This is a genomic window from Limosilactobacillus avium, assembly GCF_947381485.1.
Classification (GTDB): Bacteria; Bacillota; Bacilli; order Lactobacillales; family Lactobacillaceae; genus Limosilactobacillus; species Limosilactobacillus avium.
Genome location: NZ_CANCWN010000010.1, coordinates 1 through 57,671 on the forward strand (window position 1 = coordinate 1; position 57,671 = coordinate 57,671).

Consider the following 57,671-nt stretch of genomic DNA (forward strand, 5'->3'; position numbering starts at 1 on the left):
ACTGGCATACACCAATCGAGATCTTCCTGCTTAATTTACGTCATTAAATTCGTTCAAGTTATTTCTTGCAATCTGCCATATAATAAAGTTGTTTTTATTAATTGTAAATTGAGAAAGCGGATAAATACTATGACCTTGAAAGTTAAACACTGGCTTTACGCAATCTTTTGCTTGTTAGTGGTTGGCACGGTGCTTAACCACCGTGTCCACACCCTTCGTGCCCAAAAAGCCCGGATTGCGCGCCAGGCTAAAATTAAGCGCTCCCGGCGCCAGGCGGCTAAACAGCGTGCAGGGGTTGCGCAACGGAATGCCAATATGCGAACGCCCATTAACTGGCGGAAATCATCGGAAACAATTCCTTACCCGGACCTGAAACAGGCCAAGGATTTGTGGGTTAAGGTGTGTCTTAAAAAGAACCGGACCTACGTTTACGACGGCAAACACATCATCTACACTATGTACTGCACCGGGGGAATTTACCAACGGGATGACAAGACGGGCAAGATGAAAAGCCTAACCCCGACTGGCACTTACCACATTCAAAACGAGCGCGGTGACCACTTTTACAATGCGCAGCTGAACGAGGGGGCCAATTACTATGTCTCCTGGCTAGACCACGGGAAGTACCTTTTCCACAGTGTCCCGACGGTTGGTAATGGCAAGTATAATAAGACCGAAGCCGCTAAACTCGGCAAGACGCAGGGGTCCCACGGTTGTGTCCGTTTGTCCGTTCCGGATGCCCGCTGGTTCTCGCGAAACGTCCCCGTTGGAACGAAGATTGTGGTTACTAACTGAGTTGCAGGTGAATGTACTTGAGACCCAGGATGACGATATTTACGATCAAGAGGGTAACAATTGCCGTTAAAAAGGTAATCCGTACAAGTGGAACCAGCAGGATTAAGAGGTCATAAGCAATCATTGCAATAATGAGGCCACAGTTACAGAGAACCAGGTTCCTGATAAAGCTTTTGGGAAAAATACTGAACATGGTGATCACCTTCCTAACGGATAATAATGGTTGTTCCCTTGGGCAGGGACTGGGCCCACTTTGCATCGGGTGCGGATAGCTGAATGGTGTTGGCGACCTTAGCCGGCTTGGTTAGCCACTTGTTGCTGACGGGGTGCTGGTCCTTGCTTACTGGCGATTCAAAGTAGTAGTGATGACCAAACTCAGCCCAGTTCTTGGCAGTAACCGTATGCTGGCCCTGGACGTGGAAAAGCTGCTGACCATACTTACCTTGACTGGTGAAGCGGCCAGGTTGGGCGTTAATCTGGGCGTGCATGATGTAGATCACCTTATGCTTGCTCAGGACAAAGACCTTCTGCATTCCGGGCTCCGCAATCAGGCGCAGGTCGGTCTGCTTTCTTAAATTAGGGTAACTGCGGTGTTCCGACGCCTTGTACAATCGTGCCCAACTCAGGAGGTTGGTATTGTAGACCTGGCTGGTGCGGCGTGCTTCGGGGATGAAGTGACTGCTGTCCAGGTAGCAGCGGGCATTGATGAAGAGGATGACAAGCAAAAGAATCACCCCCGCAATTTGACAGAGGTGTTTGAATTCGCGATTCATTACTGGTTTAGCCCCTTTCGGAAGAATACTATTACTATCTTACCGTTATTTTTGAAACTGACAAACGCAATTTAACAAAATGGGAGAAAATTCATGAAAAAATTTTTTTCATTCTTAATCGCGCTGCTGCTTGCACTAAGCGTGGCAACCGGCGCGTCAGCTAGTAAACGTATTGATGCCTCGGCGGCGGTCATGGTGGATGCCTCAACTGGTCAGGTTATTTATGAGCAAAACCCGAATAAGAAGTTGCCAGTGGCGTCCGTCAGTAAGCTACTTACGATTGCTGTGATTCATGACGAACTGAAGCAAAACGTCATCACCGCTAACAGTAAGGTCCAGGTGACACCCGACGTCGCAGCCATTTCCAACGACCCTAGCTATTCTAGTATTGGCCTGCAGGCGGGGCAGTCGTATACTGTCCGGGAGTTGGTCAACGCGGCGATGGTCAAGTCTGCCGATGGGGCAACCCTTGCCCTGGCAATGGCGGACGGCAGTAACATTGAGGAGTTTAACCTTAAGCTCCAGCAAAAGGCTAAGGACCTCGGCTTGAAAAAGTGTTCGATCGTGAACCCGGTGGGCCTCACTAATGGTGACCTGAAGAACTTGAAGTTGAACCAGTACTCGGATAAGGCGGAAAACGCCATGACCGCTGCCGACGCGGCCATCTTAGCCCGTTACCTTATCCGGTCATATCCGGATATTCTCCAGGTAACTGCCCAGAAGAGCGCCAGTTTTTACATTGCTAAAAATAAAACCGTGAAGGAAGAGAACTTGAATAAGATGCTGCCTGGCGATAAGTACACGGTAAGTGGCGTCCAGATCGACGGCTTAAAGACCGGGACCTCTGATGCCGCCGGAGCGTGTTTTGTCAGTACCGGCCTTTACCGCGGCCACCGGATCATCACTGTGGTCCTCCACGCCAACGGGAACGATAAAGATGCCCGTTTCACGACAACCCAGCAGCTTTATAACATGCTGAAGCAAACGCCCCTCCAGGAAATTACCCTGCCAAAGAATTTGCGCCAGCAGCGGGTTGCTAACGGGAACCAGCGGACCACCGATATCAAACCACAGAAGCTGATGATCTGGGGGAGTAAACCAGTCCGCCACTACACCTTAGCGGTTAACTATGACCACCAGAAGCAAAATAAGCGGGGAAGGCTCTTGGCCCCAATCAGGAAGAATGAACGGGTTGGTGAGATTGAGCTATCGAGCCCGGACATCCGGACAATTAATGGCGAACCGCTGACCTATGACCTCTACAGCGAGGAACAGGTCCCGCGGGGCAACTTCTGGCAGCGGCTGTGGCATTAATATAAAGAGAATATGACGATTCAAAAATGAGCGCCAGCGTTCGGCTTTTACCGAATACTGGCGCTCATTTTGTTTTGGCTATGAACTTCCTACTGGTTCTTATTATTGCCATCCGGGTTAGTAATCTTAATCCGGTTAGAATCGGTAGAAGAGTGATTTTGTTCTGGAGCATCGGTGCTGTAATCATCAACCGTCGATTGGTTGTTGTTTTCGCTAAAGATACTCGTCGACTTATTGCCCTTCTTCTTTTCAATCCGTTGAGCCCGCTTCAACCCGTTGGAGTAGTTATAATCAGCGGGGTTAACAGCCTTAAAGCCCTTCGGATGGTAGAAGCGAAGGAGGTTCTTTTCGTTTAAGGAATCGGAAAGGCCCAGTTCCGTGTTGACCAGTTTCTGGTCCTTTCGTAACTTGGCCCGCTGCTTCTTGGTCAACTTGGCCTTCTTCCCGGTCCGGTTGTTATAAATAGTGCCACTAATACTGGTGTAGTGCGGTGTAACAAAGTCCTGGTTCCGGAAAGCAACGACTTGACTGTGCTGCTTTGAGAAGAGGTCGGTCCCAAACTGGATATAACGTTTCGAACTGATACCAAGTAGGTGGAGGAGGGTTGGCAAGACGTCAACTTCGCCCCCATAGGTATGGACGATGTGGCCGTGGTTACCGGCGTTAGGGATGACGAACATTAACGGTACCCGTTGTAGTTGGGCGTTGTCAAAGTCCGTCCAGTCATCGGCACTCTTTCCGAGAACCCCCGCTAACGAAGTGTTCTCACTATTGGAGATTCCGTAGTGGTCCCCATAAATCATGATGATGGAGTGGTTGTAGAGTCCACTCTTCTTAAGGTAGTTGAAGAACTCTTGGACCGACTGGTCGAGGTAGTGGGCGGTAATGAAGTAGTTGTCCACGTTTTCGTCCCCAGAATCCGTGGTTTGGAAGTTCGGGTCCTTATCCTCGTCATCGAGGGTGTATGGGAAGTGGTTGGTGACCGTAATGTACTTGACGTAGAAGGGCTGTTGGAGGTTTTGCAAGTACTTGATGGAATCCTTGAACAGCAGCTTATCCTTCAGCCCGTAGCCGGTCGACTTGTCACCCGAAGTGTCGAAGTAACTAGCGTCGAAGAAGTACTGGTAACCGAGGTTCTTGTAAACATTGTTCCGGTTCCAGAAACTGGCGACGTTACCGTGGAATACCGCGCTGGTGTAACCGGCCCGCTGCTTGAGGATAGCCGGGGCCCCTTGGAAGGTGTTGTCACTACCAAGGGTGGCAAAGAGAGAACCTTGGGGAAGGCCAAAGGTACTGGTCTCCAGGAGGTTTTCGGCGTCACTGGTCTTCCCCTGGCCAACCTGGTGGAAGAAATTATCAAAGGCGTAGGTCTCTTTGCTGTGGTAAAGCGAGTTTAGAAATGGTGTGACTTCCTGCCCGTTGATCTTCTTGTCAATCAGGAATTGCTGGAAGCTTTCCAGGTGGATGATGATGACGTTCCGTCCCTTGGCAATCCCGAACATCTGGGGGTTAGCCTTGGCATAGTGCTTGTCGGTAAACTTCTTGACCTTTTTTAGCTCGGACTTAGTAGCGCTCTGCCGCATATCATTAATGTGCTGGGACTTCACCAGGTCGTATCCGGTAAAGGTGTCAATCCCCAGGTACTTAACGATGTAGGTCCGGTCAAACGTCCGTCCCAAAAGCTGGGGCCGGTCCATTTCGGCAAACGAGAGGTTTACCCCGAAGAGAACCAAGGCCATTGAGGTAAAGGCAAAGGCGAGCCGCGACCCGATCGCCCGCTTATCAAAGCGAATCTTTTTTAAGAGCATCAAGACGACGATGACGACGATATCGAGCCAGTAGAAGACGTCGTGAAAGTTTGTCAGGGCAAGCGAACTGCCACTGAGCCCCTGGTTAACCTTCGAATAGCCCGTCATGGTGGCAATCGTCATGAAGTCGGTAAATTCACGGAAGTAAATAACGTTCAGGTAGAGCAGGAGCGTATTGGCAATATCGAGGCCCATCAAAACAGGGTAGAAGAAGCGCGCCCGCTTAAAATAAAATGCAATACTATAGATTAAGGCAGTGGTTGCTACGGGATTAAACAGCAAAATGAGGTACTGGAAAAATCCGGAAGCCCCCAGCTTAAAATCAGTGAAGTAAGCAAACAGGGTTTTAAACCAAAAAAGGACGACTAGGAGGGTGAAGAACCCAATCCTAGTGTCCACAAATTTGCTTAATTTTTTCATTAGGAATGTTCCTCGCAATCAATGTTTATATTTAATTGGTTTTGACAAATCAGAACCATTTTATCACAGATTGCAAGTAAACAATTGGCATGGTTTGTTTCGTTGCGAAAACTTAATTCTTTGCGACCGCTGGAACGGGTGCTGGGGCCGCCAGCCAGTCGTAATGAAAAAGCCGTTTCAAATGCCGGTTAACAGGGATCCAGATCCCCGCCTTCAAGATATCTTTTAAAGAAGCCAGCATGGTCTTATCCTGCCGGTAAGTCTTAGAAAGGGGGATTCGCAAAGTCTGTCCATCTTCAGTAACAACCTTCACCGTTCGACCTGTCACCGCCACAATCCGGGCGGCAACGATGTCAGAATGAGTTGTATCTTTAAGTGTCATATTGATTCCTTCCTTCTATATTCTTCAGTGTACGGAACAGATATGAAGAAAATGTGTTTAAAAGTCTAAGCTCATCCTAAGCTTGATGCCGTGGCTTTACGCTGATGAAAGCGGTAAAATAATAATGAAGTCTTAGAAGTGGAGGTTATGAAAATGACAAAGTTAAACTTATACCTCGTTCGTCACGGCCAAACCTATTTCAACATCTATAACAAACTACAGGGGTGGAGTAATTCACCACTGACGGCAAAGGGAAAGGAAAACGCCCGGCAAGCGGGTGAACGACTCAAGGATGTTCATTTTGATGCGGCATTTTGTAGTGACACAACGCGGGCAATGGAGACAATCCAAAAAATTCTGGACATGAACCAGGCGGATTCGGTTAAGCACCCGACCACTACTCCTTACTTCCGGGAGGAGTTTTACGGCTCGTATGAGGGAACCAACATGGACGTTGCCTGGTATAACGCGGGCGCCCCGCACGGTCTTAAGACCTTCCGTGATATTGTAACCAAGTATTCGATTGGCCAAGCAAAGGATTGGCTGAAAGATGCCGATCCCTTTCACGATGCGGAAAATAACCAGGAATACTGGGAACGGGTGGATAAGGGAATTGAACTTATCCGCAACGCTGATCTGCCAGAGGATGCCAACGTTCTGTGGGTAAGTCACGGTAATACCCTCTTGAGCCTGGTTGAACGCTTCGGCGGTGGCAAGTATGACGTGACTGTTCGCCCCGCCAATGGTAGTTTGACGCAGATGCTTTTAACCGATGATAACATCAAGGTTGTTTCATACAATAAATAGGTCGGTATGTTTCGCGTGAAACAAGTATTGAGAAAGAACTTTTCTTTTAACACAAAATAAGCGGTGGCCTTCAGTGCTCGGCCTTCCGGGCATTGGGGGCCTTTTGTGTGCTACGGTAGGGCACCTCACGGCATACAGAATTTATGTCACGATTCCTTGGTGTTTGCGGTATAATCGACCCTGATACTTTTTAGGGAAGCGGGTAAAAATGACTAAGTTTATGCAGCACACCAAGGGTGAGATGGCCCAGTGGGAGGATACCCAGGCCAAGGAATTAGTAAAGATTCGGGCATCCCAGCGTCACCTCATTTATAACGTGGTGGCGTACCTATTGATCTCAATTATTGAGTACTGGCTTGCGGCGGTTAGCAAGTCCCAGACACTGCGGGCGGATGCCTTTAACAACCTTTCGGGAATTATTTCCACCGTCCTTTTGATGTTGGGCCTACACATTGCCCAGGACGTTGACGATGATGACATCATCGGGGCTAAGCTTCCGGAAGACGGCTACCAGGAACACCTGGGAACGGACCAGCGGGTGCAGTTTGTCCGTTGGCGGTACGAGACGGTTTTCTCCCTGGTAACGGCCGTAGTGATGGTGGCCATTGCCCTGAGCGTCATTATCGATGGTATCAAGGGCCTCTTAAGCTCGAATGACCGGGTAGTGCCCCAACCGATTGCCATCGTGGGGGCCGGGATTGCGTCAGTGATTATGCTAGTTGTTTGGTACATGAACCGGCAGACCGGCCGCAAACTGCAAAACGCGGCCCTGTTGGCTTCGGCCCAGGATAGCTTGAGCGACGCCTTCACGAGTATTGGAACGATGGTCGCAATTGCTGGCGCCCTGCTCTTTAACCTCACCTGGCTCGATGGGGCCACCAGTATTGTTGTCGGCTTCTTTATCCTGTATTCGGGACTGAAGATTTTCTTTGAAAGCAGCCTGAACTTGACCGACTACTTTGATCCTAAGGCCGAGCATGAGTACGGGCAGGCAATCTTAGCGGTTCCGGCAATTCAATACATTGCTGAACTGAAGGCCCACTACAACGGTAATCTGGTTACTTTGGATGCCACCCTGGTCGTTGATAGTAAGATGACGGTTCTGGAGAGTTTCCAGCTATCGGAACGGATCGAGCAGATGCTCCGCGAGCGCTTTGGGATTATCGACGCCGATATTTCCTTTATCCCCGATCCACGATCATTTACGGATAAGGATGTTCATGGCCGGTTCTAAAGATACAAAAAGAGGATGAAAATAAGCTGAAGCTTTTTCTCATCCTCTTTTTTATCGTTAGTTTTGTGGGGTACTCTTCTTCAAGCCAATCCCGGTAAAACCGCTGAGGATGGAGAAGACCGGTGAGAACAGGCTAAAGAAGGCAAAGGGAAGGAAGTGAAGGACAGGGACCCCTAGCGTGGAGGCGGCGAAGGAGCCAGCCACGCCCCATGGAATCAGGTAGTTGATGACACTTCCCCCGTCTTCGAGGACCCGGCTAAGGGCTAACGGGGCCAGTCCAATCCGGCTAAACGCGGGCTTGAAGGCCTTCCCGGGAAGGATGACGGAGAGGTACTGTTCGCCGACAAACAGGTTGATCCCAATCCCCGAAAAGATGGTTGTTGTAACCAGGGGACCAGGCTTGCGGAGGTGCTTTACCAGGGGTTCCATTGCCACCTGGACGACGTTAAACTTCATTAGGATGCCCCCAAGTGAGAGGGTAACGATGATTAAAGAAACGGTCGCCATCATGCTGGTGATCCCACCCCGGGACAGCAGGGCGTTAACGGCGGCGTCACTAGTGTGGGCCACGAATCCCTCGCTGATTAACGTGGTGAGGGATTTTAATGACTCGTGCGGGTTCTGGAAGAAGATCATCCCGACCGTTACTAGGATATTGATAAACAGTGTTGGAATGGCCGGGATATGCTTCCAAGCGCAGGCAAACATCAGGATGATCGGCAGGAGGGCCCACCAACTGATAACGAAATGCTGGTTTAAGATGGCGGTCGTGTGGGCAATCTTGGCGGCACTCATCTGGTTACTTGAGTTCCCAAGGACCCAAAAGAGGACCAGGGAAACGATGAAGGACGGAATCGTTGACCACATCATGTTTTTAATGTGGGCGAAGAGGTCACTGCCGGCAATTGCTGATGCCAGGTTAGTCGAATCGGACAGTGGGGACATCTTATCACCAAAGACGGCCCCCGAGATGATGGCCCCGGCAATGAGGGCCGGGTTAAGGTTCATCGCCATCCCCATCCCAAAGAGGGCGATCCCAATCGTGGAAATGGTGGTGAACCCACTCCCGATTGACAGCCCGACCAAGGAGCAGACGATGAAGGTCGATGGGATGAAAAAGCGACTCGAGATTAGCTTAAAACCAACGACCATGATGGCGGGAATAATCCCGGCCTGAATCCAGACCGCAATGAGGGCCCCAATTAAAATGAAGATGAAGATGGGGATGATCGCGGTGCTGATTCCTTCGGTGATTCCCTGGTGGACGTCCTCCCAGGAGGCGCCCCGCAGTCGCGCCCAAAAGATCAAGAGGGCGATGGTAAAGAGAACCGGGATCTGCGGGGAAAGGCCAAAGTGGATAACGGCCGTCCCCAGGATTATGAGCATGATGATTAAGATGGTGAGTGCTTCACCAAAACGAACTTTTTTCATGGTTATTCCTCCTCAATAGTTTCTTAATGCTGAACGTTAGCTATTGGGATAGCGAATTACACCGCCACAGTTACTCACTTCAATTCCTCCTTACGAAAAAACGCCCCGTTGAATTTTGCTTCAACGGGGCGACTGTTTTAAACCGCGGTACCACCCGAGTTATGGAAATACTCCATCCTCATATCAGGTGGTAACGGCACTGAATATGGCCGGACAATTATTTATCCGTGATAATTCGACATTCTCCGCCTGACCGGTTCGCACATCCCCACCGGCTCTCTGACACCGAACGAAGCGTCTACTGAAACGTTAATTGTTAAAGCTATGATAGCGTGTGAATAATTCTTTGTCAATGAATATTTATTCGTGCCGGGCCCACTTGTGGTTGAAGAGCAGGTTCAACAAGACGGCCGAAACACTGGTAACCACGATCCCGTTGCCCAGGATGATCTGGACTTCCGTTGGCATGTGTTGAAAGAGCTGGGGGTACATGGTAATCCCCAGGCCGAGTCCAATTGAAACCGAGGCGGTCAGCAGGTTGGCGTTCTTGGTGAAGTCCACCTTGTGGAGAATTTGGACCCCCTGGACCCCGACCATCCCGAACATCACGATCATTGCACCACCCAGGACGGGTTCGGGGATGACCGTTGCCAGTGCCCCAATCTTGGGCAGGAGTCCCAAGATCAGGAGCAGGAAGGCGGCATAGTAAACTGGCCGCCGTGTTTTAACCCCTGACATCTTGAGAACTCCCACGTTTTCCGAGAAGGTTGAGTATGGGAAGGTATTGAACAGACCCCCAAGGACGGCCGCAATTCCTTCCGCCCGGTACCCGCGTTCCAGGTCCTGGGTAGTTAACTGACGACCGGTGATGTCACTGAGGGCAAAGAAGACCCCGGTGGATTCGATCATGGTCGTCAAGGACACCAAAATCATGGTGACCATTGCACTGAGGTTAAAGCGGGGAACCCCAAAGAAAAACAGCTGTGGGGCGTGGAACCAGGCTGCTTCACTGACCGGGGTCAATGAGACCTGACCTAAGCCGCCGGCGATAAACGAGGCGAGTAGGATTCCAATCAGGATGGCAATTGACTTCATGAAGCCGCGGGCAAAGGCGGAAAACAGCAGGATAATGACGATGGTCAGAAAGCCAATTAATAGGTTAACCGGGGCACCGAAGGAACTAGCAGATGCGTTTCCCCCACCGAGGTCCTGGAAGCCGACCGGCACCAGCGTAAAACCGATAATCGTGATTAGTGAGCCGGTGACGACCGGTGGGAAGAAGCGCTTGAGGTGGGCAAAGAAGCCGGCAATTAGGAAGACAAAGATACCGGCCGCAATGATGGCCCCGTACATGTAGGTAATCCCCAGTTTACCCCCGATGGATTCCAAAGGCGTAACCGCCTGAACTGCGCAGCCAAGGACAACCGGCAGGCCGATCCCGGTCAACGGCGTTTGCTTGAGTTGGAGTAGGGTGGCAACCCCGCACATGAAAATGTCAATTGAGACCAGGTAGGTCATCTGCACCGTCGAAAAATGCAGGTAGTGACCAATCAGCAGGGGGACCAGAACATCTCCGGAGTACATGGCCAAAAGGTGCTGAAAACCCAGGATAAAGTTACGCCACTGGCTAGCAAAGTCGGTCGGTGCTTGGTCGTTCTTTACAGTTGCGGATACTTGCTTCACGAATTATTCCTCCCAATATGAAGTTAATTCGCGGCCTATAAAAAAGCTCTCCTTGCCTTTTGCAAAGCAATGAGAGCTTATGTTCAAATTGCTTATAGTCCAGAGTTTATGGCTCCGGGTAGAGACTGCCGTCCGTATTACGGCATTATATAGGCCACTTGTTTAGTAAATTGCATTGTTGATATCCTACCATGTCAAACCGCTGATGACAAGCACCTTGTTCGGATTTTCCGGTAGTCTCGGATAAGATGAACATAAAAGTTCGTTAACGTCTCATTTCCACCAGCGCCGGTTAATAAGGAAGATTACGCAGGCGACCATCAGGATCAGGGTAATCATCAGGGTGAGTAACCAGGAGAGGTTGCCGTTAGCCAGGGGGAGCTTAACGTTTTCCCCGTAGAATCCGGAAACAATCGTTGGAATCGACAGGACGATCGAGTAAATTGTCAGGTACTTCATCGTTTGGTTCAGGTCACTATCCAGGACCTTGCTGTAGGCGTTTGAGACCCGCTCGGAAACGTCCGATGTCATTTGGGCCATTTCCAGTCCCTGCTGGGCTTCAACGATAACGTCATCGAGGTCGTTACATTGCCGGGTCGACATCCGTTTAAGAAACCGCCGCTTAAACTCTTCCAGCAGGGAGACGTTCCCCTTGAGTGACGTCAAGATGTAGACCAGGCCGGTCTCGATTTCCATGAACTCGGTGATTGCCTTGCGCCCCGTCCGCTTCTGCAGGTTCTGCTGAATTTGCTGCCGCTGTTGGTCGACTCGCCGGAGGGGACCAAAGTAGCTGGTGGAAAGGCGGTAGAGAACCGGAAAAACCAGGTTAAGCTTGTCAGTGACTGGGCCCCGGCGGTGAAGCGTCTTTAGCTCGTTGGCGATGATTCCGTTGACAAAGTTCGTCTTCGCGTTCGTGAAGGTGATGATGTTATTCGTGGTTAACATGATCCCAATCGGCGCCGTTTGGGGAGCCGTCACCGCGTGGGTGGGAACGTAAACGTCGAAAATGAGCAGGGTAACCCCGGCGTCCGGGTCGACTTCCACCCGTGCTTTTTCGTAGGGGTCAATGGCATAGTCAAGCAGCTCCTGGGTCACTTCGTACTTATCGATCAGGTCGACCCGTTCGCGGGGCAGGGGCTCAAAGACACTGATCCAGTGACTGTGGTCGTTGATTTTTTCCGCGCTTAACAATGCCATTCATCTCCTTAAAAATACTTATAATATTATTCAACGATAGAAACGGGGAAAAGTAAAGTCAGACCGCTAAATCAATATGAAAGCTTCACAATTTCCCGGGAAATATTTAGAATAAAGAGGTCTAAAGGAGGGGACAAGATGGGAAATATCCGTTGGAAAATCACTGAGCAACTGGGTCCTAAGCAGGCAGTCAAGAGCCTCCGGGAACTACTGCATGACCAGTGGCTGCTGCCTAACCGCTACATCCACTACTTGCGTCGCCGCCACAACGTCTTGGTCAATGGCCACTACCAGTACGTCAATGAACCCGTCCGCCCTGGTGACCAGGTCACGTTGCGGTTTGTGGGCGACGAATTGCGGACGCCGGATGCCAACGACTACGTGCCGACCCCGCATCCCCAGCTTCAGGTCCTCTTTGAAAACCGGGATGTTATTGTCGTTAACAAGCCCCGGGGCCAGAAGAGCCACCCTAACTACCATGGCGAGTTAGGAACGCTGATGAACGATGTGGCGGGCTACCTGAATGGCAGTGCCTACATGGTTCACCGCCTGGACCAGGAAACCAGTGGGGCGATGCTGGTTGCCAAGAATCCGGTAGTGGTTCCCATCTTGAACCGCCTGATCAGCAGTGGGCAAATTCACCGGCAGTACCTAGCTGTTGTGGCGGGGCAGATGAGTAGGGACGGGGAGCTGGCCTGGCCCATTGGTAGTGACCCGACTGACAAGCGGAAGTACATGGTTGGTGGGCAAAACGCGAAGGCCGCCCGGACCCTTTACCACGTCGTTGCGGTAAACCATCGGTATTCGTTAGTCCGCCTGCGCCTGGTAACCGGGCGGACCCACCAGATTCGGGTTCACCTGGCCCACGCTGGCCACCCCATAATTGGGGACCCCCTCTATAACGCGCAACCGGCACCGGCAATGCTGCTCCACGGTGCTATTCAGGAACTGGTCCTCCCCTTTACTTTCCAAAGAAAAGAAATTCAGGCACCTTTACCACCATATTTTCACAATTTTCTGGTAAAATACGACTTAGTTAGATAGATAAATATAAACATAAAAGGGAGGACATTAATTGTCACTTTTAGAAAAGTTATATGGACCGTTTTTTGATCCACATAACTGGGCAACGGTAATTACTTCGGGTCAAGACTGGCTAATCATCTTTTCATTGGTAATGATTGAGTGCCTACTGTCGGTTGATAACGCGGTTGTCTTGGCTGCCCAGACACGGGTGTTGCCAACCCTAAAGGAACAAGAGGAATCACTCTTCTACGGTATTTGGGGTTCATACCTCTTCCGCTTCCTAATTATTGGGGTGGGAACCTACCTGATCAACTTCTGGGAAATTAAGGTAATTGGCGCTGCCTACTTAATTTATCTGGTGTACCGTTTCTTTGCCGCCCGTTACCATGGGAAGCGGCGGCGGAGAAAGGTCCGCAACAGTGCCGCTGGGTTAAAAGGGCGCAAACTCTTTTGGACGGTGGTTGCCCAAATCGAGTTTATGGACATCATTTTCTCGGTTGACTCTGTTTTGGCTTCGTTGGCTATTTCTGAAAACCCCGTAATCGTTCTAATTGGGGGAATAATCGGGATTGCCTGCATGCGGGGGGTCGCGGAGATTATCATGAAATTGATGCGGCGGATTCCTGAGCTGGAGCCGATGGCCTATATTCTGATCTTTATCATTGCCATCAAGCTCTTCTTGACGATCCCCGCAATTGATATTGAGATTCCATCGGGGATTTTCGGTATATTTATTCTATCTGTTTTTGCCTTGACGATTATTATTCATTTCGTCCGGCGGAATAAGAACAAGGAGCAAAACTAATGGCAATTGAAGCAACTAGTGAGAACTTTGACCAAGAGGTGCAAGGACCAGTGACCGTGGTTGACTTTTGGGCCCCGTGGTGTGGTCCCTGCAAGATGATGGCGCCGGTTATGGACCGCCTGGAAAAGCAGTTTGCTGGCCAAATCAAGTTTGTGAAGTTTAACGTGGATAACAACCAAGAAATTGCGGAGCGTTACAAGGTAATGAGTATCCCGTCCCTGGTCCTCTTTAAGGATGGCCAGGCCAAGGAAAAGGTGACGGGGGTATACCCAGAGGCTAAGCTCGCCCACTATCTGAAACGCAAGTTAGCTGAATAATAAACAAGCTGGGAAAAAAGCATCAGAGTGCTCCGTATGGCTAGTATAGGACGATCGTTAGCACGGTACGGGCTGGCGATTGTCCGTAATCAATGGACTTGCTTCGCGGCGCTAGACACTAGGAGCACGCTTCGACGCGCAGCAAGCCTATTTGGTTTTTCCGCGATTACTATGTAATATTCGAGAAATATAAAGAAGGGTGAGAAAAAATGTGATTTTTTCTCACCCTCTTTTTTTACTCAAATTTTGGCTGGTAAATTCGGTAGAGAATAATTGAAAGGATAAAGGTCAACAGGTCCGCAACCGGTTGGGCCGCAATAATCCCGTGGTAACCGAATAGGCTGTTCATCAGGATGATTACCAGGGCAAAGATCAGCCCCTGCCGGCAAAACGAAAGCCAGAAGGCCGGGACTGCCTTCCCCATCGACTGGAACATTGTCGTGAAGACCAGGATGATCCCCGATAAGACGGCGGACGAACTTAGCCAACGAATCATGCCGGTCCCTTCCCGGATAACGGTCGGGTCCTTCATGAAGAGCCGAATTAAGAATGGGGCAAAGATGATTAGCAGGATTGTCATTGCAATGGCCAGACTGACAATCACCATGATGTCGAAACGGACCGTGGCGTTGAAACGCTTGCGGTCCTTGGCCCCGTACGTGTAACCAATTAGCGGTTGGGCGCCAAAAGCCAGACCAACGACAATCATGTTGGTGACCATACTAATCTTAAGGGCGATTCCCATTGCGGCAACACTGCTGGCCCCGTAAGTAATCAGGTAGCGGTTGGTCAGTGCAGTGGCGAAGGTGGCCATTAGGTTAGTAATTGAGGCCGGAATCCCGATGGCATAGATTTCCCACTGGAGGTGACGACTGATCTTGGTCTCCTTAATTGAGGTGGTCAGTTTCTTACTCTTGTAGCGGGTGTAGTAGATCATGATGACGTCACCAATTACGGTCGAGGTGACGGTGGCTAAGGCCGAACCTGCAGCCCCCCAGCCGCACGTGAAGATAAAGATTGGGTTCAAGATGATGTTGATTCCCGTCCCGGTCATGCTGGCAATCATCGACTGGACCGCTAATCCTTCGGTCCGCAGAATATTAGTTGGTGTAAGACCGAAGATTACGAAGGGCGCCCCCCACGCCATTACCAGGTAGTACTCGCGAGCGTATTTCCAGGTATTCGGCGAAGCCCCGAGCAGGTGCAGGAAGGGAGTCTGGAAGGCGACCATCAGGATGGTGACGATGATTCCACAGATGATGGAGGCGTAGAAACAGTATCCGCTGACGTAGCGTCCCGTCTTGTCACGGTGCTCACCAAAGAGGCGGGAAATGACGGAGCTACCGCCCAGGCCGAAAATGTCTCCCAAGGCAATCATCAGGGTGAAGATTGGTGCCCCCTGTGACACCCCGGCAACCAGGTCCGGGTTCTGCGTCTTAGCGACGAAGAAGGTGTCGACCATGTTGTAGATCAGGGTGACCGTCATGCTCAGCACGACCGGCAGTGCCAGGGTGAAGTAGGCCTTCTTAATTGACGTGTGTTCAAATAACTTATCCATGCGCAAAATTCCTCCAACAGTAACTATTGTACGAAACCTATGGTGGAAAAGTCACGCTAAAAGTTAGTCCAGTGCTGATAAAAAAACACCCTCGTCAGTTTGAGGGTGCTTAGAAAAATCTTCGTTATTAATAGTTGAGACGAATCTGCAGCGACCCGGTTTCGACCATGTCGCCAAGGCACTTCATTGCGTAGTTATAGGCTCCCTGGGCAGTCTTTTCGTTTGCTGCTTGCAGGCACTCCTGGACTTTCTTGCCGGTCAGCTTAGCAGCGGCCTGGTCAGTGGTCATCAGAACGTGCCGCCCGTAGGCAATGGTGTTTTGCTTCAGGTCCTCGAGCATTGCGTTGTAACGCTTCGGGTGGTCATCGGCAATCGTGGTGATGGCGTGGGTCAGCCAGTACATGTTACTAATGTTGAACTTCGCCTGTGTGTCCCGGTACTGGGCAGGGGTATCCGCCACGTTCGTGTAGAACGGGGCAATGCCGTTGAAGGCGTTGGGACCGAATGCTAGCCAGCAGATGGCGGCAATGTCTTCGGGCACGTCATTACGGATCTGCATGATGTGGATTTCCTGGTTCCGCTGGAAACCAATTGGCCGGAAGGCGTGCTGCTCGGCAACACTCCCCCGGTCACTGTATGGATCGTATGGGGTGTGCTGGTAGCGAGAGCTCAGGGCGTATTTGAAGTCTTCAATCGTGAGTAAGTGTTCCGGCTTCTTGGCGAAGGGCAGGTCTGGGTTATCTGGCTCTTCAACGTCGCTCGGGTTGAAAAGCTTTTGGATGTACCACTGGCGCGGGATGTTGTAGTCGTAGTCGGAATCGTTGTGGCTCCCGAAGATGTGGCGGAAGTTGTAGCTTGTGCCGCCATCAATGTTGAGGTGGTGGTCCTTGATCATGTCTTCAAGGTCCGCGGAGGCCATCGTGTCCGCCGCCTGGAAGTCAAAGTCAGTGATGCTGAACCAGTTTGGGGCCACCACATATGCATCGTCGGGGACCCGTTTGGCAGCCCAGTGGTGGCCACCGATGGTTTCCATGTACCAGATATCGTCCTTGTCGGAGAAGATCACCCCGTTGGACTCGTAGGTTCCGTACTTCTCAAGGTAGCGGCCGAGCAGCTGTACCCCCTCTTTGGCCGAGTGGATGTAGGGCAGGACGATGGTGACAAAATCTTCTTCACCGATTCCGGCCTTGTTCATCGGGTCGATACCAAGAACGCGGGGGTTGGTAGTGCTGGTTTCGGTTGCTGACATGGCAACGTTAGCGGCGTTGATTCCACCTTCGCCCCAGATTCCCATTTTCTTTTCGTTTGTGGGGATTTCCGGCAGGGCGGTGTAGCGGAGGGGGTTGTCCGGCAGGTCGACCTTACACTTAGAAGTGATTGATTGGTAATTTTTTGGTTGTTGGTCGGGGGTAACCACGATGAACCGTTTGGGGTTAAAGGCGTGTCCGTAGTCTTCGTTTCGGGCGATCATCGTCGAGCCATCGGCGGTAGCTTTCTTACCAGCAAGAATTGTAGTACATGGCATATTAATGTCCTCCTTAAATGATTATTCACTCCCCATTGTAGGCCTAAGAAAGGGCTTCCTCAAATGGAAGCTGGCGGAAGACTAACTTTCGAAGTATTCGTACAGGTCCTTGGCCGTCAAACGAGCCTTGTCAGCCCCTTGGTAGTCCGCCTTGATTTGACCGTCTTTAAGGACGATCAGCCGGTTGCCGTACTTGATGGCGTCCTCCAGGTGGTGGGTGATCATCAAGGCCGTCAGATGGTCCTGGGTGATTCGTTCGTTCGTGGCGTGGATGAGGTTTTGACTGGTGTGGGGGTCAAGGGCAGCGGTGTGTTCATCTAGCAAGAGGACGTCCGGTCGTTTGAGGGTGGCCATCAGGAAACTCAGGGCCTGCCGTTGGCCACCGGAGAGGGCACCCGTTGCGGTGGTCATCCGGTTTTCCAGGCCGTTATTCATGGTGGCGGCCAGCTTGGTAAAGCGGGCCATGTTCCCCTTGAGCTTCCGCAGGGTGAGGTGACGGCGCTCCCCCCGTTTCGTTGCCAGCAGCATGTTTTCCGCTACCGTCATCCGGGGAGCCGTTCCCAACTTAGGGTCCTGGAAGACCCGTGCTAAGAACGTTGTCCGCTGCTCCTCGGTGGTCTTGGTGATGTCGTGACCGTTGTGGAGGATTTCCCCGTAGTCGGCCCGGAGGTTTCCCCCGATAACGTTGAAGAGGGTTGACTTACCGGCCCCGTTTGTCCCCACGATGGTAATGAAGTCGCCTTCGTTAATCTTGAGGTTAATCCCCTTGAGGATGGTCGTTTCGTTGCTCGTCCCCTTGTTAACGATGGTTTTGACATCCTTTAGTTCTAAGATGGGCTTATTCATGTGGCCGCACTCCCTTCAAAATTGGTTTACGAATCTGCAAGTGACTTTCCAGTTGGGGAATCATCATGCAGATTGCCAGAACGATTGATGAAATCAGGTTGAGGTCGTTGGCGGAGAAACCGAGCTGGAGAACGACCAATAAAATAATCCGGTAGATGATACTGCCGAGGGTTACGGCCAAGAGCCGTTGGTTAAGGGTTAACTCGCCGAACGCCACTTCTCCAATGATGATGGAGGCCAGGGCGATAACGATGGTCCCAATCCCCATGTTGATGTCGGCGTAACCGTTGTTTTGGGCGATTAAGGCCCCACAAAGGCCAACCATCCCGTTGGAAACCATCAAGCCAACGATCACCATCTTGTCGGTATGAATCCCCAGTGACTTGGCCATTGTTGGGTTATCACCGGTTGCAATGAAGGCTTGACCATAGTCGGTTGCTAAGAAGAGGACCATCAGGATGGTGATGATGGCAATCACGATGACGCCCATCACGACGCTGTCAAAGTATTGGGGGAGGCTCGTCATGAAGTGGCCACTGAAGAGGGTCTGCTTACCGAGTAGTGAAATGTTGGACTTCCCCATGATCCGGAGGTTAACGGAGTAGATTGCGGTCATGGTTAAGATCCCCGCCAAGAGGCTGGGAATCTTCCCCTTCGTGTAGAGGAGGCCGGTGACAAGGCCGGCGAGCATCCCGCTGACAACCGCTAGGAGGGTTGCCAAGAGGGGGTCAATCCCGTGCGCAATGGCGGTTACCGCGGTGGCGGCCCCGAGAGGGAATGTCCCTTCAACGGTCATATCACAGAAGTCGAGGATTCTAAACGTTAGGTAAAGGCCCAGACCCAATAAAGCCCATAATAATCCTTGCCCGATTGCTGATACCATTAGATTCATTGATAGATCTCTCCTTTCGTTTTGGCTTCGTGTTCAAAGCCCTGCGGTACTTGTAAGTGGAGGCGGCGGGCCTGCTTCAGGTTGAGGACGGGCTCACCGTGGCGGACATATTCGATTGGCATGTTGGCCGGTTTCTTGCCCTTCAGAATTGCCACCGTCATCTTGGCACTGCGGACACCGAGCTCGTACTGGTTAACACTGTAGGTTGCCACGCCCCCCTGCTTGACCATTGTGTCAGAGGCGGGGAAGACCGGCTTGTTGGCGGCGTTGGCGTTCTTGACGAGGGTCTGCATGGCCCCGGCAATGGTGTTGTCGGTGGGAACGATGACGGCATCGACTTCCTGGAGCATCTGCTCGGAGACCTGGTTGAGGTCGTTGCTATTGGCGATTGAGTAGGCCTTTAGGTTGATGCCCATCTGCTTGCATTCCCGCTTGATTTGGTGGTAACCGGCGACGGCGGAGGCATCACTTGAGGTGTAGATTACCCCTAAGGTCTTCATCTTTGGCATAAAACGCTTGATCAACCCCAGCTGTTCTTTGATGGGCGCCTGGTCGGAAACACCGCTGATGTTGCCACCCGGGTGCCGGTTGTTCTTAATCAGGCCCGCACTCTTCGGGTCGGTTACCGCGCCCAGGACAATTGGCGTCTTGGTAGTCGAGTTAGCGACGGCCTGGGCTGCCGGGGTGGTAATCCCGTAGATAACGTTGCAGTTGTCATTGACCAGTTTGGAGGCCATTGTCTTGAGGTTACTCTGGTCCCCGTTGGCGTTTTCGTATTCAATCTTGATGTTCTTTCCATTGTGGTACCCCTCACGTGCTAGTTCGTGAACGTAGCCCTTGTAAATTTGGTCTAGGGCCGGGTGGTGCATCAGGGTTAGGACCCCGACCTTTGGCACCCGCTGTTTAACAAAGCCCCCATTTTCCTTAAAGAATGCTACACCTAAGAAGGCCACTAAAAGTGCGATTAGGGTATACATTCGCTTCATCATCTTCACACCTTTCTAATATAAAAATGGGAGTCCACATTGCGGGACTCCCATTTTGAAAGCAAAATAAAAGTCCGCATGTGGATCCATGCGGACTGAATGAATGTCAAAATCAGCCGGCACAGATGCAATCTGCTTTTCAGGTTGCATCCATGTCGAATCAACCTGAAACTACCGGCTTTGCCAACGATTATTTCGAATGTTGAACTGATTTTGCTTCATAATATTTACTCCCTAATTAATAATTGCTTTTAGTATAGCTAAGGTCATTTCCGGTGTCAATAACTAATATTAAAATTTTCTCATCGTTTGTGGCCGGGTGACTGATTGCTGATTGCGTCTTGCCTGTGCTACCATGAAGTAAGTTTACTATGACATAAGGAGAAAAGAATGGCTGTATTAGATGTAGAAGGACTGACGATGAGCTATGCCGATAAAAAGCTCTACGAAGACGCCAGCTTTCAACTAGAAAAACATGAACATATGGGGATTGTCGGCCAGAACGGGGCCGGCAAATCCACCTTGATCAAGATCTTGATTGGTAAGGTCCTCCCGGTGAAGGGGTCAATCAAGTGGCAAAAGGGGGTCAAAATTGGGTACCTGGACCAGTACGTTGACATTCCTAAGGGGATGACGCTGATCCAGTTTCTCCACACGGCCTTCAGCGACCTGTACCAGTTGAACGATGAGATGAACAAGCTCTACGAAGACTACGCCACCAAAATGGATGACAAGCTCCTGACCAGGGCGGGACGCATCCAGGAAAAGCTGGATGCTAATGACTTCTACAACATTGAAACCGAAGTTGACCGGGTAATGAATGGCCTGGGACTAGTAGAAATCGGCAAGGACCACGTTGTCTCCGAGATGAGTGGGGGCCAGCGGTCCAAGATTATCCTTGCCAAGATGCTGCTGGAAAAGCCGGACGTCATCCTCTTGGACGAACCGACGAACTACCTGGATACGGCCCATATTGAGTGGTTGATTGACTACCTGAATGATTTTGACGGTGCGGCGATGATCATCTCCCACGACTACGACTTTTTGGAGCAGGTTACCAACACCATCTGTGACGTATCGTTCAATAAGATCACCAAGTACCGGGGAAGCTTCCAGCAAGCAATGCGGCAAAAGGAAGAACGCAAGGAAGCCCAGGAACGCGAGTACGAAAAGCAGCAGGTGGTTATCGAAAAGGCGGAACGGTTTATCCGCAAGAACAAAGCCGGGTCCAAGTCGACGATGGCCAAGTCCCGGGAAAAGATGCTTGCCCGAATGAAGAAGATTGACCCGCCTTCGGATAACCTCAAGGCGGTCTTCCACTTCCCGTATGAAAACACCGGGTCCGCCAATGCCTTGCGGGTTAACCAACTCTCCGTGGGTTATGGCCACCCCCTGCTGGCGCCGGTTACCTTTTCAATGACGATGGGCGAAAAGCTCCTCTTCACCGGGTTTAACGGGGTTGGAAAGTCAACTTTGATCAAGTCAATTTTGAAAAAGATCCCGGCCCTGGGAGGGAACGCCGTCTTTTCGCCGTCCGCCAAGATTAATTACTTTGACCAGGACCTGGAATGGGATGATCCCCGGTTAACGCCGCTCCAAACGATTCAGAATATGTTCCCGACAATGCAGCCGCGGACGATCCGGACGAAGTTGGCCCGGGCCGGAATTAACGCGGCCAACACCCAAAAGCCCCTCCACCTTCTTTCCGGTGGGGAGCAGACCAAGGTTAAGCTTGCCATTCTAGAGTTGACGCCATGTAACTTCCTGATCATGGATGAACCGACGAACCACCTCGATGACGAGACCAAGGATGGCTTAAAAAAGGCCCTCCAGGAATTTCCGGGGAATTTGATCCTTGTCAGCCACGAAGAAAGCTTCTACACGGGTTGGCTCGATAAAATTCTGAACGTGGAGAAACTCAGTTTGAAGAAATAGGAGGAAAAGGATGCCGTATACGATATCAGAGCTTGTTGTGCTCTTCTTTACCTACTCAGTGGTCGGCTGGTTATGGGAAACCTTTTATTGTTCCATCAAGGACCACCACTATGCTTACCGGGGCTTTCTGTTTGGCCCCTACTGCCCGGTGTATGGCTTTGCTGTGACCACGATTTTGGTAGCGACTTATAACGTCCGCGACAACCTGTTCTGGTTGTTCGTTATCGGCATGATTGTGGCCAGTATTTTTGAATACTTTGCCAGTGTTTTTCTGGAAAAGGTGTTCCACATGAAATTGTGGGATTACTCCGACCTGTGGGGGAACCTGCAGGGACGGATTGCCCCGGCCATTTCCCTATTCTGGGGAATTGGGGTAGTCCTCTTGGTCCGCTTTATCCAGCCGCTGATCCAGCAGGTGATCAACTGGGAAGAATCCTGGACCCATGGCTTCTTGGCCCTGTTCATCACGGTGGGGATGGTTACCGATACGGCAATGACAATCTTCAGTATCAGACACTTCCACATGACTACCAAGCAGTGGGACCAACGGATCAACGACTTCCAGGAACAGCTCCGTCACCGGATTCGGACTGCGGCCCAGCCTGAAGAACGGGCACTTAGGAAGCGGCAATTGGCCAACTGGCGAGAATCCTTCCTTACCCACTTGGAGAAGCGTCCTGAGCAGCTGTTGCGGTGGAACGAACGGCGGATGATTAAGAGCTTCCCTAAGATGCGGGTTCTTGATGCCAAGCGCTTCAATCAGATTAAGCAGGACCTCTTCTCAAATAAGTAATTAATTTGACGATTTTCTGAAGATTATTCAAAGGTCAGGACATTTCTTTACCAATGTCCGGGCCTTTTTGTATAATGGCGAATAAACATTTGGAAGGAAGTTGATCGGATGGCCCACCACCAAAAGATACTCACTGTCCTGGGCACCGTCATTGTGGCCCTAATCCTGGTGCTTTGCCTGTGGGCGGCGATTGCCAACTACCACAAGCGGACCAACCAAGTTGAGCGGCATTCCCCCAACATTACTACCGCCGCTTTTATTAAGAAGATTGCCCCAGCGGCGCAGCGGGAACAGAGACGCTACCATATTCCGGCCAGCATCACGATTGCCCAGGCTGGTCTGGAATCGAACTGGGGTCGTAGCCGGTTGGCGGCAAAGTACAATAACCTGTTTGGCATCAAGGCGACGTCCAAAACGGACCGGGTGAAGATGACGACGACAGAAAACGTCAAGGGCAAGACGATTGAGGTTAAGCAGTACTTCCAAACCTACCGTTCGTGGGCGGATTCGATAAATGCCCACACCCAGCTAATTGTCAACGGGACGGCGGACAACCACGCCCGCTTCCGGGATGTTCAGAAGGCTAGCAACTATCGTCAGGCGGCCGTGGCCCTGCAGAAGGGTGGGTACGCTACTGACCCGAATTATGCTAATAAACTGATCTACGCCATTCAGAAGTTCCACCTCGATAAGTACGACCGTAAATAGCGAAGTTTAAAAAATGGCCTCCCAGGTTCGGATGCACCGAACTTGGGAGGCCTCTTTGTACTATTTTGTAGTCTTTAATTCAGCTGCGTCTCGTTGCTGGTAACGCGTTGCCGGCGGAACCAGTGGAAAAGCAGGCCGACAACTAAGCCAACCAGGGCCGGGACTAACCAGGACAATCCCATGCTGGCCAGTGGTAGGGCACTTCGCCAAGCAGCAACCATTTGGCCAAAGTGACTTGCACTGACGACTGATGGGAAGGCGACTACCATGTCACCTAGTGCCGGAACAACGGTGAAGAGGACAACGAAGAAGTAGACCACCCCGTCCCGGTGGAAGAGTGGGGAACTAACGGATAAGAGGATCAGGACCATTGCCAGTGGGTAGAGGAACATCAGCATTGGTGTTGACCAGGCGATGATTTGGTCCAAACCAAAGTTAGCGGTTAAGAAGGATGCGAGGCAACTGAGGGCCAACCAGGTATGATAGCTGACCTTTGGGAAGTGCTTGTGAAAGTCCTGGGCAAAGGCGGCAACCAGTCCAACAGCGGTGGTCAGGCAGGTAACGGTTAACAGGAAGGCTAAGACAACTTGACCAAAGGCACCGGCGTAGGCGTTAACCAGCTGGTTGAAGGCCACCCCACCATCAGCGGAGACCTTAAAGCGACCGAGTGACATTGCCCCCAGCAGGATCAAGAGTAAGTAGATCAAACCGATTCCACTGACGGCCAGGACACCCGACTTGGCAACAACCTTGGAGACGTCCTTAGCCCGCCGTTGACCCATGGAGCGGACAGCAGTGACGACGGTTACCCCGAAGGCCAGACCGGCGAGGGCATCCATCGTGTTGTAACCTTCTAAGAAACCGTTAGTGACGGCGCCGTGAACGTAGGCACTGGTAACGGGGGCGTTGGCCGGGTTACCGAGCGGGTTCGCAAAGGCGACTACGAAAACCAGGAAGAGGAGTGCTAAGAAGACGGGGTTCAAGACCTTACCAACGTTGGCCAGGATGTTGTTTTCCCGGTAGGAAAAGGCAAAGGCGGCCAAAAAGAAGAGGGCGGAAAAGAGCAGAAGTGCCCAGCCCTGGGCAGCTTTTGGCAGGAACGGTGCGACCCCAACGGTAAAGGAGACAGTTGCCGTCCGTGGCGTCCCGAAGAGGGGACCGATGGTGGCGTGAATTAGGACCATGAAGACAAGGGCAAAACCGGCACCCAGCGGACGGCCGATGTCGTAAACCCCTTCTGCCCGGGTAACGGCAACCGCGAGGACCGATAAGAGGGGAAGCAGAACCCCGGTTACTAAGAAGCCCAGGGCGGCAGGACCCCAATTAGCACCAGCCAACTGGCCGAGGTGCAGGGGGAAAATAAGGTTCCCGGCACCGAAAAATAAACCGAATAATAGCGAAGCAACAACTAAGTACTGTTTGAATGACAACTTAGGTGATGTTAAGTCACGCATAAGAAATCCCTCCTAGAATAAATAGATATCAATAATTGCTCTGATCCCAATAAAAAAGTCCCTTAACCAACTTTTACATTGGTTAAGGGACGCATTAGCGTGGTACCACCCTATTTTCAGGCTGTCATCAAACAACCTCTTCACGTACGGCTAAATAGCGATACGCTGACACGATAATGGGTGTTACCACCTAGTCTTACTGGATTTTAAGATTAGGACTCGAAAGTGATTTTCCCCTTGCCGTTGGACTGCCTCCTCACACCTCACGAGACTCGCTGATGTCGCTGGTAAAGGTACTCTTCTTTCTCATTGCGATCAAATAATTAAATTATTGTTTATCATTCTAAACATAATTTAATAAAAGTCAACAGGAAATTTTAATTTTCTTACCTAGTCAATCTTTTCGCTAGCGACGGCGTAGGCGGGATCACCATTTAGTGCCCGCCCAACTGCCCGCTCGACGGCGGTGTTGGAGGTGACGTTGGCGATGGCTAGTGGCTTGTCGTAGCGCTTAGCATGGTGGTTGGCGAGCTGGCTAATCCGGTGGTGGATTGCGTCGATGCAGACAATCACGAAGTCGGCGTTCCGAATCTCCCGCTTTAAGGTGCTGGAGGAAACCTTTTCTTCTGCCGAGGCGTCAAGGCCGTGGAACACACCATGGTGCTTCGTGATTACTGGCTTAAGGCCCTGGACCTTGTCACGGACCCCCGTAATTACTAAGACGGTGCGCTGCTTGAGGTCATAGTCAAGCTTCTTCTCGTAGTCGTGACGGGTATTAGTAACCTTCTTGACCTTCTTTGGCTTAGCCGGTTGCTTCGTAGTATCGAAGTCGGTCTTTTCATGGATCCAGCGAATCGAACCATCAGCCGCATCCTTGAGGCCGTTACCCCGGTCATAGTAGGCATAGTCGATGACCATTCCGGCCTTCAAGTCGCGGCCCGGGTACTTGAAGGGGTCGACAACGACAGTGTTAGCAGGGGCAGTATCAAGAATCGAGTTTTCCTTCATGGTGCTGCTGATCTGCAGGACGTCGGAACCCGGGACGGCGGTTAGCTTGGCGTACTCCAGGACGTTGATCTTCTCCGGTTGGTAGTCGGTGAGGTGGTCGCTGGTGACCCGACGGATGGCGGGCAGCCCCCGGACCGTTTGCTGGGGGTCTAGCTCCACAATGTCCCCATCTTCAACCGGGAATGGCAGGTGGTGGAGAATCGCCTCGGAGTAGTAGCGGTGGTTAATTTCGGCCCCGCTCAGCTTTCGGTGAACGAGGTAGCGGTTATCGGCAGCCAGGCGCTCTTCCGGGGTAATTTCCTTGGGGGTCGCGGCCTCTTTTTCGGCGGGCCGGACATGAATTGCCGGTTTCGTGTCCGTAACTTCCTTGGCAGGGCCCGTTAACAGTGACTTTAACTGCTTTTTAGCGGCGGTTGGCAGGGGCTGCTGGTCCCGGTTTACCTGGTGCTGGTGAAAACGGGGCTTTTTAACGGCGGGCACTGGACGGTTGCCCTGGCCTTCAGCGTAGTGGTTGAGGATATTAAGAATGGTTGTTAGGCTACGCTGGGTTTGGAGCAAACTTGCGGGGTCGCTACTGGTGTTTTCCAACAGGGTGATCAATTCCTGCCGGTAATCATATATTTTCATTGAGCATTGTCCTTTCTAAAACTTCACTAATATTAATCATACCAATTCCTGTACCTAATGTCAGTTGATACGCTATGTGCCTGGGCGGGCTTACGGTATAATGGGGACAAAAGAATTGATAAGGTGGTCATAAGATGGTTAAACGATTAATAAAACTTTTTTCGCATAATGATTTAGATGGTTTTGGGGCCCCGCTTTTGCTAAGGGCAGTGCAGCCGACGATGTTTGCTGACGTGGAGTTTGACATGACAAACTGTGGTGCCGGGCGGATTGATGACGAATTTGCCCACTGGTTGAAGAGCCCAGAAACGGGGCGCTTTACCGATGTTTACATCATGGACATGACCCCCGACAGCGACTATACCTTCCAGCAGCTAAATACTAACTTTGCCAACCACTGGCTCGTCTTTGACCACCACGAAAGTGAAGAAGCTCTGCGGAAAAAGTATGCTGCCAATAGTGTCCTTCCCGCTGACCCCCAGGTTAACCCCAGTGCGGCAAGCCTGGTGTGGGACTGGCTCCAAAAGCAGCCCCACTTCAATGACCTGCCAGAACAGCGGCGTCAGGACTTAGCTTACCTGGTCGAACTGATCCGGGCCTATGATACCTGGGACTGGCAAAACGACCCTGACATGGGGGATGAGGAGCGGACAGCCGCGGATGACCTTGACCAGCTCTTCTGGTTCTACCCCTTGCAAGACTCGGCGTCCTTTGTCATGGATGTCTTTAACGCCGGCTGGACCAAGTACCGGGAGGACAACCAGCTCTTGATCCGGACCCTCAACGAACGGCGGGCCAAGTATCTAAAAGGACACCTAAAGGATATCTTGAAGACGAAGCTGGACGGGCACCAGTTTGGCATTGTCTACGCCAGTGACTACAAGTCCGAGATTGCCCACGAGCTTCTTGACCAGAACCCCGACGTGGACGCGGCCCTGGTTATCAGCCCCGTTAGCGTCTCCCTCCGTAGCAACGGCAAGCTCGACGTTGCTAAGTTTGCGGAGAAGTACTTTGCTGGTGGTGGCCACGCCGATGCCGCTGGTGGTCGCCTGACCGTTAACCCGATTAAGGTTGGTGAGCAGGCAGTTGCCGACGAGCTTGCCCAGACAATCAAGAACCATGAGGACGAGCAGCAGACGACGGAGAGTACCCTGGCGGATAACCTTGACCCGGCGGTCGCTGCTAAGATGGCTGCCCTGTTTAAGAAAGATTAGGATAAGCAATATAGGCCTGCAGTGCGCAAGTTCGCCACTGCAGGCCTAATGTGTACTTTATAATTCCTAGTCGTTCGGGTAGGCAACGAGGTGCAGCTGACCATGGATGTATTCACCGAGGTAGATATCGTTAATGCTCCGGTACCCGGCCTTGACGACCGCGTTTTTCAGCCACTGCACGTCGTGGTGGGTTAGTTCCAGGACGTCCTGGTTGATTTGCCCGTCGTTGATGATCGGGAAGTGGACGTTTTGCTCATCGTTTTCGATGACGACGAGCTGGCCATTTTGTTCGAGAATTCCGCTCTTTACCTGGTTGACCTCGTAAACACCGTGCCGGCGCAGGCGGAACATCAGCTCGTTGGCGGTAATCCCGGCCCGCATACAGTTATCGACCAAAAGCTGGCCGTTTTTGATCAGCAGGCGGGGCTGCCCGTCGACAATCTTATGAACAACGTTGTTATGTTCCTTAGCAAACTTGATGATGAAGACAATTACTGTCCAGATTAAGAGAACCATGAGGAACTGGAGGACGGTGACGTCGTTGTTGTAGATAATACCCCCAATGATGCCCCCGAGGACGTAGTTTTGGACCTGGTCGATCGCCGAGTTCGGCGCCAGGTTGCTCTTACCAGAAATATTAATTTGGAAGATTAGGCAGATCATTCCGAGGACAAACTTAATTGTGACTAGTCCGTAATCCATTTTGCAACCTCCTTAGTGTTGGATTTTAACCGTGTGGTCGACAACGTGCGCCCGGCTAAGGGTGTAGTTATCACCGCTGGGGCTCATGTTGACCCGGTAATCCCTGCCCCTGAAGCGGACCAAGATGCCATCGGTCAGGGTAGTGGAATTAACCACGACCTGGCTGGACTTCAGACCATGGTCCTTGGCAACCGCCTGGATGAACGGTTGCATCTGCAGGGATTGGGACCGCTGGGTAACGGTCCGTTCCAGGTTGGTGATCTGTAGTCCGGTGAAGATGAGTAGGAGCAGGAAGAAAATGATTCCCAGATCCCGGTTCCGTGTCCGCAATTGGTGGCGGAGGTAACGGATTGTGTTGAAGATCACCAGGAGCAGCAGTACCACGATGGCGATGTAGTTGACCAGGCTGGTTAACTGCTGCTGGTGTAAGAAGTAACTTTCACTATAAAAAGTCATTGATAGGTCCTCCTCAAATAATGATTTCTTATAAAAATAAGACTGGAAAACACAAATTTCCAGTCTTATTTATTTCAAATCTTAAGTAGGTCCATTGGTGAACGCAGTGGGTAGTCGGCATCCGCAATTGATTCCGGATTAGCGGACCCGTAAAGGGCGCCCGCAAACTTAATGCCAGCGGCCCGGGCTGCCTTTTGATCGTTAATTGTATCACCAACGTAAACACAATTTTCCGGGACCGCCTTTAACTTGGCAATGGCCGCCAGTAAGGGTGCGGGGTCCGGCTTGTGTTTAACCGTATCCGAAGAGGTGATTGCAACCTCAAAGAGGCGGGCAAATGGGTACTCGGGGGCAAAGTGGGTCTCGTATTCGTGACGAAGCTTGGAAGTTGCCACGGCCAGGTGATTTCCTTTGACCTTGGCGAGCGCAGCTAGCGCTTCCGGGACCTGGTCAATCACCTTGACCAAGTTTTTCCGCTTATACGTGGCTTTAATCCACTCCTTTTGAATGGTCTCCCGTTCATCGGGGCGGACCCCAAAGATACGGAGGGCGTCGGCACCGGTAATTCCGAAGAGCTTTTTCATCGTTGCTAGTTCGTCTTCCGGTGCAATGTGGTAGCCGTGTTGCCGCAGGATGGTGATCATTGGCGGCATGTACATATCAAAGGTGTCAATCAGTGTTCCATCAATGTCAAAAATAAAGTTATTAATTTGCCCCATTCTCGTTTTCCTTTCTGAAACGAATCCATTTATCAGCTTCGGCGACCAACATGATCAGGCAGGAGAAGACAATCACCGCCAACCATTCTACCAAGCTAATCCCGGTAACGTGGAAGGCTTCCTGCATGAATGGCGTGTAGGTCAAAATCAGCTGGAATGCCAGCATGATTCCAATCACTGCCCATGCCCGGCCGGTAATTGTTTTAATCTGTTTGAGACCATTGCCGGTGGTCCGAATGCTGAAGAAGTAGAAGAGTTTACTGATGACAATCACGTTAATCATCATCGTTGTTGCGTTGATAACACTTGCGTCGTGACCAGTGAACCAGTCGTATGCAACGAGGGCGAAGATCGCCATCAGCGCTGAGACATAGCCCATCTGGATAAGGTCGTGCCGGTTCATTAACTTGGATGACACTGGGCGTGGTGGTCGGTTCATTAACCCCGGTGCTGCCTTCTCGAAGACAAAAGCAAACTGGATGGTGATGGCGGCCACCAGGTTGATCCAGAGCAGCTGAACTGGCTGGAGGGGAACTTGTTGGGCGGTCAGGATTGAGAAGGCCACCACAAGGCCTTCGGCAAACGAGGTCGGCAACAGGAAGAGGATGCTCTTCTTGATGTTGTCGTAAATACGGCGACCTTCTTCAATGACCGTCGCCATGGTTGCAAAGTTGTCATCCCCCAGGACCATATCGGCGGCGTCTTTGGCAACGTCCGTCCCCTTGATCCCCATGGCAATCCCGATGTCAGCCTGCTTGAGGGCCGGGGCGTCGTTGACCCCGTCCCCGACCATCGCGGTAACGAGTTGGCCCCGCTGCAGGGCGTCAATGATTTCCAGCTTGTTTTGCGGTGTTGTCCGGGCAAAAACCTGGTTATCCTGGGCCGCTTTGGCCTGTTCTTCGGCAGGTAGCCGGTCCCACTGGGCGCCAGTTATCGCGTGAATTTCACCTGGGGCCAAGCCCAGTTGCTGACCAATCGCCCGGGCGGTTTGCGGGTCGTCCCCAGTAATCATCTTAACTGCTACCCCGGCATTATTCATTGTCTTGAGGGCGGCAATGACTTCTTCACGGGGCGCGTCTTGGAGGGCGGCCAAACCGAGGAGGTGGATTCCCTGGTAAAGGTGGTCGTGTTCAATCTCCATCAGGTTTTCCCCCTCGACAACCCGAAAGCCGAGGGCAATGACCCGTTTACCCGCCACGGACCAGTCATTAACCCGCTTAGTCCACTTTTGGATGTCGAAGGCGGGGTCATCCTTGGCAGCCATCTCAAACAGTTTGTCGGGTGACCCCTTGATGAAGATAACCTGCTGGTTATTCTCCGTGTTGCGGGTCAATTCCGCAATGTAGCGGTAGTCAGAATCAAACGGCAGGAGGTCTTGGGGCTCGTAAGCAGATTGGTACTTGGCCCCCAAGAGCTTGTGGTAGAGGGTTAGGAAGGCACCGTCAGTCGGCTCACCATTGATCACCCAACGCCCATCCTCCTCACTGAGGACCGTATCGTTGGCCTGAAAGCCCGCCTCTAGCAAGAGCTTGAGCTGGTCGTCAACTTCAACCTGGTGACCGTCTTGCATTAGCTGTCCCTGGGGCGCGTAGCCAGTTCCCGTAACGGTGTAATGCTGGTCACCAGACCACAGTTCAATAGCAGTCATCTCGTTCTTCGTTAACGTCCCCGTCTTATCGGTGGCGATCACGTCAACGGAGCCCAGGGTTTCTACGGCCGGCATGGACTTAATAATCGTCTTGTAGCGCTTGGCCATCTTACTTACCCCAAATGCCAGGATAACGGAGGTGGTAGCGGGCAATCCTTCGGGGATGGACCCCACCAGCATTGCCACCACCGCGAGGGCCAGGGCCGGCAGTGAATAGATTTGCAGGAAGAAACCGATGATGAAGATAATAACGGAACCGATAATCGTGATGTAGGAAACGATGGTCCCCACCCGGTCGATTTCCCGAGTGAGCCGGGTCTTCTTCGGCTTGATGTGAGCCACCTCTTGGGAAATCTTCCCAATCTCGGTGTGTTCACCAGTGGCCACGACCACCCCGAGTCCGCTCCCGCTGGTTACGGAAGTGGAGGAATAAGCCATGTTGACCCGGTCAGCCAGCGGAATCTTATCATCGGTTAGGGCCTCGTCGGTTTTAATAACCGAGTTGGTTTCACCAGTCAAGGCCGACTCCTCAATCCGCAGGTTATCAGCGGACACAATTCGCAGGTCGGCGGGCACGTTATCCCCGGCTTCTAAGAAGACAACGTCACCGACAACCAGGTCACTGGCGTCGATATCTTGCCGCTTACCGTCACGGTAGACGGTAGCGTGCTGCGCCATCATTTCCTTAATCTTAGCTAGTGCATTGGCAGCACTTGTCTCCTGGAAGTAGCCAATCAGAGAATTAAGGATGACGACGGCGAGGATAACGACCGCGTCCGTATAGTGGCCAATCATGATGGTTAACAAGGTTGCAACCAGCAAAATGTAAATAACAATGTTGTTAAACTGGCGCAAAAAGATTTTCCACTTGGGGGTTGGCTTAACTTCCAGAGCATTCTGCCCATCCCTTTGCAGGCGGGTCGCGGCTTCTTGGCTGCTAATCCCCTGTGTAAATTCTTTGAGGCCAAGTTGCTGTTTAATTTCAGCAGTGGTTAGTTGGTATTTTTCTTTCATCTTTTCCCCTAGAGTTGATAAAGCGACATTGCGACAGGCCCGGCAACTGATTAGCGGGCGGTGAGTGTTGCTTTAAGTTTTTGCAGTTTTCTCCCCTTTACCTGTTTACTTACTAATAATATCCTACCATATTCCCTTCGCTGACTTGGCGGAATTTAGGGATTCTTAAAACATTCAAGGAAATGTTGCAAATTAGGCCTGGGGATCCTTGATTTGAACGACAAAAAAGCGCCCCGGGGCCTAATGCCAGCCACGGGACGCGCTCTTAGGTTTTACTTGTTAAATGTGCCGTTTTCAACCTGGCGAATGAAGTCAGCCAGGTGCTTGTAGTAAACGTCAGGGTTATCAACCATGTGGTGGTGGCCACCACCCGGCGTGGTGACAAATTTGGCGTTCGGGATCAGCTTAGCCATCTTTTCACCGGTGGCGATTGGCATCGTTTCGTGCCCACCAAAGGTAATCAGGGTTGGCACCTTGATGTTCTTGAGTTGGTCACGGAAGTGCCAGCTCTTCAGCTTACCAGTGATGACAAACTCGTTGTCCCCCTGGAAGACATTGTAAACCGCGTCGCCACCAATGTCCTTGAGGTGGTAGAGCTTGGAAGGCTGCTTTCGGTCGACGAAGTTCTCGTTCATGACCTGAACGTATTCCTGGTACTTCGGGTTACTGTAGTCGTCGCGTTCTTCGCAGTCCTTCATAAAGGCGACCGCTTCCTTAGGCAGGGTCTGGTCACGGAGGGCGTTGACGTGTTCGACATACTCGTCAATCTCATCAACCATTGAGGAGATGATTGCGCCCTTGAGGTGTTGACCGTACTTGACTGCGTACTCTTGGACGAGCAGGCCACCCCAGCTTTGCCCGATTAAGTAGAAGTTGTCTAAGCCCAGCTTTTGCCGAACTTCGTCGACTTCATCCAGGAAGTACTCGTAGGTGAGGTACTTCTTGGCAATTTCGGGGTCAGAGTAGTCTGGCTGGTCGGAGTAGAGGGAACCCAGCTGGTCATACATGGTGACCTGGACGTTTAATCCCTGCTTCTTCAACTGGTCAGCGGCGTCTTCCCAGTATTCATGGTTGCCACCGGGACCACCGTGGAGGGCGAGCAGGTGAATGTCACCTTCACCCTGGGTATTCGTCCACAAGTGGTAACCGTTATCGAGGGTAATGATTTTTGTTCCTTGCTTCAAATTGATCGCTCCTTTTTCGTGAGACAATAAATACTATTCTAACTCACTTTGTAAGAAGATGCGAAAATTTACCTTTCTTCCTGGCTGCCGGGGATGGTCAGGGTTGCCTTTTCAAGGGGCAGGGTATAGGTGATGTCTTCGTTGCCGCGGAGGGTAAATTCGTAGTCAGTGCTGTAAATAATCAGCTCTAGTTGGTGGCCCGCTGCCAATTCGTGGAAGATTGACTGGAGGTCAAGGGAAACATCCACCAGCTGGCCCGCACGCAAATCCTCAGTCTGGTCCGGGCGGTGGCGGTTCTGGAGGTTAATGTGGCCACTGCTGATTACCTTGTAGGGGCTCGCTTCCTTTTGGAACTTGAATTCACGAAGGTCATCACTGGCCCAGTGATAGCCTAACGGGAGCCCACCCCGGTTGATCAAGACGGGAGACGTGGTCAGGCGCTTGGCACTTCCCCAGTCGATCAGCTCAGCACTGACCATTCCGTGGTCCACCGACGAAGCAACCTGGAGACTGAGGTGGGGCGTTCCCCGCAGGACTAAGCCGTGGGCCAGCTTGTCACTCATGAAGCGACAGCTGAAACGACCATCGTCCTTGACCAGGGCTGCCTGCCACTTTGCTGGCTGTTTGCACCAGGCCTGGTAGTCAGCGGGAGACTGCTGGTCATTAAATTGACAGGTAGTCGATTCACCTGCCGTGTTGGTCAGCCGGCCGGCCTGCAAGTGGTAGGTGACGGCCTTCCCGGCGGTCCACTGGTCGTAAGCCGTCCAGGTCTCCGGCAGCTTGTTGGACTGTACTAAAACGTTTGGTAAAACGTTGTCGGCGTTGTTATTCACCGCCCAGAGCTTGTTAGCCAGCCAGAGGTTGACCATTTCGGAGAAGTCCAGCGACTGGAAGGCATTGATGTAGATGTGCTGTCCCTGGTGGAGAATGAGCTTGCTGGTCACGGGCATTTCTTGCAACCGGTCGGCGAGGGCCTTGACGTTGCTGGGCTTAACGTTCGTGTCATTGAGGCCGTGGACCATCATTACGGCCGCCTTAATCTTGGAAATGTTTGGCCGGTAGTCACGGTTGGCCCAGAAGGCGTTATAATTGCCGGTCTGCCGGTCCATCGCTGCAGTTAACTGCTTGATGTAGTTGAGGTAGGTCGGCTTGATGCGTTGGAAGTCGCCTGGTCGCTTGGTCCGGCTAAAGGTCTCGTTTGCCAGTGTGTCCGCATCTTCGCCCTGGAAGCCGCCGGCCGCCCGGACCAGACCATTTTCCCGGTAGTAGTCGTACCAGCTGGAGATGGCGGCTTCACTGATGATTGCTTTGAGTCCAGCCACCCCGGTAGTGGCCACCGCGGTGGAGAGGGTTCCTAAATAAGATCGCCCGGTCATTGCCACGTTACCGTTGCACCAGCTGGCGGTGGTTAACAAGCCGCTGTGCCGGTCGGTAAATGCCCGCCGGTCGCCATGCAGCCACTCCACGACCGCCTTCATCGCATCGGTCTGTTCGGGGGAACCACAGGTTTGCAGGCCATCGGAGTCCCTCGTTCCGATCCCGGCGGAGTAGACGATGGCGTACCCCCGGACGGCCAGGTAGTTATTCAAGGTGTAAGCCGGGGTGCTAGTAAAGGTTGCTGTGGCGTGCGGGGCCGTTCCCTTGACTGCTTGGCGGGCAAAGTTCGTTGGGAAGGAAGCTTCCGCGGGTGCCTGGTAGTTGGGATCCTTGTGGTGGAGCCGGTGGTTCACGTTATGGGTCGACTTCTCACCCCATTCGTCATTAGTCCCCTGGTTATACGGACTGGCGGTGAACACGGCCGGGAACTTCTTAACGCTTGATTCTTGGGGCCGAATAATTTCCGCCTTAACCAGGTCGGCTTGCCCGTCAAAGTCAGTATCCATGTCCGTTTCAACGTAAACGACCTCCCGGATAAACTTGTGGGGGTCGAAGCAGGCCAGGGGCTTGCCGTTGAAGAAGAGGGGCTTATCTTTAGCGGGCAACTGGTATGTCCACTTCAAGAAGCCCTGGCTGGTTAAGCTATCGATTAGCGTTTGACCGTTTTTCCCCCGGGTATTGAGAAGGAGGTAAATGGCATCAACCACGTCAGCCGTGCGCCACGTGTCGTGGTTGCGACGCGGTAGGGTCACCTGGTCCCAAAATTTCAAGGGATTATCAAGGTTGAAGTCCACTTCCGGTTCAAAATTGAGCAGCTGAAGGGCAACCCGGTAAAAGACCGGGGTTGTCAATGCCGCGTTGCCGGTGAGCCAATCATCAATTGCAGCTGTCGGGGTGGCGAGAATATCGTGGAGCCATTCCTGACCGGTGAGGGGACTATCAATCCCGTCGTGCATCCGTAAAAGCAGAGACTGCCAGAGCTTGACTGCCGGCATCGCCATGTCCTCGTCTTTGAGGAGGTGGATGGCTTGTAACTCCGCCTGCTCTTGCTGTGGGTCGGCGTTGATGATACTAAATTGGTTGATTTTCATGTGAACACCCCGTTTGAAAATAATTACCTGTATTATCGCACTTATCCGGTGGCCACGGTAATTTTTCGGGCTTTGACAACCAAATTTATGCTGCGACCAGGTATAATTTAATTGATTTGCTAAATATAACTAAGACGAGGATATGCTGATGACAGAAAATATTATGGAATTCCGCCATGTCGGCAAGCGGTACGACGATAACGTTGTCCTCCGCGACATCAACTTCAAAATTGAGGCGGGAAAGTTTTATACCCTCTTGGGACCCTCAGGATCGGGGAAAACGACTATCTTACGGCTGATTGCTGGCTTTGACCAGCCGACTAGTGGGGAAATTTACTTTGCTGGCCAAAAAATTAACGACGTGCCCGCCAATCGCCGCCAGGTCAACACCGTCTTCCAGGATTACGCCCTGTTCCCCCACATGAACGTGGCCGAAAACGTCGCCTTTGGTCTCCAGATTAAAGGGGTCAAGAAAGATGAGATTAAGCGCCGGGTCGATGAGGCCTTGCAGTTGGTGCAACTAGCTGGTTACGGGGCCCGGGAAATCACCGCGATGTCGGGGGGCCAGCGGCAGCGGGTGGCGATTGCCCGGGCAATTGTCAACGAGCCCCAGGTGTTGCTACTGGATGAGGCCCTGTCAGCGCTGGACCATAAGCTGCGGGTACAGATGCAGGCCGAGCTCCGCCAGCTGCAGCGTAAACTGGGGATCACGTTTATCTTCGTTACCCACGACCAGGAAGAGGCCCTAGCGATGAGTGACCAGATCATGATCATTAACGATGGCAAGATCCAGCAGAGCGGCACGCCGGTCGACATCTATGACGAGCCGCTGAACCACTTTGTTGCCGACTTTATCGGGGAAAGCAACATTGTTCCCGGAACCATGAAAAAAGACTACCTGGTTGCCATTAACGGCCAGGACTTTAAGTGTGTGGATGCGGGGATGCGGCCCAACGAACGGGTTGAGGTCGTCATCCGTCCAGAGGACCTCGACATCACTACGGTTGAGAAGGGCCAGCTGGTGGGAACGGTCGATACCCAGCTCTTTCGGGGAGTGGACTACCAGATTACCGTTCACGATGTCCGGGACCATGTCTGGAAAATCAACTCAATCCATAAGACCACTGTCGGCGCCCGGGTAGGGATTAGCTTTGACCCCGAAGATATTCACGTGATGCGCTATAACGAAACGGAGGCCGACTTTGATGCCCGGCTGGACAGCTACGAGGAGGGTGAATGATGCGGCAGAAAACACTCTTCATTGTTCCCTACCTCCTGTGGATCGTCCTCTTCGTCTTAGCACCATTAATCTTGATCTTTTACCAGTCCCTTTATAATATCAACGGGCAGTTCACCCTGGATAACTACACGACTTACCTGACGTCCGGTGTCTACTTGAAGATGACCTTTAACTCGGTCTGGTATGCCTTTTTGATTACCCTGGTCACCCTGGTAATCAGCTACCCGACGGCCTACGTCTTAAACCGCCTGCCCAACAAGCAATTCTGGCTCCTGCTGGTGATTTTGCCCACCTGGATCAACCTGCTGTTAAAGACTTACGCCTTCATTGGCCTTTTTAGTCGGACGGGGTCAATCAACCAGTTCTTGCGCTTCGTGGGCCTGGGGAGCCACCAGCTTCTTTTCACCGACGCCAGCTTTATGTTCGTTGCGGCCTACATTGAAATTCCGTTTATGGTCCTGCCAATTTTCAACTCGCTGGCCGAGATCAACCCGTCCTTGATCAACGCTAGCAAGGACCTGGGGGCCAGTCAGTGGCAGACCTTCACAAAGGTCATCTGGCCGCTTTCAATGCCCGGTGTTAAGGCCGGAATTCAGGCGGTCTTCATCCCCTCACTCTCCCTCTTTATGATTACCCGCTTGATTGGTGGAAACCGGGTGATTACCCTGGGGACCGCAATTGAAGAGCACTTCTTAACTACCCAGAATTGGGGGATGGGGTCCACGATTGGTGTTGTCCTGATCATCGCTATGTTTATCGTCATGTTCGCAACTGGTGAAGCCAAGCAGAAGGGAGGGTACACCCGGTGAAAAAACATCATTTCTCCTGGTCGGGATTGTACCTGACCGTTGTTTTTATTATCCTGTATGCCCCAATTGTCTACCTGGTCGTTTACTCCTTTAGTGCGGGGACCACAATGGAAAAGTACCATGGCTTTTCCCTGCGCCACTACGCCGACTTGTTTGCCGACACGCGGATGATCACGATTGTCTTCAACACACTGATCGTTGCCCTGCTGGCGGCGCTGATTGCGACCATCGTCGGGACACTGGGGGCCCTGGCAATTAAGGAGACCCGGGGGAAAGTCCGCAACAGTCTTCTTTCCCTCAATAACGTCCTGATGGTTTCCCCCGACGTCATCATTGGGGCCAGCTTCTTGATCTTCTTCACGATGTTGGGAATCCGGTTGGGCTTTGTCTCGGTCCTCTTGAGCCACATTGCCTTCTGCATCCCCATCGTGGTGCTGATGGTCCTGCCCAAGCTAAACGAGCTGTCGCCAACCCTGGTGGACGCCGCCTACGACCTGGGGGCCAGTCGGTGGCAGGCCCTGTCCCAGGTTATCCTGCCGGCAATTACCCCGGGGATTGGGGCCGGCTTCTTCATGGCTCTGACCTATTCCTTAGATGACTTTGCGGTGACCTTCTTTGTAACGGGGAATGGCTTTTCAACCCTCTCCGTTGAGATTTATTCCCGGGCCCGGCAAGGGATTAACCTGGAGATCAATGCCTTGTCGGCCCTGATGCTCCTGGCTTCGCTCTTGCTGGTCGGTGGCTACTACCTAATCAGTAAGCACGGTGGCCGCCGTCACCGGGTCGTTGCGGTTAAGGAGGGGGATGCGCAATGAAAAAGCTGTTGACAATTATCGTTGGCATTCTCGCCCTGTGCCTGTTACTGTTCGGTGGGGAATACGCCTTGAACCACCGTGGAAACTCAGGTGGGCACCGGGTCTTAACCATCTACAACTGGGGTGACTACATTGACCCGGCCCTGATCAGCAAGTTTGAAAAGCAGACGGGGTACAAGGTTGACTACGAAACCTTTGATAGCAACGAATCAATGCTGACGAAGCTCCGCCAGGGTGGAACAAATTACGACTTGGTTATTCCCAGTGAGTACACCGTCCAGCGGATGAAAAAGGAGGGCCTGGTAGCCAGGCTGGACCATCAGAAGTTGCCCAACCTCCGTTACATTGACCGGCAATTTTTGAACCGCTCCTTTGACCGGGGAAACAAGTACTCGGTTCCCTACTTCTGGGGTACGCTCGGTATTATTTATAATGATCAGAAGATCAACGCTGGTGCCGTCCAGCACTGGGAGCAGTTGTGGAGCCCCCGGCTGAAAAACAACGTTATGCTGATTGACAGCGCCCGTGACGTCTTTGCAATTGCCCTGATTACCCAGCACCAGTCGGTTAATACCAAAGACTTCACCAAATTAAAAAGGGCGCAGGGACACTTGAAGACCCTGACGCCGAATGTAAAGGCAATTGTTGCTGATGAGATGAAGATGTACATGGAACAGGACGAGACGGACGTTGGGGTTACCTATTCGGGGGATGCCCGAGAAATGATGGACGTCAACCACCACCTCCACTACGTCGTCCCTAGCGAGGGAAGTAACATCTGGTTTGATAATATGGTCATCCCCAAGCGGGCCCAAAACAAAGCGGCCGCTTACGCCTTTATCAATTTTATGCTGGCGCCCGCCAATGCCGCCCAAAACGCGCGGTACGTTGGCTATGCCACCCCTAACTGGGCTGCCAAGAAGCGCCTTTCGAAGAAGGTAACTAGTAACCAGGCGTTTTACCCGCCACAAAAGACGATGCGCCACCTGCAGACCTACCATGACCTGCCGCTGAAGACGCTGGGCGAGTACAATGACCTCTTCCTTGAATTTAAGATGTTTGCTAAGTAATAAAATAACGAGGCTGGGAGAAAACTTTGTTTCTCTCACCAGCCTAGTTTAGCTTTCCAAATATTACACAGTAATCGCGGGAAAAAAGCGTGCTCCTAGTGTCTAGCGCCGCGAAGCAAGTCCATTGATTACGGACAATCATTGGCCCGTACCGTGCAACAATCGTCCTATACTAGCCATACGGAGCACTCTGAAGCTTTTTTCCCAGCTTCTTATTTTATTACTTACGAAAACGGGGCGACGTTTCTGGTGCCCAGAAGAGGCAGATCAGGCCCCCGACGATGAGGACGGCGGTGCAGACAATCATTGCCAGGCTGGCCCCACCGATATTGGTCAGGATGGGGAGGAGGAAGGTGCCGCTGGCCGCCCCAATCCGGCTAATTGTAATGCAGGTCCCGACACCCGTGGCCCGGACCTTGATATCAAATAATTCTGTCGGGTAGGGGTAGTCGAGAACCAACCCCGCTGACAAAACGACGGCAAAGAAGGCGAAGAGGGTGATCATCACGACATTGGGGAAGTGGGTCCCGACAACCATCAGAACCAGGGCGAGCGCGGACAGGAAGAATGTCCCAATCAGAAAAGCCCGCCGACTGATGTGTTTGAACAATGCGGTCCCAATTAAGACCCCGATGAGGACACAAACGTTGTAGATGACCCCGGAAAGGTTGCTGTTACCCATCTGCATGCTGGTTAAGAGGATGGGCAAAAAGATACTGATGCCGAAGAAGGAGAAGGCCTGGCAGGCGTAAAAGAGGCCACCAACAAGGGTCCGCCGGCGGTACTCCTTAGTAAATAGCACCTTCCAGGAAATATTGTCGGGGGCGGTACTCTTGATTAGCTTCTTCGAGAGGCCCCACTTCTTACCCAGGTTTTCTTGGATTACCTTTTGGGCCTGGTGGTTGTTAACGTGGGTGGCCAACCAGCTTGGGGATGCCGGTAAGCTGTAAACGGACCGGTAAATGGCCGTAATCAGGCCGGGAACCACCGAAGAAGCGAGGATAATCTGCCAGTTGTGACTGCCAAAGCCGGTAATCATGATCCCGGCGATGTAGGAAGCAATGAAGCCAATTGTCCAGTAGATGATGAGGTTACTCTGAGCCCGGCCGGCCACCTTTTCCGGCATCCATTCGACTAGCCAGGCGTTACCGACGGTGTAGTCGATGGCAATCATTAGCCCAATCAACACCCGGAGGACCAGGAGCCCCCAGTGATTAGCGGTAAATAGTTGAAGGATCGAAAGGATAGAGAAAAGGTACATGTTGATCATCAGCATTCCCTTCCGGCCGGAGCGGTCGGCAATTTTTCCCATCAGGGCGCTTCCGGCCAGGCCAATTAGGCTGCCGGCACCAATGAGGCCAACCCAGAAGTTATTCAGGTTGGTCACTGTTTGGGCTTGGGCAAGGGCCGTCCCACTGATACCGAGGGCGTACCCGCATGATATTTGTCCAAGAATTAAGGCGAGATAGTTTCCGCGGTGGGTGGGTAATACTGGTGCTTTCTTGTAGTCTTTTTTCGTATTATTCATAGCTTACTTGGCCGTTAATTTAGGCCAAATAAATTGTCCCTCCTTGTGAAGTGAATTATTACTACCCTAACAAAAAATCAGAAATGACGCAAACTAGACGGGTCATCCCTGATAAAAGATTGTGAAATTAACGGTCCTGATTTAGCTTACTATGCCGGTAACCGTAACTGAAGTAGATGATCAGGCCAATTCCGAACCAGATGCCGGCACCAATCCAGGTTTCCTTGGAAAGCATGGTCATCATTGCCAGGCAAGCCAGACCGGAGATGATTGGCAGAACCGGGTAGAGGGGAACTTGGAAGCCGCCCTTGTTACCGATGTCCTTCCGTTTCCGCAGGGGAATAATCCCGAAGGAAACAAAGAGGAAGGCCAGCAGGGTCCCGATGTTAACCAGGCTGGTCAGCTGGTCTAAGGAGACGAACCCGCCCATGATAGCGATGATCAGGGTAACAATCCAGAGCGCCTCTTGAGGAACGTGGTGGTGATTGTCGATTTTAGCGAGGAACGAAGGCAAGAGTCCATCCCGACCAATGGAGTAAACCAGCCGTGAACTGGAGTAAATCATGGTAACCATCATCGTGAACATCCCGATTAAGGCCCCGATGGAAAGCAGCTCAGCAATCCATCCCTGGTGGACGGCTTCAAGGGCAAAGGCTACCGGGTTGGCCACGTCAAGCTTTGTGTACTTAACCATCCCGGTCAAAACAACAGAAACGGCCATGTAGAGGACGGTCGCAACTACTAAAGTCCCGATGATTCCCATCGGCATGTTCCGCTTGGGGTTCTTGACTTCTGCGGCAGAAGAGGAGACGGCGTCAAAGCCCAGGAAGGCGAAGAAGACGACCGTGGCCCCGTGGAAGACACCCTTCATGTGGTAGGGAAGAAATGGGTGGTAGTTGGATGGCTTGATGAAGAAGAGTCCCACGAGGACAAAGATAATGATGATGGCCAGCTTGATTGCCACGGCAGCGTTGTTGATCCGCATTGAGGATTGCATCCCCTTAGAGAGCATCCAGCTAATCAGTAGGACAATGATAATGGCAACAATGTTGACGTAGGTGCCGTGGGCCGGGTCAAAGGGACCAGAGACGGCTTTGGGTAATTTCAGACCGAAGCTAGCGATGAACGAGTTGAAGTAAGCGGCCCAACCGGTTGACACGGAGGCCACCGCCAGCATGTATTCCAGGACAAGGGCCCAGCCGAGAATCCAGCCAAAGAATTCACCGAAGACCACGTTCCCGTATGAGTACGCACTTCCGGCGACCGGTAGTGCTGAGGAGAATTCAGCATAACACATGGCCGCGAGCGCACAGACAATTGCTGAGAAGAAGAACGACAGGGTGACACCAGGGCCGGCAGAGTTAGCGGCAACGGTCCCGGGAAGGATGAAAATCCCGGTACCAATTACTGCCCCAATCCCTAGGGCCATCAAGTCAATGGCCGTCATTGACTTAACAAAGTGCTTGTCGACCCCGAGGTAACGATCAAGACTTTCTTTCCGCATAATGTTTAAGCGCATCTTTAAACCACCTTTGCTATAATGTAATGTGAATTATCATTACTGATAATGATACATACCACTAACATTAAAAGTCAATGAGAAAAATTAATTTTTTATTAAAGGAGAACCTGATATGGCAATCGAAGTAACGAGTGGTGCAGTAGTATACCGTAAAAAGGATGGGCAGCTTGAATACCTGCTCTTGGAAAGCCAAAAAAAAGGCCACTTCTGGGGATTCCCTAAGGGCCACGTTGAAGGCAACGAGAGTTTGAAGCAGACCGCTGAACGGGAAATAAAGGAAGAGACCCAGCTAACCCTGCCAATTGACACGAGCTTCCATGTCTACACGGAATATGACCTGCCAAACGGTAACCACAAACAGATGACCCTCTACACGGCCGACCTGGCTGCTAATGAAGACATCCACTTACAGGCGGAAGAAATCCGGAACTGTGGTTGGTTTAACTACCAGGACGCCCGTAAGCAACTGACTTACGACAACCTCAAGCAGCTCCTTGACCAGGTCAACGACCACCTGACGAAGCAAGATGACTAAGGACCACGTATTTGTCATTTGTGGTGCGGCCGGTTCTGGGAAAACGACGGTTGCCGGCTACCTGCAGAAGCACTTTGGTATGCACCGGGTAATTACTCATACTACCCGGGCACCCCGTCCCGGTGAGCGCGACGGGGTTGACTACCACTTCGAGGATGACACATCGATGGACCAGCTCCACCTGCTCGAGTCAGTCACTTACGACCAAGCCCGGTATGGTTCTTCAATGGAGGGACTTGAAGAGGGCTGGCAGCAGGGGCATGCTGACGTGATCGTCCTCGATACGAAGGGGGCACTGACCTACCACCAGGCCCTTGGTGACCGGGTGACGATTATCTTTTTGACCGTCAGCAAGCTGGATGTTTTGGTGCGCCGGATGGCTGGCCGCGGTGACCAGCAAGGGGCAATTCAGTCCCGGCTCAAGAGTCGCGAATACCAACGGGACCTCCACCTACCGCACTACTTGGACCACATCGCCCACGTGATTGTCAACGATGACTGGATCCAGACCGCCGAGCAGCTGGATGATTTGCTGGGCAAAATTATGTCAGTATAGGTTTTTCGGTGGTAAAATGAAGTTTCCAGTGAAAGAGGTGTGGGGGATTTGGAAAAGTTAATTAGTGATGCACGGGCTAAGCTCAAGGCCAACCACATGCGCTGGACCAAGCAGCGGGAGATGATGCTGGACCTGGTTAGCAAGGACCCGGAACACTACCAAGACATTACGGAAGTTGACCAGGCCCTCCGGAAAGCCTATCCCGGCCTTAGTCATGACACCATTTACCGGAACCTCAAGGCCTTTGAACGACTAGAGCTGGTCGAACTTCGCCAGCATAACGATCAGATGCAGGTCAAGTACCGGTGTGATACGGCTCACCACCATCACTTCATCTGTGAAGTTTGTGGCCGGGTGCAAGAAATTAAAATGCCGCCGTTAGACATGCAATTTTATGAACAGCAGCTTCCCGGCGCCAAGATTACCGGGCATACCTTCGAGTTACGGGGGATTTGTGCGGATTGCCGGGCCCGGCATTTGAAATAAAAATTTCACCTTTCCTTAACATTTATTTTGGGTAAAATCGGTTAAGATATAATTTGAGAAAAGGAGAATCAAAAATGGCAGCAAAAATACCACCACTGGTGACACCATTTGCGTTGGTATCACTAGTATTAGCTTTGGGTGCAACCAACGTTGTTGTTAACAAGGCAACCCACACAACAGAAGGGGCCAAGGTTGTCTCGACTTCCCGTGTCCGCCAAAGTAGTGATATTGACCCAGATAACGACCGGGATAACAGCAGTGAAAAAGATGCTAACTCTGATTCTGCGGGTGATAATTCGGTAACGAAGCGTTCGGATAGTGATAACCAGACGGACGATGATGACCAAACGACGACCCGGAATACCGGCGGCAATGATAACAACACCACCCGGTCAACGAATAATAATAATAATACTGGCGGGACGACTTCAAACAATCAGACCAACAGCACCAATAACGGTGGTGGAACTGGCAGCGGTAATAGCGGTGGCTCAACCGGTGGTAATACCGGTACCACAACCCAAAGTAACCAATAAGGAGGTGTTGAATTACCATGTTTAGTTTCCTTGATATGATAAATTCATCTCTGAGCTACTTTAACCTCGATGTGAAGCTAAAGAGTCGGATCTATATTGGGATTGCGACCCTTGGTGACATCTACCTGGTCTACGTTACCTTCCGTCTGTTCATGAACCACGTTTGGATGCGGGCCTTCCTGTACTGCTTAGCGATGGTTGCGATTACTTATTTCTTATACCTGAACTTTGTCTACTATTTTCTAGGGAGGACCTCGAAACTTGACTACTTTTCTCCCCGTTTTGCTAAGATTACGGGACAAAAATTCGGTAATACCGAGGTAAAGAACAGTGGGCAACAGCAACTGGCCCAGATAATGGCCAACCAGTCTAACGGCTTATTTACGGGTGATAATACTATTCCCGCAGTTGTGAAGATTGATAGTTATGAGCAGCATAACCTCCAGGAAGTGGTAAACCAGTTGGTCGACAACGGCATCTTTGCCAACGATTTTAATGGTCTCAATGATGACCAGGTGATTAATAAGTATAGTGAGACGGGTAAGCCAGTTCAGGCCTTAAACACCAACGCTGTGCCGCCGTACTTCGAGCTGGTCCATGACAAGATTCGTCACCGGTTGGAAATTTACATTGGAATTAACCAGATGGAACGACGGGCGGTTGGTCACATCATCCGGATTGGCCTAACCGACGTCCGGGATGCCCACCAAAAGTACCGCATTTACCTTGCTGGTTTACTGGTAACTGATGGCCCCAATAAGATTCCGGGCCGGCGGGGGTCCACAATTTTAACGACCGCCGACTACCACCTCCAGGCCCAGGTTGCCTACCGTGAGCGGGCTGAACGATAAATGAAATAATGAACTAAAAAAAGGGTTCCAGCGCTTTAGCTGGAACCCTTTTTTAGTCGGTTCATTAATTACTTTTCCTTAAATTCACCCTCGACGGTATTATCCCGGTGGGCGGGGCCATGATAGTCAGGCATAATGGCCGCCGCAACGAGGTAGATAATCGTCAACGGGAAAAAGCCGGTGCAGGCAATCAGGACGATGGCGATTAAGCGAATGACCGTGGCGTCCATGCCCAGGTAATCAGCAATTCCACCGCAGACACCAAGGAAGACCTTATTCTTGGATTTTGTTAACTTCTTATGCATGTTATTTTCCTCCTCTAGGCAAAGTATTCATAACGAATTTGGTAGTGCTGGGGGTAACCAGGACGAAGTGAAATATCACCAAACTGCAGGTGGTGAGGAGTGTCAGGAAGGGTTTGGCCTTCCATGGCCATTGCAAACCACGAACCCGCCGGGCGGTTGAAGCCGTCCGCATTCGTGCCGTTAGCGGTGTAAACCACCAGGCCGTTCCGGTCAGAGAACATCTTAATCTTCCGTCCAGTAGCGGCATCCATGAGGGTTGCCACCGGCTCATGGGCAAGCCGGTTACTTGGCAGAACAACGAAGACGTCATCAAAGCCACCCTCAGGAACACCTTGCTCCTGCAATTCTTGGAGGGCGGTCCCCATTACCGTTGGGTGACTGAAGTCGAACGGGGTATTCTTATTAATCAGCTTCCGCCCCGTTGGCAGCTTTTCATCGTCAAGTTCGAGGTGGTAGGTAGAGTTCAGTGTTAAGACGTGCCCCTGGATGGTCTTAGCTTCACCGGAGAGGTTCCAGTAGGCATGGGTGGTTGGGTTGAAAAGGGTCTTGGCATCCGTCTTCCCATCAAAGTCAATAGTGACGCTGTTGTCGTTTTGCAGGGTGTAGGTGACCGTCACGGTCTCGTTGCCCGGCAGCTTATCAGTGTCTGGACCAATCGTTGTTGTGAGGATGACCTGGAGCTTGTCCTGGTCCTGCTTAGTAGCAACATCGTAAAACTGCTGACTCAGGCCGTTTGCCCCACCGTGCAGGGAGTTATTCCCCTCATTAGCGGGAATTTTGTATTCAACCCCGTCAATATCAAACTGGCCCTTTGCAATCCGTCCGCCAAAGCGACCGATGATCCGGCCAACGTACAGGGACGCATTGTTGGGATCTACATAGGCGTCGATGTTGTCGGCACTGAGCAACAGGTTAACCCGGCCGCCACGGGTGTTGGGAACCATGTATGCCTGCCAGATGCCGGCGAAGTTAAGGACGCTAATGCTGACGTTATTATCATTCGTCAGGGTATATTTAATAACATCTTGTCCTTGGTAAGTGCCAAATTTCTCATTTTCAATTTTCATAGTGGCCGCCTCCTAGAATCAATTCAGTTTGTTACTTTGATTGTAGCATAGAAAGGCTAGAGAACCGGGCCTATCGTGAAATTATAATTGAAAATGAAGCGAAGTTTTCCCAAATTATCAGGCAGAATTAATGTCTCATTTTACGAAACTGTTTGGAACAAAAGCGGATTATTGTCTTATTATAAAACCATGATTTGTACTTAACTCTGTTGTCCTGTAAGAACACGGTATACACTATAATTTGTCATAATGGTACAAGGAGGCGAGCAAATTGCGGGTCACACGAACAGTACGGGATTTTCAGAACGCATTGTTGACACTTTTGGAGAAAAACTCGTTTGAGCACTTAACAGTTGACCAAATCTGTAACGAAGCACTGCTGCACCGGAGTAGTTTTTACCGTTACTTCAGTGATAAGTATGATCTCCTTGAGCAGACGCTGGATGCCCAGATTAGTCGGATTGTAGATTCAGGTGAATCAGAAGAAGATATTATTAAGCAATTCGTTTTATACATTAATGATCACAAGAACCTTATTCGTCACCTAGCATCAAGCAACTCACACAGTTCACTGTATACGGAAATGCTACGTATCTTTAGTCAAGTTATCTTAGACCGCTGTAAACGCGGACATACCAACGATGTCGTAATCGAAGCCGTTCAGAAGTCCGATAACCCAGAGATGATGGCGTACGTATTTAGTGGTTCCATCATCGGGGCGTTTTATTGGTGGCAAAAGAACAACTACGACGTGCCAATTGATGAGTTTATCAAATTCGCAAAGCAGTCAGTCCTTTCGATGTCTAACAGCACTTTGTAAATCAATAATAATGAGGTGAACATTTCAAAATGGGTGAAATGATCAAAGCGGAATTCCGCAACCTCTTTAAGAACCATATCTTACTGCTCTCGGTTTCGGTAATTTGCCTGTTACCGTTCCTGTACAGTATCTTCTTCTTAAAGTCAGTGTGGGACCCGTATGGTAGTACGCGAGACTTGCCGATTGCGGTGGTCAACAAGGATGTTCCGGTCGAATACCAGGGCCGGAAGATGAATGTTGGTCAGCAAACGGTCAAACAACTGCGCCACAACCATCAAATGAAGTGGGAAATTGTTTCCCAAAAGAAGGCACAATACGGGATTAGTCACCGCCAATACTACGCGGTAATCACCATCCCGAAGAACTTTTCTGAAGATGCCACAACCGTAATGGAAAAGCATCCGAAGACGATGAAGCTCCATTACGAAACGAACGGTTCCTTGAACTACATTGGGCAGGTTATGACCCAGATTGGGACGACCAGGCTGAATAGCAAAATCCGCTCCCAGGTTACGAAGGCCTACGCCACCGCGATGTTTAAGGAACTCCACGTTGTCGGTAAGGGGATGACCAAAGCTGCCGATGGTGCCCAGCAATTGAGTACCGGTCTGGTCACCTTAAATGACGGGGTTAACCGTTACGTTGCCGGTGTCTACCAGGTCAACAACGGTGTGCAGCAGTTACGGATGTCCGTTGCGCCCCTGGCCAGCGGTGCTCAGCAGTTAGCGAGCGGTAGCCAGACCCTGGCCGCCGGAATCCAGCAATACACTGGTGGGGTTGGTCAACTCGCCAGTGGGTTGGGGCTCCTCCAGGCAAACTCTGGACAACTCAGTTCCGGGGCCAGCCAGTTAGCGGGCGGTTTAAATACCCTGAACGGTAACTCTGCTGCATTACAGAGTGGTGCCAACCAGCTTGCCGCCGGTAATACGGAATTAAACAACCAAGTTAATAGTCTCCTTCCCCAACTGCAGAGCCAGATGGGGGCAATGTCCGGCGACATCAGTACTAAGGCTCAGGCATTGAACGCTGCCCTGCAGCCAGTTGCCCAGAGTGGTAACCAGTTGAAGGAACTCTCTGGTCAGCTGGGAACGATTAGTGCCGGACTTGAACAGTTGAAGCAGGCAGCTTCGGCAGGGGCAAGTTCAACCACCACGACGACCAACAGTGGCAGCAACAATAGTTCCCAATTGCAGGCCGCTGCTGCAGACCTGAATGGTGTTGAAGCTAAGGACCCGGCCGGCCAGGCAAAGATTGAAGCGGCCAAGGCGGCAATTAGTGCGGCTGCTAGTTCTAGCAACAACAGTACAACCACCCAAAAGAGTACCGATAACGGTCAGTCCGCTAAATTAGTGGGGCAGATTAGTCAACTGCAGGCCGGGGTTAACCGGCTCAAGGCAGCGGTTGACCAGTCAGCAAATAGTGCCGGTCAGAACACGGCAAACGTTCAGAAGGCGGCTGCGGACCTTCAAAACAGCCTCCTGACCATGCAGAACGGGACCAGCGCGGCCCTGACAACCGCTTCCGGTCAGTTGACCTCTGCTACCCAACAGCTGGCTAACGGTGCTAACACGTTGAACAGCGGTATCGGTCAGTACACGAATGGTGTAGCAACTGCGGCGGCTGGTGCCAACACCCTGAGCGGTGGTATTGGTCAATACACGGCTGGGGTTGCCCAGGCCGGGGCCGGTGCTAACCAGCTGGTTGCCAACAGCGGTGCACTGAACGCCGGGGCCGGTCAATTGGCGAGCGCTCTGGGACAATTAAATGCCCAGGTACCGGCTTTGATCAGTGGGGTTAACCTGCTGGCTTCCGGGACTCAACAGTTGGCTGATAACTCACCAGCGCTCATCAGTGGGATTACCCAGCTGAATAACGGTGCTGGTCGTCTGGCTTCGTCATTAGCGGCGGGTGCTAAGGCAATTAACAACGTTAAGCCAACTAACAAGACTGCGAAGATGTTTGCTGAACCAACGACGGTTAAGCACAAGAACTACAGCTACGTGCCAAACTACGGTCACGCTTTGGCTCCTTATGTTCTGTCTGTTGCCCTCTACGTTGGTATCCTGGTATTTAACTTCATCTACCCAATTCGGCGGGTGGCTGTCGAAGGTAAGTCGGCTGTCTCCTGGTGGATCAGTAAGGTTGTTGTTGGGGCCGTGGCGGTTACCCTGATGGCCATTATCGAAGATGCTGTTATGCTGGCCGTTGGTTTGACAACGGACCACATCGCGTCGATGTTTGCCACTAGTATCTGCTTTGGGCTAGCGTCGATGGCGATCGTAATGTTCCTGTCAATGACCTTCGATAACCCCGGCCGGTTCGTCGCCATGGTTCTGCTGATGCTGCAACTTGGTGGTTCTGGCGGGACCTTCCCAATGGAAGTTACGATGAAGTTCTACAACGTCATTCACTGGTTCCTACCGATGACCTACTCAATCCTGGGACTACGGCAGTCAATTAGTAGCGGGATTGGTGCCCACTACGCAATGTTCTGCAACCTTGTCTTGCTAGGAATTGCGGTTCTCTTCAACTTGCTCCTGTTAGCGGGGATGCTTGGTATTCACCACCACCTCTTTAATATCAACCCAAAGTTGGACAAGAACCAGAAGTTCCTTGATAAAATGGAGGACGATGGCGGAATCCAGTCTAAGTAATAATTTGCACAAAAAGCCCTGTTCGGTCAGTGACTGAGCAGGGCTTTTTGTGTGCAAAATCTTAGTTTCTTTACGCTAGTTCTTGCTAAATGATATACTGTTTGCATGCTTAAAATTAGCGTATGAGGGAGATGGTAAGATGGCGACAGATAAGAGAAGGGGAATCACCTTAGCCATTGTTGGGGCATCATTTTGGGGGAATGTCTGGGGCTGCCGTGCAGTTCCTGTTCCAGAACCCAACCATTAACGAATATTGGCTTGTCGGGCTTCGCTTACTGGGCGCCGGAATCCTGCTGGTCTTATATTCAACTTTTAAGCAACCAGCTGCGGTCAAAAGGCTATTTAGTAGCTGGTCGCGGGTCCTTTATCTGATCCTGTTCTCCTTTATTGGGATGGGAGCGTCCCAGATGTCGTATTATGTTGCCGTTAAGTACAGTAATGCCCCAACGGCAACGGTGATCCAATACCTGGCTCCCGTCTTCATTATCTTTTACATGGCCATCCACACCAAAATGCTGCCCCGGCGACTGAACGTAATTTCAATCATTGTGGCCCTCATCGGGACCTTCCTGTTGGCCACGAATGGTCACCCAAGCCATCTCGCCCTGTCCCCATTGGCATGTATTTGGGGACTGCTGGCGGCAGTTTCAGAAGCAATTAATACGATTATGCCGCGTAAGCTTTTCAAAGAGTTCGGAACAATTACCATCGTTGGCTGGTCAATGCTGATTGCCGGTTTGGCCTTTCTGCCACTGTACTGGACAATGCCCGTTCCGTCATTAAACGTGGTTGATGTTACGACAATCCTGTTCATCATTATTTTCGGGACACTTCTTGCCTATACCCTTTACCTTGCCAGTATCAACTACATTGATTCCAGTACAACCGGAATGCTCGGGGCCTTTGAGCCTTTGGTTGCCACTCTGCTAGCAGTTTTCTTCCTGGCCACACCGTTCAGTTTACCTGACTGGATTGGGGGAGTCCTAATTGTCCTGGCAACGATTTTACAGTCACTCCCTGAAAGATACTTTACCCATATCAAGTAAGCTGTTAATGCAAAAAGCTCCCGAAACTCGTAATTACTACGAGCTTCAGGAGCTTTTTTTATACCTCGTACTTCGTAAAGCGCTGGGCCTCTTGGGGTGACATTTCCACCGTCAAAAGGGTGCCGTCCGTCCGGTACTCGGTATTCAAGATGTTAGTGTGTTCGTTGAGGTAAGACACCAGCTGCCCCTCTGCGAATGGGAGGAGGAGCTTGACCTGGACGTAATCCTTGAAGAGGTGCTTACGAATAACGTTTACCAGGAGGTCCAGTGATTCCGGCTGCTTGGCCGAGATTACCACCTGGTCATCCCCTTCAAGAACCGGGAACTCAATCTCGGTTTTATCGGCCTTGTTGAAGACGTTGATCATCGGGATGTTTTCAATACCGATCTGCTTCAGGGTCTGTTCAGTGGTGTGCATCATTTCTTCGTAGTGGGGGTCCGAGTAGTCGATTACCTGGATTAACAGGTCAGCGTTGGCGGCTTCCGCTAGGGTCGACCGGAAGGACTTAACCAGGTTGGTCGGCAGCTTGCTGACAAAACCGACGGTATCACTAAGAAGAAAGTCCTTCTTGCTTGGCAAAGTCAAGCGACGGACACTGGTATCCAGGGTGGCGAAGAGCATGTTCTTTTCAAACACCGTTTTGTCTTCAACTGCCCCGTAACGACGGACTAATCCGTTCATGATGGTGGACTTACCGGCGTTGGTGTAGCCGACCAGGGCGGCGGTTGGAATATTACTCTTGGCCCGTTGCTTCCGCTTAGTGGCTTCGGACTTGTCAATGTCAGCTAGCTCGTGACGGAGGTGGGAAATCTGGTGTTGGATCGTCCGCCGGTCCATTTCCAGCTTCGTTTCACCGGCCCCCCGGTTAGTAAAGCCGCTCCCGCCACCAGTCTGCTGGTCAAGGCGCTGACTGGCACTGGTTTGCAGCCGGGGCAGGCGGTACTGGAGTTCCGCAATCTGGACCTGCAGTTTGGCCTCCTTGGTCTGGGCCCGGTTAGCAAAGATTTCGAGGATGAGGGCTGTCCGGTCAAGAATCCGGCAGCCAACCTCTTCCTCAAGGTTCCGCAGCTGACTTGGCGAGAGCTCATCGTTGGTGATGATGGTGGTGGCGTCGTTGGTGGCTGCAACCTCCGCGATTTCTGCCACCTTCCCCGTGCCAAAGTAGGTGGCAGGGTTAGGGCGGTCAATTACCTGGTCAACCCGTTGGACGACATCCATGTGATTGGCCTGGGCTAATTCGGCCAGTTCGGTCATTGAATAGTCGTAGTCTTCCTGCCCCGTGTCGAGGCCGGCAATGATTACTTGTTCATCTTTTTGTATATTGTTATCCATTGAAGAATAGTGTTCCCCCTTAGGATCAATGATTATTCTGGAAGTTCTAATTGGTCGTAAAAGTCAACGTGGGTCTTGTCTGCCGTTAATGTCAAGCGGGTCAGACTCCCGTTTCGGACTGAGGATGGGGTTTGGTAACCGAAGTGTTCGGCAATTGAACGAATGGTCATCCCATGGGAAATAACGATGACGGTTGATCCGTCCGGGAGGGCCCGGAGTCGGTCCATCCCCTTGTTGACCCGGTTCCAAAATTGGACGTGGTCTTCGGCGTCGCCATAAGGGTCCGCAGCGGCCAGCTTATCCTTTAACTTATCAGGGCCCCAGCCGGCAAACATGTCGGAGAAGGAGTGAAAGTCTTCCTCCCCGGAAAGAAAGTCGGTGACGGCCGAACCGTTTAACCCTTCGAAGCTTCCGAAGAACTCTTCACGGAAGGCCGGCTCTGGTGTGGGCTCCTTGATGTCAGTGTTGGGGTCCGCCGCGAGCAGGAGGCGTGAAGTTGCCATCGTCCGGGCGAGGTCACTGCTGAAGACGTAGTCAAAGTCAACGTTGGCCAGCACCTTGCCCGTTCGTTGTGCGTCCGCCTTACCCTTTGCAGTAAGCGGCGCATCGGACCATCCTTGAACACGGTTGTAACGGTTGAGGTAGGTTTGACCATGACGAACAAAATAAGCGGTAATTGCCATACGTAAAAACTCCTTTGTCTCCTAATTAATGAAAAAAGCTATTCATATTTTACCATGAATAGCGGACAAAAATAACTAGAGACCCCTTAGATCATCCGATTCTTCCGGAGAATCCGCTGGCGGATCAGCTTAATGCCCCACATCCCCAACCCGGCCAGGATGGCACAGGAGGCCATTGCCAGAATCACGAGGGAGAAGTGGTCGTGGACGAGGGGAATGCTGCCGAAGAAATAACCCACGCCACAGCCGAGGGCCACCCAAAGGGCTACCCCGACGAAGTTACCCACCGTAAAGTGGCGGAATCGGTAGTGCATCATTCCCGAAATGGTCGGGATAAAGGAACGAATGAAGGGGATAAAGCGCCCGAAAGCAACGGCCCAGAAGCCGTACTTGTCGAGGTATTCCTTAGCCTTTAGCATCCGGGGGCCGTTGAGGTGCTTCTGCAGCCAGTGCCAGCGTGACAGACTATGGCCGATAAAGTAGTTGACTGAGTCACCGATGAAGGCCGCAAAGAAGAAGACGGGGATGACAATCTGCATTTTGAGGATCGGGTGGACGGCGATAAACGAGCTGGTCAAAAAGACGAGCGACCCCCCGGGCAACCAGGGGAAGACCACCAGGCCGGTTTCCATGAAGACAATTACGAATAGGATTAGGTAGCTCCACGGACCAAGCCACTCAAACATGGGGATCAGGATTTCCGCAATGTGGGTCAGAATATAAAAAATGTGGGCCATATAAGCGCCCCCCTTCCAGCGAATTATTAATTCTATTTTAGAATGTTTGCACCATCGTTGACTAGCAATCCGCCTTAAAATTAAGCCAGCCTTAAACAATGGTCCTTTTTTCGTGGTGGGAAAGGCAAACACTAACGGATATAAATCGGGAATGCTATAATAGAAAAACGATTTTGAAATCCTGAAAGGTAGGGAATCCTCGTGACTGAAAATTCGGTAAGAGAATATGAGCAAAAGCACCTTGACCACGTTTTGACTGAGATCAAGAAGGCCAAGGGAAGAGCCGCCCAGCGAATTAGCACGGCTAAAAATGATATTGAAGATATCAATAAGCAAACGAATGACATTCACTTAAACACCACGACGTATTCCGGGATGATGGATACGGCAATGTCCTTTCGGGCCCAGCAACAGATGCTGGATGAACGGAACAACAGTTGGCAGCACGCGGCTGACCACCTGGCAACCTTGAAACGCTTGGAGAAGAAACCGTACTTTGCCCGGATCGACTTCCAGGAAAAGGGGGCGGACCAGCCAGAGTCAATCTATATTGGCCTGGCATCGTTTAGTGACAAGCCCGACCACTTTTTGATTTATGACTGGCGGGCACCGATTTCCTCTGTCTACTACGAGGGAAAACTCGGCAAGGTGAAGTATGACACGCCGGTGGGCCCCCAGGAGGTCAACATGACCCTCAAACGGCAGTTTCAAATCAAGGACGGCACCATCGTAACGATCTTTGATACGGACGAACAGGTCGGCGACCAGATGCTTCTAGAAGCACTGGGCAACCACTCCAGCACCAAGATGAAGAGTATCGTCACCACCATCCAACGGACCCAGAACGAGATTATCCGGGATACGAAAGATGACCTCCTCTTCGTTCAGGGGGCCGCGGGTTCCGGAAAGACGGCCGCCGTCCTCCAGCGGGTTGCCTGGCTGCTGTACCGGTACCGGGGGAACCTGTCATCCTCACAGGTCGTCCTCTTCTCACCGAACCAACTCTTCAATGACTACATTGACCAGGTATTGCCGGAGTTGGGCGAACACAATATGGTTCAGATGACCTACTTCCAGTTTGCCAACCGCCGTGTCCCCCGCCTGCATGTCCAGACACTGGCCCAGCGTTTTGAAGCCCACCAGGATGAGGTTAGCCAAAACGCCCAACGCCTGTGTACGAGCCTTCAATACTTCAAGGCCACAGCGCGTTACGCCAAGCGCCTCGGCCATGCTAATATGCGTTTTCGTAACATCATGTTTAATAAGAAGGTCTTCATCAGTAAGGAAAAGATTCGTGAAATCTACTACTCCTTTAACAATAACTACAACCTTGGCAACCGGCTAGACGGGACCAAGGAGGAGCTGATCAAGTACCTTAACCGCCGGGTCAGCAGCGAGATGCGCAGCAAGTGGGTAGAACAGCGGATCCAGGACCTGAGTAAGGAAGAACTGGACACCCTGTTTGCCAACCAGCCGCGGGAGTTTGAAAGTGATGATAAGGAATTCAAGTTCCTGGCCCGGAAAATCGTCATGAAGGCCTTCGAACCAATCAAACGGGCCATCAACCACAACCTGTGGCTGAACATCAATGCCCAATACCTGCACCTGCTACGGGTAACCCCGAAGCTGGTTGACCTATCGGCTTTTAACCTAACACCTGAACAGTGGACCACCTTTGTGGACGGGACCAAGGAGGAGCTGATCAAGCACAACATCAGTGCCGAGGGGATCACGATTTACCTCTACCTATATGACTTGATTACGGGGAAGCACGGTCAGCGTGACATCCGCTACGTCTTTGTCGATGAGGTCCAGGACTACGATGCCTACCAGTTGGCCTACCTGAAGTACCGCTTCCCCCGGGCAAAGTTCACCTTGTTGGGGGACCTCAACCAAGCAATCTTTACCCACGAGAATAGTCGGTCTCTGCTGCGCCAGCTGAGCACGATGTTTGATCCCGAAAAGACCCGGGTTGTGCAGTTAACCAAGTCATACCGGTCGACCAAGCAAATCACTAACTTTACCAAGCACATCCTGGAAAATGGCGAGGCAATCGAGGCCTTTAATCGGGACGGTGAACTGCCGCAGGTGGTCACCGCTGCCGACTTTGACGGGGGTGTTGATGCTCTGGTTGCAGCACTTAAGAAGTACCAGGGGGAACACGACGCGGTCGCCATCATCGGTAAGACCCTTGAGGATAGTGAGCAGCTGCACCGGGCCTTGGAACGCCGCAACTTCAAAACGACCCTGATTCGGACGGAGAACCAGCGACTCGTGAAGGGAGCCATCATCGTGCCGTCATTCTTAGCTAAGGGCCTTGAGTTCGACGCCGTGATTGTGTGGAACGCAAATGACCACCAGTATCAGGGGGATGATGAGCGTCAACTTCTCTACACGATTTGCTCCCGGGCAATGCACGCGCTGACTCTAACGGCGGTCGGGCGGCAAACCAAGCTGATTGCTAAGGTGCCCGCAGACGAGTATGAATTAATTAAGAAATAACAGAAAAAAGGCTGGGAGAATTTTTCTCACCAGCCTCTTTAGTTCTCCGAATATTACACAGTAATCGCGGAAAAAAAGCGTGCTCCTAGTGTCTAGTTACGGACAATCATTGGCCCGTACCGTGCCAACAATCGTCCTATACTAGCCATACGGAGCACTCTGAAGCTTTTTTCCCAGCTTCTTATTCTTTATAATGCCTTCCGTTTTAAGAATGGAATATGGATGTTTACCTGCATGATGGCGTTGGCAACCAGGAGGATAAAACCACCGATAACCAGCTGTGGTGTCAGGGGATCATAGCCCATGATGACGGACATGACACTAGCAAAGAACGATTCCAGCATCAGGATCAACCCGGCCGTGGTCGGGTCCGTATATGCCTGCCCGGTGATCTGCATCCCCTGGGCAAGGAAGGTCACCCCAATGGCCAAAATGGCTAGGGGAATCAACGCTTGGACCCAGTGAACGTGCACCAGTGTGGGGCGCTCAAAGAGGAAGGTTGTGATCCAGCCAAAGGTTCCCTGGCAGATCCCAATCATGAAAATCAGGACCCAGGGGCTGGAGGCGTGGGGGGCGTACTTAGCGAAGAAGATGATCTGGGCGGCCCAGAAAACGGTGGAGATCAGCGTTAAAACATCACCAAATTGCAGGTGGAGGTTGCTCCCTAAGACGTTGGTGATGACGGCCATCCCGATGATTGAAAGGGCAATTGAAAAGTATGCCTTTCGCTGGGGGCGCTCATGCCAGAATAGCCACAGTAAGAGTGGGGCCACAACAATGTACAGGGTTGTTAAAAAGGCGTTTTTGGCCGGGGTCGTGTAGCGTAGGGCGTCCGTCTGTAGGTAGT

52 protein-coding genes, 1 riboswitch and 1 other annotated feature (1 of these 54 running past the window's edge) are annotated in these 57,671 nt (G+C 51.6%); of the genes, 24 read left to right on the forward strand and 28 right to left on the reverse strand.

The features are described 5' to 3' along the window. Nucleotides 1-129: 129 nt before the first annotated feature. Nucleotides 130-795 (forward strand): L,D-transpeptidase, encoded by a 666-nt coding sequence (locus tag QOS01_RS04695; protein ID WP_222258182.1) that lies wholly within the window; start codon nucleotides 130-132, stop codon nucleotides 793-795. On the opposite strand, the gene QOS01_RS04700 is transcribed toward QOS01_RS04695, so the two are convergent. Continuing rightward, entirely contained in the window at nucleotides 788-988 is a 201-nt protein-coding gene (locus tag QOS01_RS04700) for a hypothetical protein (RefSeq protein WP_222258181.1), read from the reverse strand. The genes QOS01_RS04695 and QOS01_RS04700 overlap by 8 nt on opposite strands. 13 nt (nucleotides 989-1,001) lie before the next feature. Then, nucleotides 1,002-1,568: a hypothetical protein gene (locus QOS01_RS04705; RefSeq protein WP_283621316.1), complete on the reverse strand. Its 567-nt coding sequence runs from the start codon at nucleotides 1,566-1,568 to the stop codon at nucleotides 1,002-1,004. A 93-nt stretch (nucleotides 1,569-1,661) separates the two neighbouring features. On the opposite strand from QOS01_RS04705, the gene QOS01_RS04710 reads away from it, so the two are divergent. Next, nucleotides 1,662-2,882, forward strand: coding sequence for a D-alanyl-D-alanine carboxypeptidase family protein (locus tag QOS01_RS04710; protein WP_283621317.1), 1,221 nt, complete (start codon nucleotides 1,662-1,664; stop codon nucleotides 2,880-2,882). Nucleotides 2,883-2,971: 89 nt separating this feature from the next. Here QOS01_RS04710 and QOS01_RS04715 read toward each other — a convergent pair whose 3' ends face one another. Beyond that, nucleotides 2,972-5,110 (reverse strand): LTA synthase family protein, encoded by a 2,139-nt coding sequence (locus QOS01_RS04715; protein ID WP_283621318.1) that lies wholly within the window; start codon nucleotides 5,108-5,110, stop codon nucleotides 2,972-2,974. Between the two features lie 112 nt (nucleotides 5,111-5,222). Continuing rightward, nucleotides 5,223-5,492, reverse strand: a complete 270-nt coding sequence (locus tag QOS01_RS04720; RefSeq protein WP_283621319.1) for a hypothetical protein — start codon at nucleotides 5,490-5,492, stop codon at nucleotides 5,223-5,225. 153 nt (nucleotides 5,493-5,645) lie between these two features. Here QOS01_RS04720 and QOS01_RS04725 point away from each other — a divergent pair, with 153 nt between their 5' ends. Next, nucleotides 5,646-6,299, forward strand: a complete 654-nt coding sequence (locus tag QOS01_RS04725; protein WP_283621320.1) for a histidine phosphatase family protein — start codon at nucleotides 5,646-5,648, stop codon at nucleotides 6,297-6,299. A gap of 208 nt (nucleotides 6,300-6,507) precedes the next feature. Beyond that, complete coding sequence (locus tag QOS01_RS04730; RefSeq protein WP_283621321.1) at nucleotides 6,508-7,533, forward strand: cation diffusion facilitator family transporter; 1,026 nt, start codon at nucleotides 6,508-6,510, stop codon at nucleotides 7,531-7,533. Nucleotides 7,534-7,590: 57 nt separating this feature from the next. Here the strand turns inward: QOS01_RS04730 and nhaC are convergent, their stop codons facing one another. From nhaC to QOS01_RS04745, 3 genes are all read right to left on the reverse strand, one after another. Continuing rightward, nucleotides 7,591-8,964: a Na+/H+ antiporter NhaC gene (gene nhaC / locus QOS01_RS04735; protein ID WP_283621322.1), complete on the reverse strand. Its 1,374-nt coding sequence runs from the start codon at nucleotides 8,962-8,964 to the stop codon at nucleotides 7,591-7,593. Nucleotides 8,965-9,324: 360 nt separating this feature from the next. After that, entirely contained in the window at nucleotides 9,325-10,647 is a 1,323-nt protein-coding gene (locus tag QOS01_RS04740) for a nucleobase:cation symporter-2 family protein (RefSeq protein ID WP_283621323.1), read from the reverse strand. A 75-nt stretch (nucleotides 10,648-10,722) separates the two neighbouring features. Continuing rightward, a riboswitch (purine riboswitch) is annotated at nucleotides 10,723-10,820 on the reverse strand. 100 nt (nucleotides 10,821-10,920) lie between these two features. Continuing rightward, nucleotides 10,921-11,838, reverse strand: coding sequence for a magnesium transporter CorA family protein (locus QOS01_RS04745; RefSeq protein ID WP_222259995.1), 918 nt, complete (start codon nucleotides 11,836-11,838; stop codon nucleotides 10,921-10,923). 144 nt (nucleotides 11,839-11,982) lie between these two features. Between QOS01_RS04745 and QOS01_RS04750 the strand changes: the two genes are divergently transcribed. From QOS01_RS04750 to trxA, 3 genes are read left to right on the forward strand one after another with little or no spacing between them, the layout of a single operon-like run. Continuing rightward, a complete protein-coding gene (locus tag QOS01_RS04750) occupies nucleotides 11,983-12,888 on the forward strand; it encodes an RluA family pseudouridine synthase (RefSeq protein ID WP_222258172.1) in 906 nt (301 codons plus the stop codon). Between the two features lie 31 nt (nucleotides 12,889-12,919). Further along, entirely contained in the window at nucleotides 12,920-13,675 is a 756-nt protein-coding gene (locus QOS01_RS04755) for a TerC family protein (RefSeq protein ID WP_222258171.1), read from the forward strand. Further along, the gene (gene trxA, locus QOS01_RS04760) at nucleotides 13,675-13,992 is read left to right on the forward strand and encodes a thioredoxin (RefSeq protein WP_222258170.1); all 318 of its coding nucleotides are present in this window, start codon (nucleotides 13,675-13,677) and stop codon (nucleotides 13,990-13,992) included. The genes QOS01_RS04755 and trxA overlap by 1 nt, the downstream gene beginning before the upstream one ends. A gap of 235 nt (nucleotides 13,993-14,227) precedes the next feature. Here the strand turns inward: trxA and QOS01_RS04765 are convergent, their stop codons facing one another. The 5 genes from QOS01_RS04765 to trpX form a co-directional block, all read right to left on the reverse strand. Then, nucleotides 14,228-15,550 carry an MATE family efflux transporter gene (locus QOS01_RS04765; RefSeq protein WP_283621324.1) on the reverse strand — a complete coding sequence of 441 codons (1,323 nt, stop codon included), beginning with the start codon at nucleotides 15,548-15,550 and terminating at the stop codon, nucleotides 14,228-14,230. Nucleotides 15,551-15,677: 127 nt separating this feature from the next. After that, nucleotides 15,678-17,075: a C69 family dipeptidase gene (locus tag QOS01_RS04770; RefSeq protein WP_222258168.1), complete on the reverse strand. Its 1,398-nt coding sequence runs from the start codon at nucleotides 17,073-17,075 to the stop codon at nucleotides 15,678-15,680. 81 nt (nucleotides 17,076-17,156) lie between these two features. After that, nucleotides 17,157-17,921 (reverse strand): ABC transporter ATP-binding protein, encoded by a 765-nt coding sequence (locus tag QOS01_RS04775; protein WP_283621325.1) that lies wholly within the window; start codon nucleotides 17,919-17,921, stop codon nucleotides 17,157-17,159. After that, a complete protein-coding gene (locus QOS01_RS04780) occupies nucleotides 17,914-18,813 on the reverse strand; it encodes an ABC transporter permease (protein WP_222258166.1) in 900 nt (299 codons plus the stop codon). The genes QOS01_RS04775 and QOS01_RS04780 overlap by 8 nt, the downstream gene beginning before the upstream one ends. After that, nucleotides 18,810-19,799: a tryptophan ABC transporter substrate-binding protein gene (gene trpX / locus QOS01_RS04785; protein ID WP_283621326.1), complete on the reverse strand. Its 990-nt coding sequence runs from the start codon at nucleotides 19,797-19,799 to the stop codon at nucleotides 18,810-18,812. The genes QOS01_RS04780 and trpX overlap by 4 nt, the downstream gene beginning before the upstream one ends. Before the next feature lie 390 nt (nucleotides 19,800-20,189). Here trpX and abc-f point away from each other — a divergent pair, with 390 nt between their 5' ends. From abc-f to QOS01_RS04800, 3 genes are all read left to right on the forward strand, one after another. Next, nucleotides 20,190-21,734, forward strand: a complete 1,545-nt coding sequence (gene abc-f / locus QOS01_RS04790; RefSeq protein ID WP_283621327.1) for a ribosomal protection-like ABC-F family protein — start codon at nucleotides 20,190-20,192, stop codon at nucleotides 21,732-21,734. A gap of 10 nt (nucleotides 21,735-21,744) precedes the next feature. Then, nucleotides 21,745-22,527: a putative ABC transporter permease gene (locus tag QOS01_RS04795; RefSeq protein WP_222258164.1), complete on the forward strand. Its 783-nt coding sequence runs from the start codon at nucleotides 21,745-21,747 to the stop codon at nucleotides 22,525-22,527. A gap of 108 nt (nucleotides 22,528-22,635) precedes the next feature. Then, nucleotides 22,636-23,235, forward strand: coding sequence for a glycoside hydrolase family 73 protein (locus QOS01_RS04800; RefSeq protein WP_283621328.1), 600 nt, complete (start codon nucleotides 22,636-22,638; stop codon nucleotides 23,233-23,235). Between the two features lie 74 nt (nucleotides 23,236-23,309). Here the strand turns inward: QOS01_RS04800 and brnQ are convergent, their stop codons facing one another. Together brnQ and QOS01_RS04810 are read right to left on the reverse strand one after the other, a co-directional pair. Then, a complete protein-coding gene (gene brnQ / locus QOS01_RS04805) occupies nucleotides 23,310-24,689 on the reverse strand; it encodes a branched-chain amino acid transport system II carrier protein (protein WP_283621329.1) in 1,380 nt (459 codons plus the stop codon). Nucleotides 24,690-24,771: 82 nt separating this feature from the next. Further along, nucleotides 24,772-25,008, reverse strand: a binding site (T-box leader). A 71-nt stretch (nucleotides 25,009-25,079) separates the two neighbouring features. Further along, entirely contained in the window at nucleotides 25,080-26,324 is a 1,245-nt protein-coding gene (locus QOS01_RS04810; RefSeq protein ID WP_283621330.1) for a DUF2325 domain-containing protein, read from the reverse strand. 134 nt (nucleotides 26,325-26,458) lie between these two features. Here QOS01_RS04810 and QOS01_RS04815 point away from each other — a divergent pair, with 134 nt between their 5' ends. Then, the gene (locus tag QOS01_RS04815) at nucleotides 26,459-27,538 is read left to right on the forward strand and encodes a DHHA1 domain-containing protein (protein WP_222258161.1); all 1,080 of its coding nucleotides are present in this window, start codon (nucleotides 26,459-26,461) and stop codon (nucleotides 27,536-27,538) included. Between the two features lie 66 nt (nucleotides 27,539-27,604). Here the strand turns inward: QOS01_RS04815 and QOS01_RS04820 are convergent, their stop codons facing one another. The 6 genes from QOS01_RS04820 to QOS01_RS04845 all read right to left on the reverse strand — a co-directional run bounded on the left by QOS01_RS04820 (nucleotide 27,605) and on the right by QOS01_RS04845 (nucleotide 35,729). Beyond that, entirely contained in the window at nucleotides 27,605-28,240 is a 636-nt protein-coding gene (locus QOS01_RS04820; protein WP_283621331.1) for a DUF421 domain-containing protein, read from the reverse strand. A gap of 12 nt (nucleotides 28,241-28,252) precedes the next feature. Then, nucleotides 28,253-28,696 carry a DUF3290 family protein gene (locus QOS01_RS04825; RefSeq protein WP_222258159.1) on the reverse strand — a complete coding sequence of 148 codons (444 nt, stop codon included), beginning with the start codon at nucleotides 28,694-28,696 and terminating at the stop codon, nucleotides 28,253-28,255. A 74-nt stretch (nucleotides 28,697-28,770) separates the two neighbouring features. Continuing rightward, nucleotides 28,771-29,415, reverse strand: coding sequence for an HAD family hydrolase (locus QOS01_RS04830; RefSeq protein ID WP_283621332.1), 645 nt, complete (start codon nucleotides 29,413-29,415; stop codon nucleotides 28,771-28,773). Beyond that, nucleotides 29,402-32,077, reverse strand: a complete 2,676-nt coding sequence (locus QOS01_RS04835) for an HAD-IC family P-type ATPase (RefSeq protein ID WP_283621333.1) — start codon at nucleotides 32,075-32,077, stop codon at nucleotides 29,402-29,404. The genes QOS01_RS04830 and QOS01_RS04835 overlap by 14 nt, the downstream gene beginning before the upstream one ends. Before the next feature lie 272 nt (nucleotides 32,078-32,349). Continuing rightward, entirely contained in the window at nucleotides 32,350-33,261 is a 912-nt protein-coding gene (locus tag QOS01_RS04840) for a proline-specific peptidase family protein (RefSeq protein WP_222258156.1), read from the reverse strand. Between the two features lie 68 nt (nucleotides 33,262-33,329). Next, a complete protein-coding gene (locus QOS01_RS04845; RefSeq protein WP_283621334.1) occupies nucleotides 33,330-35,729 on the reverse strand; it encodes a Xaa-Pro dipeptidyl-peptidase in 2,400 nt (799 codons plus the stop codon). Nucleotides 35,730-35,877: 148 nt separating this feature from the next. Between QOS01_RS04845 and QOS01_RS04850 the strand changes: the two genes are divergently transcribed. From QOS01_RS04850 to QOS01_RS04865, 4 genes are read left to right on the forward strand one after another with little or no spacing between them, the layout of a single operon-like run. Then, complete coding sequence (locus QOS01_RS04850; protein WP_283621335.1) at nucleotides 35,878-36,969, forward strand: ABC transporter ATP-binding protein; 1,092 nt, start codon at nucleotides 35,878-35,880, stop codon at nucleotides 36,967-36,969. Beyond that, nucleotides 36,969-37,778, forward strand: a complete 810-nt coding sequence (locus tag QOS01_RS04855; RefSeq protein WP_283621336.1) for an ABC transporter permease — start codon at nucleotides 36,969-36,971, stop codon at nucleotides 37,776-37,778. Before QOS01_RS04850 ends, QOS01_RS04855 begins: the two co-directional genes overlap by 1 nt. Then, nucleotides 37,775-38,593, forward strand: a complete 819-nt coding sequence (locus QOS01_RS04860) for an ABC transporter permease (protein WP_283621337.1) — start codon at nucleotides 37,775-37,777, stop codon at nucleotides 38,591-38,593. Before QOS01_RS04855 ends, QOS01_RS04860 begins: the two co-directional genes overlap by 4 nt. Then, entirely contained in the window at nucleotides 38,590-39,663 is a 1,074-nt protein-coding gene (locus tag QOS01_RS04865; protein WP_283621338.1) for an ABC transporter substrate-binding protein, read from the forward strand. Before QOS01_RS04860 ends, QOS01_RS04865 begins: the two co-directional genes overlap by 4 nt. Nucleotides 39,664-39,883: 220 nt before the next feature. On the opposite strand, the gene QOS01_RS04870 is transcribed toward QOS01_RS04865, so the two are convergent. Together QOS01_RS04870 and QOS01_RS04875 are read right to left on the reverse strand one after the other, a co-directional pair. After that, entirely contained in the window at nucleotides 39,884-41,191 is a 1,308-nt protein-coding gene (locus QOS01_RS04870; protein WP_283621339.1) for an MFS transporter, read from the reverse strand. Nucleotides 41,192-41,318: 127 nt separating this feature from the next. After that, a complete protein-coding gene (locus QOS01_RS04875) occupies nucleotides 41,319-42,710 on the reverse strand; it encodes an APC family permease (protein ID WP_047770278.1) in 1,392 nt (463 codons plus the stop codon). 115 nt (nucleotides 42,711-42,825) lie between these two features. Here QOS01_RS04875 and QOS01_RS04880 point away from each other — a divergent pair, with 115 nt between their 5' ends. From QOS01_RS04880 to QOS01_RS04900, 5 genes are all read left to right on the forward strand, one after another. After that, nucleotides 42,826-43,248, forward strand: coding sequence for a bis(5'-nucleosyl)-tetraphosphatase (locus QOS01_RS04880; RefSeq protein WP_283621340.1), 423 nt, complete (start codon nucleotides 42,826-42,828; stop codon nucleotides 43,246-43,248). Further along, nucleotides 43,241-43,804 carry a guanylate kinase gene (locus tag QOS01_RS04885; protein WP_283621341.1) on the forward strand — a complete coding sequence of 188 codons (564 nt, stop codon included), beginning with the start codon at nucleotides 43,241-43,243 and terminating at the stop codon, nucleotides 43,802-43,804. Before QOS01_RS04880 ends, QOS01_RS04885 begins: the two co-directional genes overlap by 8 nt. Before the next feature lie 48 nt (nucleotides 43,805-43,852). Then, nucleotides 43,853-44,290, forward strand: coding sequence for a Fur family transcriptional regulator (locus QOS01_RS04890; protein WP_283621342.1), 438 nt, complete (start codon nucleotides 43,853-43,855; stop codon nucleotides 44,288-44,290). Between the two features lie 74 nt (nucleotides 44,291-44,364). Further along, on the forward strand, nucleotides 44,365-44,826 hold the full coding sequence (locus QOS01_RS04895) for a hypothetical protein (protein WP_283621343.1): 462 nt from the start codon (nucleotides 44,365-44,367) through the stop codon (nucleotides 44,824-44,826). 17 nt (nucleotides 44,827-44,843) lie between these two features. Then, complete coding sequence (locus tag QOS01_RS04900; protein ID WP_283621344.1) at nucleotides 44,844-45,677, forward strand: DUF6681 family protein; 834 nt, start codon at nucleotides 44,844-44,846, stop codon at nucleotides 45,675-45,677. Between the two features lie 68 nt (nucleotides 45,678-45,745). Here the strand turns inward: QOS01_RS04900 and QOS01_RS04905 are convergent, their stop codons facing one another. Together QOS01_RS04905 and QOS01_RS04910 are read right to left on the reverse strand one after the other, a co-directional pair. Continuing rightward, the gene (locus tag QOS01_RS04905) at nucleotides 45,746-45,982 is read right to left on the reverse strand and encodes a PspC domain-containing protein (RefSeq protein WP_283621345.1); all 237 of its coding nucleotides are present in this window, start codon (nucleotides 45,980-45,982) and stop codon (nucleotides 45,746-45,748) included. A gap of 14 nt (nucleotides 45,983-45,996) precedes the next feature. Next, nucleotides 45,997-47,049 carry an aldose epimerase family protein gene (locus QOS01_RS04910; protein WP_283621346.1) on the reverse strand — a complete coding sequence of 351 codons (1,053 nt, stop codon included), beginning with the start codon at nucleotides 47,047-47,049 and terminating at the stop codon, nucleotides 45,997-45,999. A 271-nt stretch (nucleotides 47,050-47,320) separates the two neighbouring features. Here QOS01_RS04910 and QOS01_RS04915 point away from each other — a divergent pair, with 271 nt between their 5' ends. From QOS01_RS04915 to QOS01_RS04925, 3 genes are all read left to right on the forward strand, one after another. Beyond that, on the forward strand, nucleotides 47,321-47,869 hold the full coding sequence (locus tag QOS01_RS04915; RefSeq protein ID WP_283621347.1) for a TetR/AcrR family transcriptional regulator: 549 nt from the start codon (nucleotides 47,321-47,323) through the stop codon (nucleotides 47,867-47,869). Nucleotides 47,870-47,898: 29 nt separating this feature from the next. Continuing rightward, nucleotides 47,899-50,523 carry a YhgE/Pip domain-containing protein gene (locus QOS01_RS04920; RefSeq protein ID WP_283621348.1) on the forward strand — a complete coding sequence of 875 codons (2,625 nt, stop codon included), beginning with the start codon at nucleotides 47,899-47,901 and terminating at the stop codon, nucleotides 50,521-50,523. Between the two features lie 179 nt (nucleotides 50,524-50,702). Next, nucleotides 50,703-51,569 carry a DMT family transporter gene (locus QOS01_RS04925; RefSeq protein WP_283621349.1) on the forward strand — a complete coding sequence of 289 codons (867 nt, stop codon included), beginning with the start codon at nucleotides 50,703-50,705 and terminating at the stop codon, nucleotides 51,567-51,569. 58 nt (nucleotides 51,570-51,627) lie between these two features. Here QOS01_RS04925 and hflX read toward each other — a convergent pair whose 3' ends face one another. The 3 genes from hflX to QOS01_RS04940 form a co-directional block, all read right to left on the reverse strand. Further along, the gene (gene hflX, locus QOS01_RS04930) at nucleotides 51,628-52,902 is read right to left on the reverse strand and encodes a GTPase HflX (protein ID WP_047769031.1); all 1,275 of its coding nucleotides are present in this window, start codon (nucleotides 52,900-52,902) and stop codon (nucleotides 51,628-51,630) included. Between the two features lie 32 nt (nucleotides 52,903-52,934). Beyond that, a complete protein-coding gene (locus QOS01_RS04935; protein ID WP_047769033.1) occupies nucleotides 52,935-53,585 on the reverse strand; it encodes a histidine phosphatase family protein in 651 nt (216 codons plus the stop codon). Between the two features lie 86 nt (nucleotides 53,586-53,671). Beyond that, nucleotides 53,672-54,322, reverse strand: coding sequence for a DedA family protein (locus tag QOS01_RS04940; RefSeq protein ID WP_283621350.1), 651 nt, complete (start codon nucleotides 54,320-54,322; stop codon nucleotides 53,672-53,674). A gap of 201 nt (nucleotides 54,323-54,523) precedes the next feature. Here QOS01_RS04940 and helD point away from each other — a divergent pair, with 201 nt between their 5' ends. Then, on the forward strand, nucleotides 54,524-56,824 hold the full coding sequence (gene helD / locus QOS01_RS04945) for an RNA polymerase recycling motor HelD (RefSeq protein WP_283621351.1): 2,301 nt from the start codon (nucleotides 54,524-54,526) through the stop codon (nucleotides 56,822-56,824). A 188-nt stretch (nucleotides 56,825-57,012) separates the two neighbouring features. On the opposite strand, the gene QOS01_RS04950 is transcribed toward helD, so the two are convergent. Further along, a protein-coding gene (locus tag QOS01_RS04950; protein ID WP_283621354.1) for a DMT family transporter crosses the window boundary here: on the reverse strand, nucleotides 57,013-57,671 show its 3' portion. Its footprint extends 211 nt past the window's final position; the window shows 659 of its 870 coding nt (coding positions 212-870); its start codon lies beyond the right edge, outside the window; the stop codon is at nucleotides 57,013-57,015.

Bases quoted from the DNA above. Each gene is read 5' to 3' on its own strand.
- QOS01_RS04920 (WP_283621348.1), top strand. From the start codon at position 47,899: ATGGGTGAAATGATCAAAGCGGAATTCCGCAACCTCTTTAAGAACCAT.
- hflX (WP_047769031.1), bottom strand. From the start codon at position 52,902: ATGGATAACAATATACAAAAAGATGAACAAGTAATCATTGCCGGCCTC.
- QOS01_RS04820 (WP_283621331.1), bottom strand. From the start codon at position 28,240: ATGGATTACGGACTAGTCACAATTAAGTTTGTCCTCGGAATGATCTGC.
- QOS01_RS04795 (WP_222258164.1), top strand. From the start codon at position 21,745: ATGCCGTATACGATATCAGAGCTTGTTGTGCTCTTCTTTACCTACTCA.
- QOS01_RS04835 (WP_283621333.1), bottom strand. From the start codon at position 32,077: ATGAAAGAAAAATACCAACTAACCACTGCTGAAATTAAACAGCAACTT.
- QOS01_RS04855 (WP_283621336.1), top strand. From the start codon at position 36,969: ATGCGGCAGAAAACACTCTTCATTGTTCCCTACCTCCTGTGGATCGTC.
- QOS01_RS04700 (WP_222258181.1), bottom strand. From the start codon at position 988: ATGTTCAGTATTTTTCCCAAAAGCTTTATCAGGAACCTGGTTCTCTGT.
- QOS01_RS04770 (WP_222258168.1), bottom strand. From the start codon at position 17,075: ATGCCATGTACTACAATTCTTGCTGGTAAGAAAGCTACCGCCGATGGC.
- QOS01_RS04905 (WP_283621345.1), bottom strand. From the start codon at position 45,982: ATGCATAAGAAGTTAACAAAATCCAAGAATAAGGTCTTCCTTGGTGTC.
- QOS01_RS04880 (WP_283621340.1), top strand. From the start codon at position 42,826: ATGGCAATCGAAGTAACGAGTGGTGCAGTAGTATACCGTAAAAAGGAT.
- QOS01_RS04910 (WP_283621346.1), bottom strand. From the start codon at position 47,049: ATGAAAATTGAAAATGAGAAATTTGGCACTTACCAAGGACAAGATGTT.
- QOS01_RS04815 (WP_222258161.1), top strand. From the start codon at position 26,459: ATGGTTAAACGATTAATAAAACTTTTTTCGCATAATGATTTAGATGGT.
- QOS01_RS04705 (WP_283621316.1), bottom strand. From the start codon at position 1,568: ATGAATCGCGAATTCAAACACCTCTGTCAAATTGCGGGGGTGATTCTT.
- nhaC (WP_283621322.1), bottom strand. From the start codon at position 8,964: ATGAAAAAAGTTCGTTTTGGTGAAGCACTCACCATCTTAATCATCATG.
- QOS01_RS04775 (WP_283621325.1), bottom strand. From the start codon at position 17,921: ATGAATAAGCCCATCTTAGAACTAAAGGATGTCAAAACCATCGTTAAC.
- QOS01_RS04900 (WP_283621344.1), top strand. From the start codon at position 44,844: ATGTTTAGTTTCCTTGATATGATAAATTCATCTCTGAGCTACTTTAAC.
- abc-f (WP_283621327.1), top strand. From the start codon at position 20,190: ATGGCTGTATTAGATGTAGAAGGACTGACGATGAGCTATGCCGATAAA.
- QOS01_RS04935 (WP_047769033.1), bottom strand. From the start codon at position 53,585: ATGGCAATTACCGCTTATTTTGTTCGTCATGGTCAAACCTACCTCAAC.
- QOS01_RS04710 (WP_283621317.1), top strand. From the start codon at position 1,662: ATGAAAAAATTTTTTTCATTCTTAATCGCGCTGCTGCTTGCACTAAGC.
- QOS01_RS04830 (WP_283621332.1), bottom strand. From the start codon at position 29,415: ATGGGGCAAATTAATAACTTTATTTTTGACATTGATGGAACACTGATT.
- trxA (WP_222258170.1), top strand. From the start codon at position 13,675: ATGGCAATTGAAGCAACTAGTGAGAACTTTGACCAAGAGGTGCAAGGA.
- trpX (WP_283621326.1), bottom strand. From the start codon at position 19,799: ATGAAGCGAATGTATACCCTAATCGCACTTTTAGTGGCCTTCTTAGGT.
- QOS01_RS04730 (WP_283621321.1), top strand. From the start codon at position 6,508: ATGACTAAGTTTATGCAGCACACCAAGGGTGAGATGGCCCAGTGGGAG.
- QOS01_RS04850 (WP_283621335.1), top strand. From the start codon at position 35,878: ATGACAGAAAATATTATGGAATTCCGCCATGTCGGCAAGCGGTACGAC.
- QOS01_RS04885 (WP_283621341.1), top strand. From the start codon at position 43,241: ATGACTAAGGACCACGTATTTGTCATTTGTGGTGCGGCCGGTTCTGGG.
- QOS01_RS04720 (WP_283621319.1), bottom strand. From the start codon at position 5,492: ATGACACTTAAAGATACAACTCATTCTGACATCGTTGCCGCCCGGATT.
- QOS01_RS04765 (WP_283621324.1), bottom strand. From the start codon at position 15,550: ATGGATAAGTTATTTGAACACACGTCAATTAAGAAGGCCTACTTCACC.
- QOS01_RS04695 (WP_222258182.1), top strand. From the start codon at position 130: ATGACCTTGAAAGTTAAACACTGGCTTTACGCAATCTTTTGCTTGTTA.
- QOS01_RS04825 (WP_222258159.1), bottom strand. From the start codon at position 28,696: ATGACTTTTTATAGTGAAAGTTACTTCTTACACCAGCAGCAGTTAACC.
- QOS01_RS04895 (WP_283621343.1), top strand. From the start codon at position 44,365: ATGGCAGCAAAAATACCACCACTGGTGACACCATTTGCGTTGGTATCA.
- QOS01_RS04780 (WP_222258166.1), bottom strand. From the start codon at position 18,813: ATGAATCTAATGGTATCAGCAATCGGGCAAGGATTATTATGGGCTTTA.
- QOS01_RS04725 (WP_283621320.1), top strand. From the start codon at position 5,646: ATGACAAAGTTAAACTTATACCTCGTTCGTCACGGCCAAACCTATTTC.
- QOS01_RS04865 (WP_283621338.1), top strand. From the start codon at position 38,590: ATGAAAAAGCTGTTGACAATTATCGTTGGCATTCTCGCCCTGTGCCTG.
- QOS01_RS04875 (WP_047770278.1), bottom strand. From the start codon at position 42,710: ATGCGCTTAAACATTATGCGGAAAGAAAGTCTTGATCGTTACCTCGGG.
- QOS01_RS04810 (WP_283621330.1), bottom strand. From the start codon at position 26,324: ATGAAAATATATGATTACCGGCAGGAATTGATCACCCTGTTGGAAAAC.
- QOS01_RS04750 (WP_222258172.1), top strand. From the start codon at position 11,983: ATGGGAAATATCCGTTGGAAAATCACTGAGCAACTGGGTCCTAAGCAG.
- QOS01_RS04800 (WP_283621328.1), top strand. From the start codon at position 22,636: ATGGCCCACCACCAAAAGATACTCACTGTCCTGGGCACCGTCATTGTG.
- brnQ (WP_283621329.1), bottom strand. From the start codon at position 24,689: ATGCGTGACTTAACATCACCTAAGTTGTCATTCAAACAGTACTTAGTT.
- QOS01_RS04715 (WP_283621318.1), bottom strand. From the start codon at position 5,110: ATGAAAAAATTAAGCAAATTTGTGGACACTAGGATTGGGTTCTTCACC.
- QOS01_RS04870 (WP_283621339.1), bottom strand. From the start codon at position 41,191: ATGAATAATACGAAAAAAGACTACAAGAAAGCACCAGTATTACCCACC.
- QOS01_RS04845 (WP_283621334.1), bottom strand. From the start codon at position 35,729: ATGAAAATCAACCAATTTAGTATCATCAACGCCGACCCACAGCAAGAG.
- QOS01_RS04940 (WP_283621350.1), bottom strand. From the start codon at position 54,322: ATGGCCCACATTTTTTATATTCTGACCCACATTGCGGAAATCCTGATC.